Origin of the sequence: Streptomyces typhae, from assembly GCF_009755605.1 — a bacterium.
In the GTDB taxonomy this organism is placed as follows: Bacteria; Actinomycetota; Actinomycetes; order Streptomycetales; family Streptomycetaceae; genus Streptomyces; species Streptomyces typhae.
Genome location: NZ_WPNZ01000028.1, coordinates 1 through 57,671, shown reverse-complemented (window position 1 = coordinate 57,671; position 57,671 = coordinate 1). Strand labels below are relative to the sequence as shown.

Annotated in this window: 46 protein-coding genes and 1 pseudogene (1 of these 47 running past the window's edge); 32 read left to right on the top strand and 15 right to left on the bottom strand. The window is 72.1% G+C overall.

Annotated features, from left to right (window positions below):
* From dprA to GPA10_RS35525, 3 genes are all read left to right on the top strand, one after another.
* A protein-coding gene (dprA, locus tag GPA10_RS35535; RefSeq protein WP_246260370.1) for a DNA-processing protein DprA crosses the window boundary here: on the top strand, positions 1-181 show its final stretch. Its footprint begins 1,193 nt before the window's first position; 181 of the gene's 1,374 nt are visible here — the last part of the coding sequence; the start codon falls outside the window, past its left edge; the stop codon is at positions 179-181.
* Between the two features lie 302 nt (positions 182-483).
* Positions 484-1,323 (top strand): RNA polymerase sigma factor WhiG, encoded by an 840-nt coding sequence (gene whiG, locus GPA10_RS35530; protein WP_058847448.1) that lies wholly within the window; start codon positions 484-486, stop codon positions 1,321-1,323.
* A 178-nt stretch (positions 1,324-1,501) separates the two neighbouring features.
* Positions 1,502-2,059: a TetR/AcrR family transcriptional regulator gene (locus tag GPA10_RS35525; RefSeq protein WP_058847447.1), complete on the top strand. Its 558-nt coding sequence runs from the start codon at positions 1,502-1,504 to the stop codon at positions 2,057-2,059.
* A gap of 203 nt (positions 2,060-2,262) precedes the next feature.
* Here the strand turns inward: GPA10_RS35525 and GPA10_RS35520 are convergent, their stop codons facing one another.
* Positions 2,263-2,901: a murein hydrolase activator EnvC family protein gene (locus tag GPA10_RS35520; protein ID WP_425505878.1), complete on the bottom strand. Its 639-nt coding sequence runs from the start codon at positions 2,899-2,901 to the stop codon at positions 2,263-2,265.
* A gap of 414 nt (positions 2,902-3,315) precedes the next feature.
* On the opposite strand from GPA10_RS35520, the gene rpsB reads away from it, so the two are divergent.
* The 10 genes from rpsB to GPA10_RS35470 all read left to right on the top strand — a co-directional run bounded on the left by rpsB (position 3,316) and on the right by GPA10_RS35470 (position 14,331).
* Positions 3,316-4,233 carry a 30S ribosomal protein S2 gene (gene rpsB / locus GPA10_RS35515; RefSeq protein WP_157169049.1) on the top strand — a complete coding sequence of 306 codons (918 nt, stop codon included), beginning with the start codon at positions 3,316-3,318 and terminating at the stop codon, positions 4,231-4,233.
* Positions 4,234-4,387: 154 nt separating this feature from the next.
* Positions 4,388-5,224, top strand: a complete 837-nt coding sequence (gene tsf / locus GPA10_RS35510) for a translation elongation factor Ts (RefSeq protein ID WP_058847445.1) — start codon at positions 4,388-4,390, stop codon at positions 5,222-5,224.
* 228 nt (positions 5,225-5,452) lie between these two features.
* A complete protein-coding gene (gene pyrH / locus GPA10_RS35505; RefSeq protein WP_058847526.1) occupies positions 5,453-6,211 on the top strand; it encodes a UMP kinase in 759 nt (252 codons plus the stop codon).
* A 157-nt stretch (positions 6,212-6,368) separates the two neighbouring features.
* The gene (gene frr, locus GPA10_RS35500) at positions 6,369-6,926 is read left to right on the top strand and encodes a ribosome recycling factor (protein WP_058847525.1); all 558 of its coding nucleotides are present in this window, start codon (positions 6,369-6,371) and stop codon (positions 6,924-6,926) included.
* 67 nt (positions 6,927-6,993) lie between these two features.
* Positions 6,994-8,124, top strand: coding sequence for a phosphatidate cytidylyltransferase (locus GPA10_RS35495; protein ID WP_079086234.1), 1,131 nt, complete (start codon positions 6,994-6,996; stop codon positions 8,122-8,124).
* A 103-nt stretch (positions 8,125-8,227) separates the two neighbouring features.
* Complete coding sequence (gene rlmN, locus GPA10_RS35490; protein WP_058847444.1) at positions 8,228-9,334, top strand: dual-specificity RNA methyltransferase RlmN; 1,107 nt, start codon at positions 8,228-8,230, stop codon at positions 9,332-9,334.
* Positions 9,335-9,580: 246 nt separating this feature from the next.
* On the top strand, positions 9,581-10,660 hold the full coding sequence (locus tag GPA10_RS35485) for a thiamine ABC transporter substrate-binding protein (RefSeq protein ID WP_343041681.1): 1,080 nt from the start codon (positions 9,581-9,583) through the stop codon (positions 10,658-10,660).
* Complete coding sequence (locus GPA10_RS35480; protein ID WP_425505876.1) at positions 10,636-12,363, top strand: ABC transporter permease; 1,728 nt, start codon at positions 10,636-10,638, stop codon at positions 12,361-12,363. Before GPA10_RS35485 ends, GPA10_RS35480 begins: the two co-directional genes overlap by 25 nt.
* Positions 12,363-13,436 carry an ABC transporter ATP-binding protein gene (locus tag GPA10_RS35475; RefSeq protein WP_157169048.1) on the top strand — a complete coding sequence of 358 codons (1,074 nt, stop codon included), beginning with the start codon at positions 12,363-12,365 and terminating at the stop codon, positions 13,434-13,436. The genes GPA10_RS35480 and GPA10_RS35475 overlap by 1 nt, the downstream gene beginning before the upstream one ends.
* Positions 13,437-13,539: 103 nt before the next feature.
* The gene (locus GPA10_RS35470) at positions 13,540-14,331 is read left to right on the top strand and encodes a maleylpyruvate isomerase family mycothiol-dependent enzyme (RefSeq protein WP_157169047.1); all 792 of its coding nucleotides are present in this window, start codon (positions 13,540-13,542) and stop codon (positions 14,329-14,331) included.
* Positions 14,332-14,454: 123 nt separating this feature from the next.
* Here GPA10_RS35470 and GPA10_RS35465 read toward each other — a convergent pair whose 3' ends face one another.
* The 6 genes and pseudogenes from GPA10_RS35465 to GPA10_RS35440 form a co-directional block, all read right to left on the bottom strand.
* A complete protein-coding gene (locus GPA10_RS35465) occupies positions 14,455-15,585 on the bottom strand; it encodes an LOG family protein (RefSeq protein WP_157169046.1) in 1,131 nt (376 codons plus the stop codon).
* A gap of 37 nt (positions 15,586-15,622) precedes the next feature.
* Positions 15,623-16,027: a VOC family protein gene (locus tag GPA10_RS35460; protein ID WP_157169045.1), complete on the bottom strand. Its 405-nt coding sequence runs from the start codon at positions 16,025-16,027 to the stop codon at positions 15,623-15,625.
* Between the two features lie 170 nt (positions 16,028-16,197).
* Positions 16,198-17,367, bottom strand: a complete 1,170-nt coding sequence (locus GPA10_RS35455) for a hypothetical protein (RefSeq protein ID WP_343041680.1) — start codon at positions 17,365-17,367, stop codon at positions 16,198-16,200.
* A gap of 836 nt (positions 17,368-18,203) precedes the next feature.
* Positions 18,204-18,893 (bottom strand): annotated as a pseudogene (locus GPA10_RS35450) (ABC transporter ATP-binding protein); the annotation flags it as partial.
* Positions 18,894-19,105: 212 nt separating this feature from the next.
* Complete coding sequence (locus tag GPA10_RS35445) at positions 19,106-20,488, bottom strand: aspartate aminotransferase family protein (protein ID WP_198550270.1); 1,383 nt, start codon at positions 20,486-20,488, stop codon at positions 19,106-19,108.
* A complete protein-coding gene (locus GPA10_RS35440) occupies positions 20,473-20,982 on the bottom strand; it encodes an Lrp/AsnC family transcriptional regulator (protein ID WP_079086229.1) in 510 nt (169 codons plus the stop codon). Before GPA10_RS35440 ends, GPA10_RS35445 begins: the two co-directional genes overlap by 16 nt.
* Before the next feature lie 156 nt (positions 20,983-21,138).
* Here GPA10_RS35440 and GPA10_RS35435 point away from each other — a divergent pair, with 156 nt between their 5' ends.
* From GPA10_RS35435 to GPA10_RS35420, 3 genes are all read left to right on the top strand, one after another.
* On the top strand, positions 21,139-22,578 hold the full coding sequence (locus tag GPA10_RS35435) for a gamma-aminobutyraldehyde dehydrogenase (RefSeq protein WP_343041699.1): 1,440 nt from the start codon (positions 21,139-21,141) through the stop codon (positions 22,576-22,578).
* A 367-nt stretch (positions 22,579-22,945) separates the two neighbouring features.
* Positions 22,946-25,894 (top strand): hypothetical protein, encoded by a 2,949-nt coding sequence (locus GPA10_RS41955; protein ID WP_198351797.1) that lies wholly within the window; start codon positions 22,946-22,948, stop codon positions 25,892-25,894.
* Positions 25,895-26,169: 275 nt separating this feature from the next.
* Entirely contained in the window at positions 26,170-27,369 is a 1,200-nt protein-coding gene (locus GPA10_RS35420; protein ID WP_343041678.1) for a polyamine ABC transporter substrate-binding protein, read from the top strand.
* Between the two features lie 77 nt (positions 27,370-27,446).
* On the opposite strand, the gene GPA10_RS35415 is transcribed toward GPA10_RS35420, so the two are convergent.
* Positions 27,447-28,061, bottom strand: coding sequence for a TetR/AcrR family transcriptional regulator (locus tag GPA10_RS35415; protein ID WP_343041677.1), 615 nt, complete (start codon positions 28,059-28,061; stop codon positions 27,447-27,449).
* 171 nt (positions 28,062-28,232) lie between these two features.
* Between GPA10_RS35415 and GPA10_RS35410 the strand changes: the two genes are divergently transcribed.
* Positions 28,233-28,979 carry an SDR family NAD(P)-dependent oxidoreductase gene (locus GPA10_RS35410; RefSeq protein ID WP_157169042.1) on the top strand — a complete coding sequence of 249 codons (747 nt, stop codon included), beginning with the start codon at positions 28,233-28,235 and terminating at the stop codon, positions 28,977-28,979.
* Between the two features lie 54 nt (positions 28,980-29,033).
* Here the strand turns inward: GPA10_RS35410 and GPA10_RS35405 are convergent, their stop codons facing one another.
* The 4 genes from GPA10_RS35405 to ybiA all read right to left on the bottom strand — a co-directional run bounded on the left by GPA10_RS35405 (position 29,034) and on the right by ybiA (position 33,053).
* On the bottom strand, positions 29,034-30,209 hold the full coding sequence (locus GPA10_RS35405) for a serine hydrolase domain-containing protein (RefSeq protein WP_157169041.1): 1,176 nt from the start codon (positions 30,207-30,209) through the stop codon (positions 29,034-29,036).
* A gap of 216 nt (positions 30,210-30,425) precedes the next feature.
* Positions 30,426-31,124, bottom strand: coding sequence for a glycerophosphodiester phosphodiesterase (locus GPA10_RS35400; protein WP_157169040.1), 699 nt, complete (start codon positions 31,122-31,124; stop codon positions 30,426-30,428).
* 193 nt (positions 31,125-31,317) lie between these two features.
* Positions 31,318-32,385 carry an adenosine deaminase gene (locus GPA10_RS35395; RefSeq protein ID WP_058847427.1) on the bottom strand — a complete coding sequence of 356 codons (1,068 nt, stop codon included), beginning with the start codon at positions 32,383-32,385 and terminating at the stop codon, positions 31,318-31,320.
* Positions 32,386-32,468: 83 nt separating this feature from the next.
* Positions 32,469-33,053 (bottom strand): riboflavin biosynthesis intermediates N-glycosidase, encoded by a 585-nt coding sequence (gene ybiA, locus GPA10_RS35390; protein WP_246260358.1) that lies wholly within the window; start codon positions 33,051-33,053, stop codon positions 32,469-32,471.
* Between the two features lie 217 nt (positions 33,054-33,270).
* On the opposite strand from ybiA, the gene GPA10_RS35385 reads away from it, so the two are divergent.
* The 8 genes from GPA10_RS35385 (at position 33,271) to GPA10_RS35350 (ending at position 42,718) form a co-directional block, all read left to right on the top strand.
* Positions 33,271-34,776, top strand: coding sequence for a gamma-aminobutyraldehyde dehydrogenase (locus tag GPA10_RS35385; RefSeq protein WP_157169038.1), 1,506 nt, complete (start codon positions 33,271-33,273; stop codon positions 34,774-34,776).
* Between the two features lie 35 nt (positions 34,777-34,811).
* On the top strand, positions 34,812-36,101 hold the full coding sequence (locus GPA10_RS35380; protein ID WP_198351796.1) for a polyamine ABC transporter substrate-binding protein: 1,290 nt from the start codon (positions 34,812-34,814) through the stop codon (positions 36,099-36,101).
* 34 nt (positions 36,102-36,135) lie between these two features.
* Positions 36,136-37,308 (top strand): ABC transporter ATP-binding protein, encoded by a 1,173-nt coding sequence (locus tag GPA10_RS35375; RefSeq protein ID WP_157169037.1) that lies wholly within the window; start codon positions 36,136-36,138, stop codon positions 37,306-37,308.
* A complete protein-coding gene (locus GPA10_RS35370; protein WP_343041676.1) occupies positions 37,305-38,231 on the top strand; it encodes an ABC transporter permease in 927 nt (308 codons plus the stop codon). The genes GPA10_RS35375 and GPA10_RS35370 overlap by 4 nt, the downstream gene beginning before the upstream one ends.
* The gene (locus GPA10_RS35365) at positions 38,231-39,061 is read left to right on the top strand and encodes an ABC transporter permease (protein ID WP_157169036.1); all 831 of its coding nucleotides are present in this window, start codon (positions 38,231-38,233) and stop codon (positions 39,059-39,061) included. Before GPA10_RS35370 ends, GPA10_RS35365 begins: the two co-directional genes overlap by 1 nt.
* A gap of 41 nt (positions 39,062-39,102) precedes the next feature.
* Positions 39,103-40,521 carry an NAD(P)/FAD-dependent oxidoreductase gene (locus GPA10_RS35360; protein WP_157169035.1) on the top strand — a complete coding sequence of 473 codons (1,419 nt, stop codon included), beginning with the start codon at positions 39,103-39,105 and terminating at the stop codon, positions 40,519-40,521.
* Positions 40,522-40,756: 235 nt separating this feature from the next.
* Positions 40,757-41,242 (top strand): hypothetical protein, encoded by a 486-nt coding sequence (locus GPA10_RS35355; RefSeq protein WP_157169034.1) that lies wholly within the window; start codon positions 40,757-40,759, stop codon positions 41,240-41,242.
* 303 nt (positions 41,243-41,545) lie between these two features.
* Positions 41,546-42,718, top strand: coding sequence for a chitinase (locus GPA10_RS35350; protein ID WP_079086223.1), 1,173 nt, complete (start codon positions 41,546-41,548; stop codon positions 42,716-42,718).
* Positions 42,719-42,878: 160 nt separating this feature from the next.
* Here the strand turns inward: GPA10_RS35350 and GPA10_RS35345 are convergent, their stop codons facing one another.
* The 3 genes from GPA10_RS35345 to gabT all read right to left on the bottom strand — a co-directional run bounded on the left by GPA10_RS35345 (position 42,879) and on the right by gabT (position 45,757).
* The gene (locus GPA10_RS35345; RefSeq protein ID WP_157169033.1) at positions 42,879-43,127 is read right to left on the bottom strand and encodes a hypothetical protein; all 249 of its coding nucleotides are present in this window, start codon (positions 43,125-43,127) and stop codon (positions 42,879-42,881) included.
* Between the two features lie 203 nt (positions 43,128-43,330).
* Positions 43,331-43,894 (bottom strand): phosphatase PAP2 family protein, encoded by a 564-nt coding sequence (locus tag GPA10_RS35340; RefSeq protein ID WP_343041675.1) that lies wholly within the window; start codon positions 43,892-43,894, stop codon positions 43,331-43,333.
* Between the two features lie 528 nt (positions 43,895-44,422).
* Positions 44,423-45,757: a 4-aminobutyrate--2-oxoglutarate transaminase gene (gabT, locus tag GPA10_RS35335; RefSeq protein ID WP_157169031.1), complete on the bottom strand. Its 1,335-nt coding sequence runs from the start codon at positions 45,755-45,757 to the stop codon at positions 44,423-44,425.
* A 242-nt stretch (positions 45,758-45,999) separates the two neighbouring features.
* Between gabT and GPA10_RS35330 the strand changes: the two genes are divergently transcribed.
* From GPA10_RS35330 to GPA10_RS35300, 7 genes are all read left to right on the top strand, one after another.
* Complete coding sequence (locus tag GPA10_RS35330; RefSeq protein ID WP_157169030.1) at positions 46,000-48,144, top strand: ATP-binding protein; 2,145 nt, start codon at positions 46,000-46,002, stop codon at positions 48,142-48,144.
* A 484-nt stretch (positions 48,145-48,628) separates the two neighbouring features.
* Entirely contained in the window at positions 48,629-50,233 is a 1,605-nt protein-coding gene (locus GPA10_RS35325; RefSeq protein WP_157169029.1) for a PucR family transcriptional regulator, read from the top strand.
* A 371-nt stretch (positions 50,234-50,604) separates the two neighbouring features.
* Positions 50,605-52,050, top strand: a complete 1,446-nt coding sequence (locus GPA10_RS35320) for an aldehyde dehydrogenase family protein (protein WP_157169028.1) — start codon at positions 50,605-50,607, stop codon at positions 52,048-52,050.
* 182 nt (positions 52,051-52,232) lie between these two features.
* The gene (locus GPA10_RS35315) at positions 52,233-54,203 is read left to right on the top strand and encodes an acyl-CoA dehydrogenase family protein (protein WP_157169027.1); all 1,971 of its coding nucleotides are present in this window, start codon (positions 52,233-52,235) and stop codon (positions 54,201-54,203) included.
* Positions 54,204-54,442: 239 nt separating this feature from the next.
* Positions 54,443-55,732, top strand: a complete 1,290-nt coding sequence (dxr, locus tag GPA10_RS35310) for a 1-deoxy-D-xylulose-5-phosphate reductoisomerase (protein WP_157169026.1) — start codon at positions 54,443-54,445, stop codon at positions 55,730-55,732.
* Complete coding sequence (locus GPA10_RS35305; RefSeq protein WP_157169025.1) at positions 55,729-57,030, top strand: M50 family metallopeptidase; 1,302 nt, start codon at positions 55,729-55,731, stop codon at positions 57,028-57,030. The genes dxr and GPA10_RS35305 overlap by 4 nt, the downstream gene beginning before the upstream one ends.
* Positions 57,031-57,279: 249 nt before the next feature.
* A partial coding sequence (locus GPA10_RS35300; protein ID WP_198351799.1) for a flavodoxin-dependent (E)-4-hydroxy-3-methylbut-2-enyl-diphosphate synthase occupies positions 57,280-57,671 on the top strand: 392 nt, incomplete at its 3' end.

Sequence of the window (57,671 nt, the reverse complement as noted above, 5' to 3'; positions counted from 1 at the left end):
GCCCGCGCGAGGGAGCGCGGCGGTGCGGGACATCGCGCTGAGCGCGGGGACCAGCGCGGACGACGCGGTCGTCCGGCTGTACGAACTTCGCTCACTCGGGTTCGTCGAACGACAGGGCGACGGCTGGCAGTTGACACGCCAGACACTTCCCTCGGTCTTTCGGGACGGGGGTGGGCGGTGACGGTGCGTGTTGCGCCGGACGGATGACACGCCGAAGCCCTTGGGAAAAAGAGGAGTTGACGCGCCCGGACGATCACACAGAGCGACGGCGGATCGTCCCGAGGGCGTCAAGCGGAACGTATCTGCGTACGCGCGATCCCATACTCTTCGCACACTGCGACGCAGCAGTCACGCTACGCTCACAACGAATCCGGTGCAGACAGGCAATCAGACGGACAACCTCATTCACATCACGCAAAATCACCACAGCACCGGGTTCCGATAACTTTCCCATGTTCACGGCAGAACGGCTCAAGGCGACGCATGCCCCAGCACACGTCAGGGTCCGACCGGGCGGCGGTCCCCCCAGCCGCCCGAAGCGGCGAGCGGGAGCGGCCACCCGCTCCCACGTCGCTTGACGAGCTGTGGCGGTCGTACAAGACGACGGGCGACGGACGGCTGCGCGAGCAGCTGATTCTGCACTACTCGCCGCTGGTGAAGTATGTGGCGGGGCGGGTGAGCGTGGGCCTGCCGCCCAATGTCGAGCAGGCGGACTTCGTCTCCTCCGGGGTCTTCGGGCTCATCGACGCGATCGAGAAGTTCGACATCGAGCGGTCGATCAAGTTCGAGACCTACGCGATCACGCGGATCCGGGGCGCGATGATCGACGAGCTGCGGGCGCTGGACTGGATCCCGAGGTCCGTGCGGCAGAAGGCGCGGAACGTGGAGCGGGCCTACGCCACCCTGGAGGCACGGCTGCGGCGCACTCCCTCCGAGGGGGAGGTGGCCGCGGAGATGGGTATCGCCGTGGAGGAACTGCACGCGGTATTCAGCCAGTTGTCCCTGGCGAACGTCGTCGCCCTGGAGGAGCTGCTGCACGTCGGCAGCGAGGGCGACCGGCTGAGCCTGATGGACACCCTCGAGGACACCGCGGCCGACAACCCCGTCGAGGTCGCCGAGGACCGTGAGCTGCGGCGACTCCTCGCGCGGGCCATCAACACGCTGCCCGAACGCGAGAAGACCGTCGTCACGCTGTACTACTACGAGGGGCTCACGCTCGCCGAGATCGGCAATGTGCTCGGTGTCACGGAGAGCCGGGTGAGTCAGATCCACACCAAATCGGTGCTGCAGTTGCGGGCGAAGTTGGCCAGTTTCGGGCGGTGAGCGGTGGGCGGTGAGCGGTGGGCCGGGGCGGGGCTGGTGTTCGGCTCGGTCGGGGAGCGGACCGCGTGCGCCCGTGCGCCGGTACACCCGCTGACGGGAGGAGTCCCCGCTTGGCGGACTCCCGTGGTGGGCGCCGCGTCCGTAAAGTGGGAGGGTGCCAAGGATTCGAGCGGCCTCTGTGGCCGAGCACCGGTCGATGCAGCGCGGCGCCCTGCTGGACGCAGCGCGGTCCCTGCTGTCCGAAGGCGGTACGGAGGCGTTGACCTTCCCGGCGCTCGCCGAGCGCACGGGGCTCGCGCGCTCGTCCGTCTACGAGTACTTCCGTTCGCGTGCGGCCGTCGTCGAAGAGCTCTGCGAGGTGGACTTCCCCGTCTGGGCGGCGGAGGTCTCCGCGGCGATGGAGGCGGCGGAGTCGCCGGAGAAGCAGGTCGAGGCGTATGTGCGGCGGCAGCTCGCGCTCGTCGGGGACCGACGGCACCGGGCCGTGGTGGCGATCTCGGCCAGTGAGCTGGACGCGGGGGCCCGGGAGAAGATCCGGGCGGCGCACGGCGGGCTCGTGGCCATGATCGTGGAGGCGCTCGGCGCGCTGGGGCATCAGGAGCCGCGGATGGCCGCGATGCTGCTGCAGGGGATCGTGGACGCCGCCGTGCGGCGGATCGAGCTCGGCGTGGCCGAGGAGCCCGAGGCGATCACCGAAGCGGCCGTGGCCATGGCGCTGCGGGGCGTGCGGGGCTAGGGCCTGTGCCAGGAGGGGCGCTTTCCCTGGCGTCGGCGTTCGGGGGGGCCGGAACCGGGGTGCTGTGCCCACCCGTGCAGCCTTGCGGTACGAATGCCCACAGCGCGGCGGCCGTGCGGTCGTACGCGACAGGCGCAGCCGGGGCTGCGGGTGCGGTCGTGTCGGGGGCAGCGGTGTGCGCGAGCGTGTCCCGGCGAGAGGTGTCAGGCGGTCACCGGCAGCAGGCGGGGTGGGGTCCCGCCCAGTAGGTGTGGGGGCAGCAGGGTCAGGGGGTCGAGGTAGGTGTGCCGGCGCAGGAGGCCCCAGTGCAGGCATGCCGTGGGGCAGTGGAAGCGGGCCGCCGGTTCGAGTGTGCCGAGGGGCTCGCCCGTCGCCACGCGGTCACCCTCGGTGACCGTGGCCCGCACCGGCTCGTAGGTCGTACGCAGGGGCGGGTCCCCCGTCCGCGACAGCTCCACCGAGACCACCCCGCGCCCCGCCACCCGCCCCGCGAAGGACACCCGGCCCGCGGCCGCCGCGCGGACCGGTGACCCGGGAGGCGCTGCCAGGTCCACACCCCGGTGCCCCGCCCCGTACCCCGTCGCCGGCGGCTCCCACCCCCGTACCACCCATGGACGCGCCCCCACGGGCCATGCGCCCCCGACGACCGGAACCGCACCGGTCGCACCGACCACACCCGAAGCATCGGGTGCGGCGACCGCACCGGGCGCACCAGAGGCATCGGGTGCGGCGGCCGCACCGGGTGCACCGCGGGCGTCGGGCACGGGCTCCGCAGCACCCCCGCGCGACCCCACCCCCGCCGCCCCCACGGCCACACAGCCCAGAGCCAGGGCCAGGGCCATGACCAGGACCAAAGCCAGGACCACGGCCCTCCACAGCGTCACCCACGCCATACCGCCGGCACCGGCACGCAGCACGCTCTGCACCTGGGGAACTCGAAGAACTCGAAGAACTCTAAGCACGCGAAAATCCCGTTCACACGTCATGCGAGAACGCTCCCGCCCCCCGGCCCCCTCGCGGGGATCATGGCCGGGAACTGTGGACTACCAGCCGGTTGTGGACAGCGGCGTCACCCGGCACCTCGCGGGTCCCGTACACTTCATGTGGCGATCCGGGTCACCGGGTCGACTTCGCACGCCCCGACATCGGGCTTTCGCAGCCGACGGTGTCAGCGCCTTTCGGTCCCGTACGCGAGTACGTGGCACGGCGCGTGCCGGGCGTCAGGACACAACCGAGAAAACTCAAGGAGTACGGCCATGGCCGTCGTCACGATGCGGGAGCTGCTGGAAAGCGGCGTCCACTTCGGTCACCAGACCCGCCGTTGGAACCCGAAGATGAAGCGCTTCATCTTCACGGAGCGCAACGGCATCTACATCATCGACCTTCTCCAGTCGCTGTCGTACATCGACCGCGCCTACGAGTTCGTCAAGGAGACCGTCGCCCACGGCGGCACGGTCATGTTCGTCGGCACGAAGAAGCAGGCGCAGGAGGCCATCGCCGAGCAGGCCACCCGCGTCGGCATGCCCTACGTGAACCAGCGCTGGCTGGGCGGCATGCTCACCAACTTCTCGACCGTCTACAAGCGTCTGCAGCGCCTCAAGGAGCTCGAGCAGATCGACTTCGAGGACGTCGCCGCTTCGGGTCTCACCAAGAAGGAGCTTCTCGTGCTCTCGCGCGAGAAGGCCAAGCTGGAGAAGACCCTCGGTGGTATCCGCGAGATGCAGAAGGTGCCCAGCGCCGTCTGGATCGTGGACACCAAGAAGGAGCACATCGCGGTCGGCGAGGCCCGGAAGCTCAACATCCCGGTCGTCGCCATCCTCGACACCAACTGCGACCCCGACGAGGTCGACTACAAGATCCCGGGCAACGACGACGCGATCCGCTCCGTCACCCTGCTCACCCGCGTGATCGCCGACGCCGTCGCCGAGGGCCTCATCGCCCGTTCCGGCGTCGCCACCGGTGACTCGAAGCCGGGCGAGAAGGCCCAGGGCGAGCCGCTGGCCGAGTGGGAGCGCGACCTGCTCGAGGGCGAGAAGAAGGCCGACGGCGACGCCGCCGAGGCCCCGAAGGCCGACGAGAAGCCGGCCGCCGCCGCCGAGGCTCCGGCCGAGGCCCCGGCCGCCGAGGAGGCCCCGGCCGCCGAGGCTCCGGCCGCGGAGACCGAGCAGGCCTGATTTCGGCACCGGCCGCGCGACCGGGCGGCCACACCGCCCGCGTCGGGCGGCGGCTGTCCGAGCACCGGCTGCTGACGGCGGGGGAGCGCGCCACGAGCGCGGCCCCCGCCGTTCACCCGTAGATCTTCGACTTCGAGAAAGATTTTCGAGAATCATGGCGAACTACACCGCCGCTGACGTCAAGAAGCTCCGTGAGCTCACGGGCGCCGGCATGATGGACTGCAAGAAGGCGCTCGACGAGGCCGACGGCAACGTCGACAAGGCCGTCGAGGCCCTGCGCATCAAGGGCCAGAAGGGCGTCGCCAAGCGTGAGGGCCGCTCCGCCGAGAACGGCGCCGTGGTCTCCCTGATCGCTGACGACAACTCCACCGGCGTCATCGTCGAGCTCAAGTGCGAGACGGACTTCGTCGCCAAGGGCGAGAAGTTCCAGTCGGTCGCAGGCGCGCTCGCCGCGCACGTCGCCAAGAGCAACCCGGCCGACCTCGAGGCGCTGCTCGCCTCCGAGATCGAGGCCGGCAAGACGGTCCAGGCGTACGTCGACGAGGCCAACGCCAACCTCGGCGAGAAGATCGTCCTGGACCGCTTCGCGCAGTTCAGCGACGGCTACGTCTTCGCGTACATGCACCGCACGATGCCCGACCTGCCCCCGCAGATCGGTGTCCTCGTCGAGCTCGACAAGGCCGACGCCGCGGTCGCCAAGGGCGTCGCCCAGCACATCGCCGCCTTCGCGCCGAAGTACCTCGCCAAGGAGGACGTGCCGGCCGAGGTCGTCGAGGCCGAGCGTCGCGTCGCCGAGGAGACCACCCGCGCCGAGGGCAAGCCCGAGGCCGCCCTGCCGAAGATCGTCGAGGGTCGCCTCAACGGCTTCTTCAAGGACGCCACCCTCCTGGGCCAGCCCTACGCCCTCGACAACAAGAAGTCCGTCGAGAAGGTCCTCCAGGAGGCCGGTGTCACCCTGAAGCGCTTCGCGCGCATCAAGGTCGGCATCTGAGTCCGTACCACGATCTGCGGTGGAGCCCGCTAGGGTCTACCGCGGTCGCCCGCGTACGCGCAGCGGCGTACGCGACGGGCGTGACGCCGCATGCGAGGGACCCGGACCCCGGGCCCGCGCACGCGGCGGACGACCGCAAGATCTGACGAGGAGGCCATTGCCGCGCATGGGATGAACACCACCCCACCGGCAATGGCCTCTTCGTATGTGCACCACAAGGAGAACTCCATGACCAAGGCCGACACCAAGAGTGACGACGGCAAAGTAGCCGGGCGCTTCCTGCTGAAGCTGTCCGGCGAGGCGTTCGCCGGAGGCGGCGGCCTCGGCGTCGACCCCGATGTGGTGCACAAGATCGCCCGCGAGATCGCGGCCGTCGTGCGGGACGGTGCGCAGATCGCCGTCGTCATCGGCGGCGGCAACTTCTTCCGCGGCGCCGAACTGCAGCAGCGCGGCATGGACCGGGCCCGCTCCGACTACATGGGCATGCTCGGCACGGTCATGAACTGCCTGGCGCTCCAGGACTTCCTGGAGAAGGAAGGCATCGACTGCCGCGTGCAGACCGCCATCACCATGGGGCAGGTCGCCGAGCCGTACATCCCGCTGCGCGCCGTGCGCCACCTGGAGAAGGGCCGCGTCGTTATCTTCGGCGCGGGCATGGGCATGCCGTACTTCTCCACCGACACCACCGCGGCCCAGCGCGCCCTGGAGATCGACGCGGAAGCCCTGCTCATGGGCAAGAACGGCGTCGACGGCGTCTACGACTCCGACCCCAAGACCAACCCGGACGCGGTGAAGTTCGACTCCCTCGGGTACGGCGAGGTCATCACCCGCGACCTGAAGGTCGCCGATGCCACCGCCGTCACCCTGTGCCGGGACAACAAGCTCCCCATCCTCGTCTTCGAACTGCTCGCCGAGGGCAATATCGCGCGGGCCGTCAAGGGTGAGAAGATCGGCACGACCGTGGGCGACCAGGACTCCCGGGCCTGAGCCGAGTACGTCCCTCCAGGGGCCGTCGTCCGAGTCGGACGGCCCTGGCGAGGGGATGGACAAAGGCCTGCCGGTCGGACACCGTGCAGGAAAGAGACGCGACGCAGCCGGCCGATCCCTGGAAGCCGGGCCTACTCAAGACACGCAGGAGCAAGTGGTGATCGAAGAGACCCTCCTCGAGGCCGAGGAGAAGATGGAGAAGGCCGTCGTGGTCGCCAAGGAGGACTTCGCCGCGATCCGTACGGGCCGTGCCCACCCGGCGATGTTCAACAAGATCGTGGCCGACTACTACGGCGCGCTGACGCCGATCAACCAGCTGGCCTCGTTCTCCGTACCGGAACCGCGCATGGCCGTGGTGACCCCGTTCGACAAGACGGCGCTGCGCAACATCGAGCAGGCGATCCGCGACTCGGACCTCGGCGTCAACCCGAGCAACGACGGGAACATCATCCGGGTGACGTTCCCCGAGCTCACCGAGGAGCGCCGCCGCGACTACATCAAGGTCGCCAAGGGCAAGGCCGAGGACTCGAAGGTGTCGATCCGCTCGGTCCGCCGCAAGGCCAAGGACACCCTCGACAAGGCCATCAAGGACGGCGACATCGGCGAGGACGAGGGCCGTCGCGCGGAGAAGGAGCTCGACGACCTCACCTCCAAGTACGTCGCCCAGGTGGACGAGCTGCTGAAGCACAAGGAAGCCGAGCTGCTCGAGGTCTGATCGAGCCCACTCGACGACTGATCGAGTCCGCTCGACGTCCGCTCTAGGTCTGAGGAATCCGAATTCCGTGAACGACACTTCCTGGGGGGCGCCGCCCAGAGCCGGGTACTGGGGGGCGCCCGACCAGGGACCGGTCCAGGGTGCTGCCCCGGCGGGTCCCGCATACGATGCGCAGGACGCCCTGACTCCGTCGGGGACTCAGCCCATGCCCATCGTGCCCGACGTAGCCGCGAGCGGAGACCAGGACGGCGACCGGGGGGCTGCTCGGCCGAGCGGCCCCCCGTTTCGCGACGGGACGCCGCCCGTGCCGTCCGCGTACCCCGCGCAGAAGCCGCAGGAGCCCATGACCGGCGCACCACAGCCCGCCCCAGCCCCGCAGAGGAAGAGCGCGGGCCGTGACCTCGGGGCGGCCATAGGCGTGGGCGTGGGACTCGGGGCGGTGATCATCGCGTCGCTCTTCATCCAGAAGGCCGTCTTCGTCGGCGTCATAGCGGTCGCCGTGGTGGTCGGTCTCTGGGAGCTCACCTCCCGCCTGGAGGAGCGCAAGGGCATCAAGGCGCCGCTCGTGCCGCTCGCGGTGGGCGGTGCCGCGATGGTCGTCGCGGGCTATGTCCGCGGCCCCGAGGGCGCCTGGGTCGCGATGGCGCTGACCGCCCTCGCGGTCCTCGTCTGGCGGATGACCGAGCCGCCCGAGGGCTATCTGAAGGACGTCACGGCGGGTGTCTTCGCCGCCTTCTACGTGCCCTTCCTCGCGACCTTCGTCGCACTGATGCTCACCGCGGACGACGGCCCCCGCCGTGTGCTCACCTTCCTGCTCCTGACGGTGGTCAGCGACACCGGGGCGTACGCGATCGGCTGGCGCTTCGGCAGGCACAAGCTCGCGCCGCGCATCAGCCCCGGCAAGACCCGCGAGGGACTGCTCGGCGCGGTCGCCTTCGCGATGGCGGCGGGCGCGCTGTGCATGCAATACCTCATCGATGACGGCAAGTGGTGGCAGGGCCTGCTGCTCGGCCTCGCGGTGGCGGCGACCGCGACGCTCGGCGACCTCGGCGAGTCGATGATCAAGCGGGACCTCGGCATCAAGGACATGGGCACGCTGCTCCCCGGCCACGGCGGCATCATGGACCGCCTCGACTCCCTGCTGCCGACCGCTCCCGTGGTGTGGCTGCTGCTCGTGGCGTTCGTGGGCTCCGGCTGACCCGTCGGCCGCGGCCGACGGGTCAGCCGGCCGGGCCGCCCACGGGCGGGCTCGCGGCCACCGGAACGGAGCAGGCCGCCGGATCTGCGACACTGGTGAGGCCATGCCTAAGCCCGGAGAACTCACTTTCGTCGCCCCCCGCGGAGCCAAGAAGCCGCCGCGGCACCTCGCCGACCTCTCGCCCGCCGAGCGGAAGGAAGCCGTCGCCGCCGTCGGCGAGAAGCCGTTCCGCGCCAAGCAGCTGTCGCAGCACTACTTCGCGCGGTACGCCCACGACCCCGAGCAGTGGACGGACATTCCGGCCGGCGCGCGGGGCAAGCTCCAGGAGGCGCTGCTCCCGGAGCTGATGTCGGTCGTCAGGCACATCAGCTGCGACGACGACACGACCCGTAAGACCCTGTGGCGGCTGTTCGACGGCACGCTGGTGGAGTCGGTCCTCATGCGGTATCCGGACCGGGTCACGATGTGCATCAGCTCCCAGGCGGGCTGCGGCATGAACTGCCCGTTCTGCGCCACGGGCCAGGCGGGCCTCGACCGGAACCTGTCGACCGCCGAGATCGTGCACCAGATCGTCGACGGCATGCGGGCCCTCAGGGACGGCGAGATCCCGGGCGGCCCCGCCCGGCTCTCGAACATCGTCTTCATGGGCATGGGCGAGCCGCTCGCGAACTACAACCGCGTGGTGGGCGCGATCCGCCGCCTCACCGACCCCGAGCCCGACGGCGTGGGCCTCTCCCAGCGCGGCATCACGGTGTCCACGGTCGGCCTGGTGCCCGCGATCCACCGGTTCGCGGACGAGGGCTTCAAGTGCCGCCTCGCCATCTCGCTGCACGCTCCGGACGACGAGCTGCGCGACACCCTCGTCCCGGTCAACACGCGCTGGCGGGTGCGCGAGGTCATGGACGCCGGCTGGGCGTACGCGGACCGCTCGGGCCGCCGGCTCTCCATCGAGTACGCGCTGATCCGTGACATCAACGACCAGGCCTGGCGCGGTGACCGGCTCGGGCGGCTGCTCAAGGGCAAGCCGGTGCATGTGAACCTGATCCCGCTGAACCCCACGCCCGGCTCGAAGTGGACCGCGTCCCGTCCCGAGGACGAGAAGGCCTTCGTCGAGGCCATCGCCGCGCACGGGGTGCCGGTCACCATCCGCGACACCCGCGGCCAGGAGATCGACGGCGCCTGCGGACAGCTCGCGGCGGCCGAAAGGTAATGCTCCCGCGGCCGGGGGGTACCCTGGCGGGCGTACTGACATCTTCATATTCCGACAGGGGAGCGCCACAGCGCTGAGAGTGCGGTATCGGCCGCAGACCCTCTGAACCTCGCCCAGGTCATTCTGGGTAGGAAGTTCGGTCATCACTCAAGCTGTTGCGCCCTGCCCGGGGCGCCGAGGACTCCGGTCCGCGGCGCCCCGGGCAGGGCCGCGTCTCTTCCTGGTCACTCCAGGAGGAATGTTTCCGTGAGCACCATCAAGAAGGCCTCGCTGACGGCACTCGCCGTGGGCGTCGGGCTCGTCGCGGTCACCGCGTGCGGCTCCGGGGGCGGCGACAAGGCCGACTCCAAGTCCGTGACCCTGGTGACGCACGACTCCTTCAACGTCTCCAAGGGCGTCCTGAAGGACTTCGAGAAGGCGTCCGGCTACAAGGTCCGTGTCCTTGAGGACGGCGACGCCGGGCAGGCCGTGAACAAGGCGATCCTGTCCAAGGGCAACCCGCAGGGCGACGTCTTCTTCGGCGTCGACAACACGCTGCTCTCCCGCGCGCTCGACAACGGGGTCTTCGAGCCGTACGAGGCCAAGGGCCTGGACCAGGTCGCGTCGCAGTACCGGCTCGCGGGCGGCGAGAAGGGCGTCACGCCCGTCGACTCCGGCGACATCTGCGTGAACTACGACAAGAAGTACTTCGCCGACAAGAAGCTCGCGCCGCCGAAGTCCTTCGACGACCTGGTGAAGCCGCAGTACAAAAACCTCCTCGTCACCGAGAACGCCTCGACCTCCTCGCCCGGCCTCGGCTTCGTGCTCGGCACCGCCGCGAAGTACGGCGACGACGGCTGGCAGAACTACTGGAAGAAGCTGAAGGCCAACGGTGTCAAGGTCGTCGACGGCTGGGAGCAGGCCTACAACGAGGAGTTCTCGGGGTCGGCCGGAGGCAAGAAGGCCAAGGGCGACCGGCCGCTCGTCGTCTCCTACGCCTCGTCGCCGCCCGTCGAGGTGCTGTACGCCGAGCCGCAGCCCGAGGAGGCGCCGACCGGTGTCGCCACCGGCACCTGCTTCCGGCAGATCGAGTACGCGGGGCTGCTGAAGGGCGCCAAGAACGAGAAGGGCGGCAAGGCGCTCCTCGACTTCATGATCAGCAAGAAGTTCCAGGACGACATGCCGCTCCAGATGTTCGTGAACCCGGTGCGGGAGGCCGCGCGGACGCCCGATCTCTTCCGGAAGTTCGGCGTGCGCGTCGACAAGCCGGAGACGATGGCGCCGAAGAAGATCGCCGACAAGCGTGAGCAGTGGGTCAAGGCGTGGACCTCGCTCGTTCTGAAGTAGCCGAGTCCGCCGGCAAGGCCGACGCCCCCCGTGCCCGGCGCGGGGGGCCAGGCCGCTCCGACCGGCGCGGAAGCGCGGCGCGGCTCGCCCTGATGGCGCTGCCCGTCGCGTTCTTCGCCGTCTTCTTCGCCGTGCCGGTCGCCGCGATCGTCGCGCGCGGCCTGAAGGCCGACGGGAGCTGGCGGTTCGGGCGGATCGGCGAGGTGCTCGGGCAGTCCGGCATCCAGCAGGTCCTGTGGTTCACCACCTGGCAGGCGCTCGCCTCGACGGGGCTCACGCTGCTGATCGCGCTCCCCGGCGCCTATGTCTTCGCGCGCTTCGACTTCCGGGGAAAACAGGTGCTGCGGGCGGTCGTCACCGTGCCGTTCGTGCTGCCGACCGTCGTCGTCGGCACCGCCTTCCTCGCCCTAGTGGGGCGCGGCGGCCTCCTCGACGAGCTGTGGGGCGTACGCCTGGACACCACGGTCTGGGCGATCCTCCTCGCGCACGTCTTCTTCAACTACGCGGTCGTCGTCCGCACCGTCGGCGGGCTCTGGTCGCAGCTCGACCCGCGGCAGGAGGAGGCCGCGCGGATGCTCGGCGCCTCCCGCCTCCGGGCCTGGCGGACGGTGACGCTGCCCGCGCTCGCGCCCGCCGTGGCGGCGGCCGCGCTGATGGTGTTCCTGTTCACGTTCACGTCGTTCGGCGCCGTGCAGATCCTCGGCGGACCCGCGTACTCGACGCTCGAAGTCGAGATCTACCGGCAGACGGCGCAGCTCCTCGACCTGCCGACGGCCGCGGTGCTCACGATCGTGCAGTTCGCGGCGGTCGGCGCGGTCCTCGCGGTGCACGCGTGGACGGTGCGCCGGCGCGAGAGCGCGCTCAAGCTCGTCGACGCGGCGGCGGCGGTACGGCGACCGCGCGGCGCCGGACAGTGGAGCCTGCTCGGCTTCGTGCTCCTGACGGTGGCGCTGCTCGTCCTGCTGCCGCTCGGCGTCCTGGTGCAGCGCTCCTTCGACGGGCCCGACGGCTACGGCTTCCTGTACTACGAGACGCTGCGGTCGGCCGACGGCGGTGCCTTCCTCGTCCCGGCCGTCGACGCGATCGGGAACTCTCTGCGGTACGCGGTCGTCGCCACCGCCATCGCGCTGGTGATCGGCGGGCTCGCGGCGGCCGCCCTCACCCGGCGTGCGGGGCGGCTCGTGCGCGGGTTCGACGTGCTCCTGATGCTGCCGCTCGGGGTGTCCGCGGTGACCGTCGGCTTCGGCTTCCTGATCACCCTGGACGAGCCGCCGCTCGACCTCAGGTCCTCCTGGATCCTGGTCCCGCTGGCGCAGGCCCTGGTCGGTGTGCCCTTCGTCGTCCGCACGATGCTGCCCGTCCTGCGCGCCGTGGACGGGCGGCTGCGGGAGGCCGCGGCCGTGCTCGGCGCCTCGCCCTGGCGGGCCTGGCGCGAGGTCGACCTGCCGCTGGTGCGCCGTGCCCTGCTCATCGCGGCGGGCTTCGCCTTCGCGGTGTCGCTCGGCGAGTTCGGGGCGACGGTCTTCATCGCCCGTCCCGACAACCCGACGCTTCCGGTCGCCGTGGCCCGGCTGCTCGGCCGGGCCGGGGACCTCAACTACGGGCAGGCGATGGCCCTGTCGACGATTCTGATGGTGGTGTGCGCGGTGGCGCTCTTGCTCCTGGAACGGCTGCGTACGGAACGTACGACGGGAGAGTTCTGATGAGTGCCGGGCGAAGCGCTCCGCAGGCCGCCGGGGAGCAGTCGAATGGGGCGGCACTGCTGCGCCTCGACGACGTGACGGTGCGGTTCGGGTCCCGGGCCGCCCTCGACGGCGTCGGGCTCGACGTCGCCGAGCACGAGATCGTGTGTGTGCTCGGGCCGAGCGGCAGCGGCAAGTCGACGCTGCTGCGGGCCGTGGCCGGGCTCCAGGGGCTCGACGCCGGGCGCGTCGTGCTCGGCGGCAGGGACCAGGGCGGGGTGCCCGCGCACAAGCGGGGCGTCGGCCTGATGTTCCAGGACCATCAGCTGTTCCCGCAGCGCGACGTGGCGGGCAACGTCGCCTTCGGGCTGCGGATGCACGGCGCGCCCCGGGCCGAGCAGGCCCTGCGGGTCGCGGAACTCCTCGACCTGGTCGGGCTGCCGGGGGCGCAGAAGCGGCCCGTGTCGTCGCTGTCGGGTGGCGAGCAGCAGCGGGTGGCGCTTGCCCGCGCCCTCGCGCCCCGGCCCCGCCTGCTGATGCTCGACGAGCCGCTCGGCCAGCTCGACCGCTCGCTGCGGGAGCGCCTGGTCGTGGAACTGCGGGAACTCTTCGGCGAGTTGGGTACTACGGTGCTCGCGGTCACGCACGACCAGGGCGAGGCGTTCGCGCTCGCGGACCGGGTCGTGGTGATGCGGGAGGGGCGGATCGCCCAGTCCGGTACGCCCCTTGAGGTGTGGCGGGACCCGGTGGACGAGTTCGTGGCGCGCTTCCTCGGCTTCGACAACGTCGTCGACGCGACGGTCACCGGCGAGGTCGCGGACACGGTGTGGGGCAAGGTCCCCGTGCCGGAGGGGACCCGCCAGGGGGCGTGCAGGCTGCTCGTACGGCCCGCCGGCGTGCGGCTCGTGGGGGTGGAGGAGGGGCTCGCGTGTGCGGTGGCGGCGCGTACGTTCCGGGGCACGCATGTCGCCGTGCAGCTGGAGCCCCCGGGCGGACCGAGGCTCGAAGCGGCGTGCGCGCTGCGGGACGCGCCCGCTGTGGGGGAGACGGTGGGGGTCGTCTTCGACTCGGGTGACGTGGTGGTGCTCGGCTGAGAGGCCGAGGGGTCGCGCACGGGTCGCGTACGGGTCCCGTACGGGTCCCGTACCGGCGGAAATCCGGCTGCCGGGGTGCGGGCGGTCGATCTATCGTTCCGCCATGACGAGACTCGGATACGACAGGTACCGCGAGGAAGTCGCCTCCCAACTGGCGCTCTTCCGCGCGACGCTGACCGGCGCGGACCTGACGGCGACCGTGCCCACCTGCCCCGACTGGACCGTCGGGCAGCTCGCCCGGCACACGGGCGGCGCGGTGCGCTGGGTCGAGGCGCATGTGCGGACGCGGGCGACGCAGCATGTGCCCGAGGCGGACGTACCGGGCTTCGTGGGACCCGGCGACGACGACCCCACCGGGCTCGACGCCTGGCTCGCCGAGTCGGCGGACCTCATCGACACGGCCCTCGCGGGCGCCTCCGGCGAGACCGCCGTGTGGACGTGGGGGGCCGAGCACACCGCCGGGTTCTGGGCGCGGCGGATGACGCACGAGGTCGCCGTGCACCGGGCGGACGCCGCGATCGCCGCGGGCGTCGAGTACGTGGTGGATCCCGAGGTGGCCGCCGACGCGATCGACGAGTGGCTGGAGATCGTGCAGTACGTGCAGCGGAACGACTTGGCGGACAACGCGCGGGAGTTGCGTGGGGGTGGACGCAGCATCCACCTGCACGCGGTGGGGGCGCCTTCCGCGTTGGACGCGGAGTGGCTGGTGGAGCTTGCCGAGGAGGGGGTGGTGTGGCGGCGGGGGCACGAGAAGGCCGATGTCGCCCTTCGAGGAGCGCTCACGGAGGTCCTGCTCGCCTTCTATCGGAGGCGGGGGTTGGACTCCGGGCGGGTCGAGGTGCTCGGGGACCGGGGGTTGCTGGAGTTCTGGCTGGAGCGGGCCTCCTTCGGCTGAGGTTCGCCGTCGACCGTCCCGCCGTCGTGGGCTGTGCCCACCCGTTCCGCCCCTGGCGGACCAGTTGCCCACAGCGCGCAGCGGGAGCGGGACGGCTGGCCCCCGCCGCAGGGAACGAGGCCGTTAGGGCTTGCGGGACAAGTAGGACAGTGCCGTCGGGGCTTCGGCCACGTCCGCCACCAACGCGATGCGCGCGTCCATCGGGCGGTCGGTGGCGAGGGCCTTCAGGAGGGGCCAGGCCGGGAGGTGGTGGGTCCAGTGGTGGGTGTCGACGAGGACCATGGGGGCCGGGCCGCCGCGGGACTCGTAGTAGTTGGGGGTCGCGTTGTCGAAGATCTCCTGGACGGTGCCCGCGGCACCCGGCAGGAAGACGACGCCCGCGGTGGACCGGGCGAGGAGACCGTCCTCGCGGGTGGCGTTGGCGAAGTACTTGGCCAGGTGCGAGGCGAAGGCGTTCGGCGGCTCGTGGCCGTAGAACCAGGTGGGGATGCCCACGGACTCGCCCCCGGAGGGCCAGCGCTCCCGCACGGCGAAGGCCGCCCGCGCCCACTCCGTCACCGACGGGGTGAACGACGGCGCCTTGGCGAGGAGCACAAGCGCCTCGTCCAGCATCGCGTCGTCGTACCCGGCGGCGTACGCCCCGAGGTTCGCTGCCTCCATGGCGCCGGGGCCGCCCCCGGTGGCCACCGTGAAGCCGTCCCGTGCGAGCTGCCGCCCGAGCCGCGCGGCGCCCGCGTACTCCTCCGTGCCGCGGGCCATCGCGTGTCCGCCCATGACACCCACCACCCGTGCGCCGACGAGGAGTTCGTCGAGCGCGTCGGAGACGGAGTCGTCGTGCACGGCCCGCAGCATCGAGGCGAAGACGTCCCCGTCGGCCTTGGTCTCCTGGAACCAGGTGTACGCGCGGGCGTCCGGCGTCACCTCGTACCCGCCGTCGGCCAGGCCCGCGAACAGGTCGTCGGGCGTGTAGAGGAGCGCGCGGTAGGGGTCGAACGGCAGGCCCGGCACGGGCGGGAAGACCAGTGCCCCGCCGGCCCGCACATGGGCGGCGGCCTCCTCCGTCATGGGGCAGCCGAGGAACACGGCGTCCGCCGTGTCGGCGCCCAGCAGGGCGGCCGTACGGTCCGTCAGGTCGACGGCCTGGACGCGGAGTCCGGCGAGCGAGCCGCGTACCGCCATGACCTCGTCGAATGCGGCGAGGGTCTCGATCTCGCGGTCGCCGGTCCGCGGGGCGGATGCTTCGGAAGGCAGCATCCGCCCATGCTAAGCACCCCGTGTCGAGGCGTTCGACTCAGCCCTCGACCTGCGACGGGTCCATCCAGATGATCTCCCAGGTGTGGCCGTCCAGGTCGTCGAAGGCACGGCCGTACATGAAGCCGTAGTCCTGGACCTTGCCCGCCGTGCCACCCGCCGCGACGGCCTTGTCGACCAGCTCGTCCACCGCGGTGCGGCTCTCGGCGCTCAGGCCGAGCAGCGCCTCGCTGGTCTTGGTGGCGTCCGCGATCTCCTTGGTGGTGAACTGCTGGTAGTGCGACGTGCTGAGCATCATCGCGACGATCGTGTCGCTGATCGTCACACAGGCACAGTCCTCCGTCGAGAACTGCTCGTTGATCGAGTAGCCCAGCTCGGTGAAGAACTTCCGCGAAGCGGCGACATCGTTCACGGCCAGGTTCACGAAGATCATCTGCTGGTACATGTGCGTCTCCCGTGGGTGTTCCGCGTGGGGTGCGTGTGTCTCGCGTAAGCGCGTGTGTGCGTCTTACGGAGGATTAGACGTCCCCCCGGCGCGGAACTCATCGCCTTCGGCGAAAATTCTCCGTACGAGTTTTCGGCCGTGTGCGATCGGCGGGTCGGCGGCTCGGTGTGTCAGCGGGTCAGCGGCATCGCGGCCAGCTCCGCCACCACCCAGGTGACCGGCCCGAACACCGCGAACAGCGCCCCCGCCCGCAGCGCGGCACAGCCCCGCAGGAGCGCCGCGGGGGCCCCGAGGCGCAGCAGGGCCGCCGTGGTGTCCGCTCGCGCGTGCTTGGCCTCGACCGCGGCCGTGGCCAGGGTCAGGAGGGCGCAGCCCGCGACGAGCAGTGCGCCGAGCGTGGTCAGCGGGCCGACGGCCGATCCGTCGCCGCCCGTGCCGGCGTACAGCGTGCTCGCCGTGTACGCGCCCGACGCCACCGCGCACACGACGCCGAGGGGGCGGCCGATGCGCCGGGCCTCCTGCTGGAGCACGCGCCCCGCGAGCAGCCGCAGGGCTCCGGGGCGCGCCGCTTGCAGCAGCCTTCCGCAGAGATGGGTGAGGGCGGGCCCGGCGAGGGCGAGACCGATGGCGGTGAGGCCCCAGCCCGCGAGGGCGCCGACGGGGCTCCCGCCGAGGCCGCCGGGCATCCGTGCGCCCGGTTCCGCGCCGCCGCGGGTCGCGTAGGTCTCGGCGGCGAGGCCCGCGGTGAGCAGCGCGACGCCCCAGGGCAGGCCGCCGGGTACGGCGCCGGGGCGCCCGGGGGCGTCCGGCTCGGGCGCGGTGCCGGGGCGGGCCGGTCGGGGGCGGAGGAGCAGGGCGCTGGCGACGGACGCGGCGAGCGGTACGAGGGCGAGCAGCGTCAGGGTGGCGGCGAGCGGCAGCGGCCGGTCGGCGGCGAGGAGTTCGGGGGCCGCGCCGTCGAAGGGCAGGCCCGTGAGGTCGCCGCGCAGGTGCAGGAAGAAGAGCAGCGCCACCATCGAGCCGAGGGTGCAGGCCACGGCCGTCGTCATGGCGGCGATCACCATGAGCCGGCCGGGCCCGAGGCCGATGGCCGCGAGTCCCGGGCGCGGTTTGGTGCCGGGGTCGGTACGGGCCACGGTGACGGCGAAGTACACCGTGGCGGCGAGCGGAGCTGTGCACCAGGCGAGCCGCAGGGCCGACCCGGTGGACGCCGGGTGGCTGAGCGCGTACGCGAGGGTGCAGAGCAGCAGGAAGCCGGTACCGGCCGACGCGGCCGCGACGAGGAGGCGTCGCAGCTGGACCAGGGGGTGAGCGCCGCGCGCTAGACGGAGAGCGAGCACGCGGCCCGGCCTTCGGTGTCGGAGCCGGGGGTGGCGGAGCTGTCGGGAGCGGCTTGGGCCTCCGGGGTGCCGGGGGCCTGGGGGGTGCCCGGGGTCTGTGGGGTGGCGGAGGCGTCTGGGGTATCTGGGGCAGATGTGGCACCGAGGGCAACTGGAGTGGCAGAGGCGTTGGAGGCACCTGGGGTGGCAGAGGCGTTGGTGGCGTCCGGGGTGTCGGAGTCCTGGGCGCTGGTGGCGTTGTCTGCGCTGGAAGGGGCTGTGGTGCTCATGGCGTCTGCGGTGCCTGCGGTGCCCCCAGCGTCTGCGGTGCCCCCAGTGCCTGTGGTGCCTGCGGTGCCTGTGGTGCCCGCAGTGCCTGTGGTGCCCGCAGTGCCTGCGATGCCCCCAGCGTCTGCGCTGCCTGCAGTGCCTGCGCTGCCCGAGGTGCCCGTGGTGTCTCCGGCGCCCGTGGTGCTCATGGCGTCTGCGGTGCCCGCGGTGCCTGCGCTGCCCGCGGTGCCTGTGGTGCCCGCGGTGCCTGTGGTGCCCGCGGTGCCTGTGGTGCTCGCAGTGCCTGCGATGCCCCCAGCGTCTGCGCTGCCTGCAGTGCCTGCGCTGCCTGCAGTGCCTGTGGTGCCCGCGGTGCCTGCGCTGCCCGCGGCGCCTGCGGGCACCGCAGTGCACTCAGCGCTCGTGCGCTGAAAGGTGCCCACAGCCTCGGCAGCGGCCACAGCGACCGTCGTGCCGACAGCGACCTCCACGCCGCCGGTGACCCCGGCACCGGGGGTACCCCCTGCACCAGGGGTACCCCTAGCACCGGCGCCCGCCTCCACGTCGGGGGCGCCGAGATCCTCCTCCGGCAGTCGTACCGTCCGCACCCGCCGCCCGTCGAGCAGTGACACCGTGCGGTCGGCGAGGGACGCCACCTCCGCGTCGTGGGTGGCTAGGACGACGGTGATGCCGTGGGAGCGGGCCGCGGTCGTCAGGGTGCGCAGGACCTGTGCGCGGTCGGCGCGGTGCAGGGGCGCGGTGGGCTCGTCCGCGAACAGTACGGACGGCGCGCAGGCCAGGGCGCGGGCGATGGCGACGCGCTGCCGCTCGGCCTGGGTGAGGGCACCGGGGCGCTTGTGCGCGCAGCCGCCGATGTCGAGGCGCTCCAGCCACTCGTGGGCGGCGGTGCGGGCGCTGCGCCGGTGGCCGCCGCGCAGCATCAGGCCGAGCGCGGCGTTCTCCCAGGCGTTGAGTTCCGGTACGAGCCGGGGCTCGGGGTCGATCCAGCCGAAGCGGTCGCGGCGCAGACGTTCGCGCACCAGGGGGCCCATGGTGTGCACGGGGGCGGAGTTGAACCACACCTCGCCCTCGCGGGGCAGCAGTTGACCGGAGAGGCAGCGCAGCAGCGTCGTCTTGCCGCTGCCGCGCGGACCGCCGACGGCGAGGATCTCGCGCTCGCGGACACCGAGCGAGACGCCCGTGAGCGCGGGGGAGCCGTCGAGTGTGACGTGCAGGGCGCGTGCCCACAGCACGTCGTTGTCCGGCTGGGCCACCATGGCGTACACCTCGGTTCAGTCAGAATGCCTCCCCTGTACGGGGGAACGAAGGCTGGGCCGATCGGTCACTGGGCACGCTAGGTAGTCGGCGCCGGGGGCCGGACATGGACGCGGCCCGGGTGCGCAAGTCTCATCCGAATTCTCACTCGGACGGTCGCACCCGGGCCGCGTACGGGCCGCGTACGGGCCGCGTACAGCTGGATCGGATCGGGTCAGATCTTGGTCCAGGCCTCCGTGAGGACCTGCCGCACGATGCCCTCGATCTCGTCGAACGTGGACTGGTCCGAGATCAGCGGCGGCGACAGCTGGATGACCGGGTCACCGCGGTCGTCGGCGCGGCAGTACAGGCCGTACTCGAAGAGCTTCTTGGAGACGAAGCCGTAGAGCACCCGCTCCGACTCCTCGTCGGAGAAGGACTCCTTGGTGGCCTTGTCCTTGACGAGTTCGATGCCGTAGAAGAAGCCGTTGCCGCGGACGTCGCCGACGATCGGCAGGTCGTGCAGCTTCTGCAGGGTCGTCAGGAACGCGCCCTCGTTGTCGAGGACGTGCTGGTTGAGGCCCTCGCGCTCGAAGAGGTCGAGGTTGGCGAGGCCGACGGCGGCGGAGACCGGGTGGCCGCCGAAGGTGTAGCCGTGCAGGAAGGTGTTGTCGCCCTTGTAGAACGGCTCGGCGATGCGGTCCGAGATGATCGCGGCGCCGATCGGGGAGTAGCCCGAGGTCATGCCCTTGGCGCAGGTGATGATGTCGGGGACGTAGCCGAACTTGTCGCAGGCGAACATCGTGCCGAGGCGGCCGAAGGCGCAGATGACCTCGTCGGAGACGAGCAGCACGCCGTACTTGTCGCAGATCTCCCGGACGCGCTGGAAGTACCCGGGCGGCGGCGGGAAGCAGCCGCCCGCGTTCTGCACCGGCTCCAGGAAGACGGCGGCGACCGTCTCGGGGCCCTCGAAGAGGATCTCCTGCTCGATCTGGTCGGCGGCCCAGCGGCCGAACGCCTCGGGGTCGTCGCCATGGATCGGCGCGCGGTAGATGTTGGTGTTCGGAACCTTGTGGGCGCCGGGGACCAGCGGCTCGAAGGGGGCCTTCAGGGCGGGCAGGCCGGTGATGGACAGGGCGCCCTGCGGGGTGCCGTGGTAGGCGACCGCGCGCGAGATGACCTTGTACTTCGTGTGGTTGCCGGTGAGCTTGTGGTACTGCTTCGCCAGCTTCCACGCGGTCTCGACGGCCTCGCCGCCGCCGGTGGTGAAGAAGACCTTGTTCAGATCGCCGGGGGCGTGGTGCGCGAGGCGCTCCGCCAGTTCGACGGCCGCGGGGTGCGCGTACGACCAGATGGGGAAGAACGCCAGGTCGGCGGCCTGCTTGGCGGCGACTTCGGCGAGCTCCCTGCGGCCGTGCCCGGCCTGGACCACGAACAGGCCCGCGAGACCGTCGAGGTACTTCTTGCCCTTGTCGTCGTAGATGTAGGTCCCTTCGCCACGCACGATGGTGGGAACGGGCGCGTTCTCGTACGACGACATGCGGGTGAAGTGCATCCACAGGTGGTCGTACGCGGTTCGGCTGAGGTCCTTGGTGCTCACGGCTATCGGGTTCCCCACATGTAGGTCTGCTTCTTGAGCTTGAGGTAGACGAAGCTCTCGGTGGAGCGCACGCCGGGGAGCGCGCGGATCCGTTTGTTGATGACTTCGAGCAGGTGGTCGTCGTCCTCGCAGACGATCTCGACCAGGAGGTCGTGGGAACCCGCGGTCATCACCACGTACTCCGCCTCCGGCATGGCGGCCACGGCGTCCGCGACCGGGTCCACGTCGCCCTCGACGTCGATGCCGACCATCGCCTGCCTGCGGAAGCCCACGGTGAGCGGGTCCGTGACGGCCACGATCTGCATCACGCCCTGGTCGAGCAGCTTCTGCACCCGCTGGCGCACGGCCGCCTCGGAGAGGCCGACGGCCTTGCCGATGGCCGCGTACGGACGGCGGCCGTCCTCCTGGAGCTGCTCGATGATCGCCAGGGAGACGGCGTCGATGGACGGATTCGTCCCGCCGCGGGAGCTGCTGGGGTCTGCGCTACGACTTGCCACGACTTCACTGTGCACGACGTCTCGTCTGTTCCGCAAGGTCGTAGCGATGAATTTCGTTGCTTCGAGAGTCTCAGTACACGGATTTCGCAGTTCTGGGTGGCCGGGTATGTTGAAAGCGTCGGTGTACGGACTAGGGTGGGTGTCTCACCCATTGGACAGGAGGGCTTGGCAGTGACCACCGAGCTGCGCCGTCTGCGCAACTACATCAACGGCGAATTCCGGGACGCGGCCGACGGGCGGACCACCGAGGTGATCAACCCGGCGACCGGCGAGGCGTATGCGGTGGCACCGCTGTCGGGTCAGGCCGACGTGGACGCCGCCATGAAGGCGGCGGCCGACGCGTTCCCCGCCTGGCGCGACCTCGTGCCCGCGGAGCGGCAGAAGGCCCTGCTGAAGATCGCCGACGCGTTCGAGGAGCGCGCCGAGGAGCTGATCGCGGCCGAGGTCGAGAACACGGGCAAGCCGATCGGACTCACGCGGTCCGAGGAGATCCCGCCCATGGTGGACCAGATCCGCTTCTTCGCGGGCGCGGCCCGGATGCTCGAAGGGCGCGCCGCCGGTGAGTACATGGAGGGTCTGACCTCCATCGTCCGGCGCGAGCCGATCGGCGTCTGCGCGCAGGTCGCGCCGTGGAACTACCCCATGATGATGGGCGTGTGGAAGTTCGCCCCGGCGCTCGCCGCGGGCAACACCGTCGTCCTCAAGCCGTCCGACACGACCCCGGCGTCGACGGTCCTGATGGCCGAGATCATCGGCTCGGTCGTGCCGCCCGGCGTCTTCAACGTCATCTGCGGCGACCGTGACACCGGCCGCGCCATGGTCGAGCACCGGACGCCCGCGATGGCGTCCATCACCGGCTCCGTGCGCGCCGGCATGCAGGTCGCCGAGTCCGCGTCCAAGGACCTCAAGCGGGTGCACCTGGAACTCGGCGGCAAGGCACCCGTCGTCGTCTTCGAGGACACCGATATCGCCAAGGCCGTCGAGGACATCTCGGTCGCGGGCTTCTTCAACGCAGGCCAGGACTGTACGGCCGCGACCCGTGTCCTCGTGCACGAGTCCATCCACGACGAGTTCGTGACGGCGCTTGCCAAGGCCGCCGCCGACACCAAGACGGGTCTGCCGGACGACGAGGACGTGCTGTTCGGCCCGCTCAACAACGCCAACCAGCTGAAGCAGGTGTCCGGCTTCATCGAGCGGCTGCCCGCGCACGCCAAGGTCGAGGCGGGCGGCCAGCGGGTCGGCGGGAAGGGCTACTTCTTCGCGCCGACCGTCGTCTCGGGCCTCAAGCAGGACGACGAGATCATCCAGCACGAGGTCTTCGGCCCCGTCATCACCGTCCAGTCCTTCACGGACGAGGCGCAGGCCGTCGAGTACGCGAACGGCGTCGAGTACGCCCTCGCCTCCTCGGTGTGGACCAAGGACCACGCGCGTGCGATGCGCCTGTCCAAGGCCCTCGACTTCGGCTGCGTGTGGATCAACACCCACATCCCGCTGGTCGCGGAGATGCCGCACGGCGGCTTCAAGAAGTCCGGCTACGGCAAGGACCTCTCGGCTTACGGGTTCGACGACTACACGCGCATCAAGCACGTGATGACGTCGATCGAGGGCTAGGCGCCGCGGGCGCAGCGTGAGCGGTCCGGTGGGTGCGTGCGCCGGGTCGCTCGCCGCGCGCCTTCCCGGCGGTGGGTGTGCCGGGTCGCTTGCTGTGCGTCTCCCCGGCGGTGCGTTTGCCGGACCGTTCGCTGTGCGTCCCCCTCCGGGTCCGTGGGGGTTGCTCGCGCAGTTCCCCGCGCCTCTGGTGGGGCGCGGCACGTGCCCGTCGGAAATGGTGTGACGCGCCTTCCGCCTCCGCGTACCGTGGTGAACGCGGGGGCGGCTCCCGTCGTGTGCTTCCTTCTTTCTTCTTCTGCAAAAAGATCCGTAGCGCACGCACTCTCCGCCCCCGCTTCTCGGCTCAAGGGGGAGGGGCGGGCTGCTGATGGCCGTCGACGAGCTCGCGGCGCTGCTGCTGCGGCGCCGGCAGAGTGTGCAGGTCGCGGGGCCCGACGAGGGGGCACAGGGCGCGGGGACCGCCGACGCGCGGGCGGCCGTCGTCGTCCTCGAAGCGGAACTCGCCGACCGGGGCCATCTGCTGACCGCCCCGCTGCGCCGCGCGCTCACCGGCCTGCCCGCCGCCGCGCTCGCCGCCACGGGAATGCGGCTGCTCGCCGATGTCGACGCCCTGCTGGGCTCCGACCGCACGCACGCGCCGCTGTTCGGTAGCTTTCCCGGCGTCGTTCCCTATCAGCACGCCCGCGACCGCTTCACCACCGTCGTCCTCGACCACCTCGCGTCCCAGCCGCACCAGCCCTGCATGGCCTGCGGCCTGCCCGGCCGCCGCGTCCGTGCGCTCACCCCGTGCGCGCACCTGCTCTGTGAGGGCTGCGTGGCGGCCTTCGAGGGCTGCTGTGAGCTGTGCTGCGGATGGTACGAGTGCCCGATCTGCGACAGCCGGTACGAGACCGACGGGCCGACCGATCCGTGGATCGACCCGGCGACCCACCGCCCCGCCGCCGCGCCCGGTGACGGCGGGAACGTGCTGCGCGCGCTCGGCCTCGGCGGACCCGGCGACGCCGCCGCCGAACTCGCCGCGCTCCTCGCCCGCCGTACGCCGCTGAGTCCGCAGGACCACGACGACCTCGTCCTGCTCCTCGGCCGGGTCGACGCGCGGGCCGCCGCCGACTGGCTGCCGCCGGAGATCCCGCTGCGCGAGAGCAAGGCCCTCGTGCTCGCCCCGCTTCTCGACGACCCGGCGACCCGGCCGCTCGTCGCCCGGTACGCCGACACCGCGACGGACGTGCTGCGGCTGCTCGTCGTGCGCTCGGGCGGCGACCCCGACCTGCTGGCCCTGCCCCGGCTGCGCGGTCTGCCCCGGCCGCTGCGGCGCGAACTGCTGTCGCTCCTCGGCTCGTTCGGGGCGCCGCGGCTCTGCGAGGACTTCGCGCGGCACCCGGCCGCCTGGAAGCGCGTGGGGGAGATCCTGCATCCCTATGAGGGGCTCGCGGGGCTCGCGGGGCATACCCGGGGCGCGCGGGACGAGCGCCACGCGCGCGTGGCGCTCGCCTTCGCCGTGCTGCGCGGCACGCGCCTGACCGACCCGGCGCTCACGGACGCCCTGCTCACCGAGGCCGCGCGGCACGACGACATCCGCCTGGACGGCGACCGCCTGCGGCACACCGGATGGCAGAGCCGGGTCGAGGCGGCGCTCGCCCGCTGGGACGTCGCCGCGGCCACCGCCCTGCTCCGCGACCGCCCTGGCGAACTACTGCGCCGTCTGGACGTGTTGCTGGCACGCTCCGGCGAGACCATGGTGCCCGCGGTGGTGGCCGAGGCGCTGGCGCACGCCCTGCCGCGGGCGGGCGCGGGGCCGCTGCTCGGGGCGTTCGGCCGGATGAAGGTCCGCGCGGAGCCGGGCCGCCGCCGTGTCTTCTTCCCCCGTGGCCGCGTCACCAAGGCCTTCGCCGTCGACGACGTGCGTCCGCCGCTGCCGCCGCGGGTGGCGTCCCGCGTCGCCGAACTCATCGAGGCGGAGGCGGTGCGGAGGCTTGCCCGTACTCCTGCTGTTGCGCGTGCGGGCGAGGAGGGCCGGGGCTCCGACGGCGGTGTCCCCGCGCGCGGGCGTCCGGAGCACCGTGAGGCCGGGGGTGACGGCGACGGTGGGCGGCCCGCGAGTGCCGCCGAGAAGGTGGAGCGGGCCCGCCACCGCCGTGTCGGCGGTACGGGTGCGAACGCGGGTACAGCTGCGGGTGCGGGGCCGGGTGCCGGTGCCGGTGCCGGTGTCCGGGACGACCCCGGTGCGGGGGACGGGAGCCGCGGCCGGGACCGGTCCGCCGGTGCCGTCGGACCGTACGGCGTCGCCGTGATCGATGCCGGGCTGCGGGATCTGCCCGTCCCGTTCGCCGAGCGTGCCTCCGCGGCGTCCCTGGTGTCCGTGCCGCGCGGCAGTTCGCTGCCGATGCCGGGCGACAGCGAGCGCGTGCGCCTGTTCCTGCACTGGATGCAGCCCAAGGGCGTGCGGGTCGACCTCGATCTGTCCGTGGCGCTGTACGACGACGCGTGGCGGTTCGTCGGGCTGTGCGACTACACGCAGCTGGAGTACGCGGGCGCCGCCGCCGTGCACTCCGGCGACCTGACCGCGGCACCCGCCCCGCACGGTGCCACGGAGTATCTGGACCTGGATCTGCCGCGCCTGGCCAAGGCGGGGGTGCGCTATGTCGTGCCCGCCGTCCTCTCCTACAACGACGTGCCCTTCGACCGGCTCCCCGACGCCTTCGCCGGGTTCATGGCCGTGGACGGGACGAGCGTGCGTCCCGCCGTCTTCGACCCGCGCACCGTCCGGCAGCGTTTCGACCTCGCGGGGGACGCCGCGCTGCGCGTACCGATGATCGTGGACCTGCGTTCGCGCCGCGCCTGGTGGGCCGACCTCACGCTGGCCACGGGCGAGGGCACGCACGACGTCTGGCGCTACCGCGCGGTCCTCGGCCGGGCGGGACACGACCTGGTCGACACCTTCGAGCCCGGCGGCCGCGCCACGCTCTGGGACCTGGCGTGCTGGACGGCGGCGGCCCGCACCGACGGCGACGTCCTGGTGCGCGGGCGCGGCCACGTCCTGTGGGGCTACCGGCGCGAGCCCGGCGAGCCCCGCGCGGACTTCGCCGTCCGCATCCGGGACGCCTGGGACCCCGACGTGCTGTGCGCGGAGCCGGACCTTGCGGGCCGACGGGTGTTCGTGGCCCTGGTGCAGGGGGAGTTGACCGGTGCCGAGGGGGTGGCGGCGGGGTTGGCGTACCGCCTGTTCCCCGGCACGCTCGACACGGCACCGCTGGAGCGCGTGACGGCGTCGGACCTGGCGGGGCTGCTCGTACCGGGTCCGGGTCCGGGTCCGTGACCGGACGTGCCGGGGCCCGACAAGGGGGATACCGGTGCCGTTGACCGGACGTGCGGGGTCCGGGGCCGCCTGTGTCCCGGTGTGCGGGCTCCGGGGCCACCTGCGTCCCGGCGTGCGGGGCCCGAGGCCGCCCGCACTCCGGCGTACCGGCCCGTGACCGGCAGCCCGGCAGCGCCCGTAGAGCCCCTGACCTGGACAGGGTGTCTCGCCCCGCGGACCGGCCACTCGACGCCTCGTCCATTGTCCCCGCCGGGCCGCCGGGGCATCCTGCCCAGGTGCCAGCCAACCGCGCCCCCTTCCGCCCCGCTCGCCGGACCGTCCTTCGCGCACTCGGCGGAGCCGCAGCCCTCGGCGGTCTCGCGGGCTGCGGGGTGCCCGCCGCCTATGTGGAGCCCGGTGACCGCGCGGCGGACGACCGCTCCGCCCGCGACAAGCGGCTCGTGTTCGCCAACTGGCCGCTGTACATCGACACCGCCGACGCCGACGGCACCGACAAGTCGCGGCGGCCCACGCTCGACGCGTTCGAGAAGCGCACCGGCATCGACGTGCGCTACACGGAGGAGATCAACGACAACGACGAGTTCTTCGGCAAAATCAGCCCGTCCCTGATGAACCACCAGGAGACGGGCCGGGACCTCGTCGTCATCAGCGACTGGATGTGCGCCCGCTTCGTCCGGCTCGGCTGGGTGCAGGAGATGGACCGCGCCCACCAGCCCCACGTCGACAAGTACCTGGACCCGCTGCTGCGCTCGCCCGGCTTCGACCGCGGCCGGGCCTTCACCGTCCCCTGGCAGTCGGGCATCACCGGCATCGCGTACAACAAGAAGCGCCTCGGCCGCGAGATCCGGCAGGTGTCGGACCTGTGGGCGGACGACCTCAAGGGGCGCGTCACCCTGCTGTCCGGCCTCGACGAGGCGTTCGCGCTCCTGATGCAGGGCGACGGCGTCGACATCACCCGGTGGCGGGACGACGACTTCCACCGCATGTGCGACCGGATCGAGAAGCTGGTCGACGGTCAGCACATCCGCCGGTTCACCGGCAACGACTACATCAAGGACCTGGCCGGCGGCGACGTCCTCGCCTGCCAGGCCTACAGCGGCGACGTCATCCAGCTCCAGGCCGACGACCCGGACATCGAGTTCGTCGTCCCCGAGGAGGGCGCGGAGCTGTGGGCCGAGTCCCTGATGATCCCCAACCGCGCCCGCCACAAGGCCAACGCGGAGCGCCTGGTCGACCACTACTACCGGCCCGAGGTGGCCGCGGAGCTGGCCGCCTGGGTCAACTACGTCTGCCCGGTGCCCGCGGCCCGCGACATCCTCGGCTCGGCCAAGGACAAGGACCTCGTGGCGCTCGCCGAGGACCCGCTGATCTTCCCCGACGGCCGGATGCGCGAACGGCTCGCGATCGCGAGGGACATCACGTCCGGGGAGCGCACGGAGTTCGCGAAGCGCTGGAACTCCATCGTCGGGTTGTAGCAGGCCCGGCCGTGTGATCGGGAGAGACGTGGACGACGTGATCGGCCCGGCTGTGACGTGCGGGGTCGGCCCGGCCGTCACGCCCCGGGCCGGGCCGCCACCGCGTCCCACGCCGCCATCGCCCGGTCCACCGTCCCGTCCAGGCAGGCGTGGCTCGCGCCGTCGCGGGCCTGTACGGACATGCCCTGGATGACGGTGTTGTAGAAGACCGCCATCGCCTCCGTGTCGGTGCCGGCGGGGAGTTCGCCCTCACGGACGGCCCGCTCCAGGCGGCGCGCCATCATCTCGGTGCCCGCCCGCCGCCAGGTCGCGAGGTGGTCCCGTACGGGCGCGTTCACGGACGAGCAGTTGGTCGCCGCCAGCACGATCATGCAGCCGCTCGGGCTGCCCTCCTGGGCGTACGCGAGGGCGTTGTGGCGCAGTACGGCCTCCACCGCCTCCTTGGCGGAGGGGAGTTCGGTGAGCGCGCGGGTCATCGGGGCGCCCTCCGTCGCGTTGTAGAGCTCCACGGCCTCCTTGAACAGGGCCTCCTTGCAGCCGAACGCCGCGTACAGGCTGGGCGAGGCGATGCCCATCGCCGAGGTGAGGTCCGTCATCGACGTGGCCTCGTACCCCTGCTCCCAGAACACCTCCATGGCCCGGCGCAGCGCCGCGTCCCGGTCGAACGCCCGCGGTCGTCCGCGTCCCGCCACGCTCCTCGCCTCCTCTGTGCCGTCGATTGCTGTGCTCGTCGATTTCTGTGCCGACTGACAAATATAGGGCTTGACGTGCCGTGGCGCGCGTGTGAAAGTTTCTGTGCCGATCGACACAGAAATCGGCGAGAGCGATTGCTCGATCACGTACGAAGAGATGTGGGGCTGGGGATGACGGACCTCGTGGGCAAGGTCGCGCTGGTGACGGGCGGCAGCAGGGGCATCGGCGCGGCGATCGTGCGGCGCCTGGCGCGGGACGGGGCGGACGTGGCGTTCACCTATGTGAGCCCGGCGGGGAAGGCGAAGGCGGAGGAAGTCGTCGCCGCCGTGGAGGCCGCGGGCCGGCGGGCGGTGGCCGTGCAGGCCGACGCGGCGGACCCGGACGCGGTGCGCGCCGCCGTGGACCGCGCCGCCGCCGAGCTGGGCCGCCTCGACATCCTGGTCAACAACGCGGGCGTGTGGTCGGACGGCCCCTTCGAGGAGGTGTCGCAGGCGGAGGTGGACCGCGTCCTCGCCATCCACGTCCGGGCCGCGTTCGTCGGCGCCCAGGCCGCGTCGCCGCACCTGCCGGAGGGCGGGCGCATCGTGAGCATCGGCAGCAACCTCGCGCTGCGGGCGCCGTTCCCCGGCGTCGTCCTGTACGCGATGAGCAAGTCCGCCCTCGGTGGCTTCACCAGAGCACTCGCCCGCGAGCTCGGCCCGCGCGGGATCACCGTCAACGCCGTCCACCCCGGCTCGACGGACACGGACATGAACCCGGCCGACGGCGAGAACGCCGACCACCAGCGCGGACTGTCCGCGCTCGGCCGGTACTCGCACGCCGACGACATCGCGGCGACCGTCGCCCACCTGGTGGGTCCCGGCGGGGGCACCATCACGGGTGCGGAGCTCACGGTGGACGGCGGGGCGAACGCTTAGGCCGCAGCCCGAACGGCGAGGGCCCGGCCCCCGCCCGAACGGCGGGGGCAGGGCTCAGACCCTCAGCGCCGCGTCCACGATGCGCTGCGCCACCGGGTTCCGGTCCTCTCCCTTGGCGTCGGTGGAGTTCACCGAGTAGACGAGGACGGTGGACAGGTCCCGGGTGGCCGCCACGACGGAGCTGTAGCCGTGGCGGCTGCCCGTCTTCACCCAGACGATCCGCCCGTCCGGGGCCCGGTACCGCATGAGACCCGCGCTCATGGTGGCGCCCTTGATGTGCGACGGCACCGTGAACATCTCCTCGAGCTGCGGCTTCGGCACGATTTGGCCGCTGAACAGCCGGAACGTCAGCCGCTCCAGGTCGGCCGTCGTGGAGATCATGTCGCCCCCGGCGAACCGGTCCCGCTGGACCCACTCCGTCACGTCGACGAGACGGGTCCCGCCACCCGGTTTCGGTACGGCCTGGTAGCCCCGGTTGTGCGGTCCGTGGATGTGACGGTCGGTGCCGGGGAATGAGGAGTGCCGCATGCCGGCGGGGCGCAGGACGCGGCGGGTGGCCTCGCTCTCGTACGTGTGCCCGGTGACCTTCTCGATCAGGAGCCCGAGCAGGGTGTAGTTGATGCCCAGGTACTCCTGCCGGGTCCCCGGGGCGTGCGCGGGCCCCTTGGCGATGGACGAGGCGGCGACCTCCTGCGGCTGGAGCGTCTCGAAGCGGTGCGCGTACGACTCCGCGAAGTTCGTGCCGAGGGAACGGCCCGGCCGCAGGCCGCTGGAGTGGTTGAGCAGTTGCCGTACGGAGATGGGCTCGCGGAAGGCCTGGGCGTTCGGCGCGAAGAGGCGCGGCAGATAGCGCTGCACGGGGGCGCCGAGGTCGACCTCGCCCTCGGCGGCGAGTTGCAGCACGACCGCCGCGGTGACGACCTTGGTGGTGGAACCGGCGCGGAAGCGGGCGTCGGGGTCGGCCTTGCGCCACGTCACCAGGTCGTGCACGCCGGAACTGCCGCGCCAGGTACCGTTCCTGCCGCTGACGCGGACGAGCGCGGCGGTCGCGTCGGCGTCGGGAAGCCCGGCGATCGCCGCCCGCAGGGCCTTGGCGTCGGGGCGGGAAGCGGACGTTTCCGTGGCAGCGGCGGCAGGGGTGTCGGCCAGGGCGGGCGCCATCGCGGTGGAGGTGAGGCCGAGGGCCAGGACGGTGGCGACGGTGGCGGGGAGTCCGGCGCGGACGGGCATGGGCTGCTCCAGGGTGGTGGGCGGCGGGGTTCGCTCTCCATCCTGGGTGGCGGGTGCCGAAGGGGGGATCGTCACTGGGGAGGGGTGGCCCCTGAGGTCACCACAGGGGCCAACAGCCCCTCGCTTCAGGGGAGTTGGGGGGATGTTCCCCTAAGGGCTACGGGGAGGGCCGGGGGTCCCGTAAGGGCTACCGGGGGTCCGAGAGTCCCGCAAGGGCTACCGGGAGGGCCGGGGGTCCCGGGACAGCTCCTCCGTGAGGACGTCGAGGCGGTTGGTGGTGATCGAGTCCACGCCCAGGGCGAGGAGCCTGCGCATGGTGCGCCGGGTGTCGGCGGTCCACGCGGAGATCAGCAGACCGTCGGCGTGCACCCGGTCGACGAGGTCCCGGCTCACCAGGCCGAAGCGGTAGTTGAGCCACCGCGGGGCGATCGCGGCGAGCAGGGCGGGCCGGGGCGGCGCGAGGGTCCCCCAGGTCAGGGCGATCTCGGCGGCCGGGTCTGCGGCGCGGAGCGCGAGCATCGCGGCGGGGCCCGCGCAGTAGTACGTGCGGTCGGCGGCCCCGCAGCCGGCGACGATCCCGACGACGGTGCGTGCGGTCCCGGGCGTCGCGTCCGGCAGGTCCACCAGGACGCGGTGCCCCGCCGTCGCCGCGAGGGCCTCTTCGAGGGTGGGCACCCCGCCGCCGGTGAGCCCGCGCACCTCGTCCGCGGACAGGGCTGCCAGCGGCCGCTCGTGCTCCCAGAGTCGTTCCAGGCTCGCGTCGTGCAGCAGTACGGGGACGCCGTCCCGGGTCGGGCGGACATCGATCTCCACGGCGTCCGCGCCGCGTTCGAGCGCCGCGCGCAGGGAGGGGAGGGTGTTCTCGCGGACGCGGTAGGGGTCGCCTCGGTGGGCCACGGCAGTCACGGTGCGCATGGGGTCATTGTGGCCGGTCGTGGCTCACGGCCCACGGGGCGGCCCGGCGCCGGGGGTGCCGGTGCCGGGCCACGCCGAGAGATGAGAGGTCTGAGCCGTGAGCCGTGAGCCGTGAGCCGTGAGCCGTGAGCCGTGAGCCGTGAGCCGTGAGCCCTGGGCCCTGGGCCCTGGGCCGTGGGCCGTGAGCCCTGGGTCAGGAGGCCAGCCAGGTCTCCGTGTACGAGTCGATCTCCGCGGTAATGCGGTCCTTGCCCGCCCGGTCGAGGAAGGACGCCTCGACGGCGTTCTTCGCGAGGGCGGCGATGCCCCGCTCGTCCAGGCCGAGGAGGCGGGCGGCGACGGCGTACTCCGTGTTGAGGTCCGTGCCGAACATCGGCGGGTCGTCGGAGTTGACGGTGACGACGACGCCCGCGTCCACGAACTGCTTGATCGGGTGTTCGTCGAGGGTGGTGACGGCGCGCGTCGCGATGTTCGACGTCGGGCAGACCTCCAGTGGGACGCGGTGCTCGGCGAGGTGCGCGAGGAGCTTCGGGTCCTTGGCGGAGCTGGTGCCGTGCCCGATGCGCTCGGCGCGCAGGTGCGTCAGGGCGTCCCAGACGGTCTCGGGGCCCGTGGTCTCGCCCGCGTGCGGCACCGAGTGCAGGCCTGCGGCGATGGCCCGGTCGAAGTACGGCTTGAACTGGGGGCGGGGTACGCCGATCTCGGGGCCGCCGAGGCCGAAGGAGACCAGGCCCTCGGGGCGGATGCCGTCGGTGGTGGCGAGCCGCACGGTCTCCTCGGCCGCCTCGGTGCCCGCCTCGCCCGGGATGTCGAAGCACCAGCGCAGGACCACGCCCAGCTCGGCTTCGGCGGCCTTGCGGGCGTCCTCGATGGCGGCCATGAAGGCGCGCTCCTCGATGCCGCGGCGGGTGGAGGAGAAGGGGGTGACGGTCAGCTCGGCGTAGCGGACGTTCTGCCGGGACAGCTCGCGGGCCACCTCGTAGGTGAGGAGCTGGACGTCGTCGGGGGTGCGGATCAGGTCCACCACGGAGAGGTAGACCTGGATGAAGTGGGCGAAGTCCGTGAACGTGAAGTAGTCCGCGAGGGCCTCGATGTCCGTGGGGACCTTGGAGTCGGGGTGGCGGGCTGCGAGGGCGGAGACGATGCGGGGGGAGGCGGAGCCGACGTGGTGGACGTGGAGTTCGGCCTTGGGCAGGCCCCCGATGAAGGCCTGTGCCTGCGCCTGTGTCTGCGCGGCGGGCGGTGTGAGGTTGTCGGTCATCGTTCCTCCCCGGAACACGGTGTGATCGGCTGATCGGTGACCCCCTGGGGGTCGGGGTCATCGTAGGCCTCGGGGTCGAGGGGTCAGCGCAGGCGTCTTCTCGCTTCCATCAGAGCGAAGCCCAGCAAGTTCGCGCCCCGCCAGGTCTCCGGGTCCTCGATCGCGGGGTCGTCCGCCGCCAGGCCCACGCCCCAGACGCGGTCGACGGGGCTCGCCTCCACCAGGAGGCGTTCGCCGGTGCCGAGGAGATACGCCCTCAGGGCGTCGTCGGCGGCGAACTTGTGGACCGAGCCCTCGGCCACGATCCCGAACCGCTCCCGGGCCCAGACCGACTCGTCGAAGCCCCGCACGAGGCGTCCCGCCCGCTTCGCCTCGGCGGGCGTGCGGGCCGTCAGCGCCGCCCGCTCGGCGTCCGCGTCGCCGAAGAGGCGGGCCTTCGCCGCCATCATCCAGTGCTCCGCCGAGGCGTAGGCGACGCCGTCGGCCGTGAACGGGGACGGCCACCACTGGCTGAGGCAGCTCGGGCCGAGCGTGCCGTCCCGGCGCGGGGTGTGCCCCCAGAAGTACAACGGCTTCAGCCGCACTCCCGCCCGGCGTGCGGAGAGCAGTGCCTCCACCGAGCGAATCTCCGCCGTGTCCGGTGCCGAAGGGGCCGCCTCGTCGTTCATGCACGCCACCCTGGCACGCACCACTGACATTCCGTCCCTGCTTTTCCACGCCGACTCGACACCTGGTCGACAGGGGGCGACAGATTTCGTCGCGTAACCAAATGGCAACTACGGAATCACTTGTTGGACTATCGGCCCTCTGTCAGGATCGGCACTCAATTCGATCTGGAGCGACGCCGGCCCTCTCGGGACGGGGCGGTCGGCGGAGGAGAGCGTCATGCACACATTCCAGGCGCGGGACCGGTTCGCGGACGGCGCCCAGCACATCGCGGGACGCCTCACCACCGGCACGTCGGGCCGTACCCACGCGGTCGTCGACCCGGCCACCGGCACGGAGGTCCTCACGTACGAGCTGGCGGGCGCCAAGGACGTGGACGCCGCCGTGGAGGCGGCGGGACGCGCGTACGAGGGCTGGTCGACGGCGAGCCCCGGCGAGCGCTCCGACGCCATGCACCGCTTCGCCGCCGAGCTCTCCGCGCGCGCCGAGGAGCTGGCGCAGGCCGAGTCCCTCCAGTGCGGCAAGCCGATCAAGCTGAGCCGCGAGTTCGACGTGCCCGGGACCATCGACAACACCGCGTTCTTCGCGGGCGCGGCCCGGCACCTCCAGGGCCAGTCGGCGGGCGAGTACGACGGCGGCGACCACACCTCGTACGTCCGCAGGGAACCCCTCGGTGTCGTCGGCTCCGTCGCGCCCTGGAACTATCCGCTCCAGATGGCCGCCTGGAAGGTCCTGCCAGCCGTCGCGGCGGGCAACACCATCGTCCTGAAGCCCTCCGAGCTGACCCCCTTCACGTCCCTGCTGTTCGCCGAGGCCGCCACCGCCGCCGGCATCCCCGACGGCGTCGTGAACGTCGTCACCGGGGCGGGCAAGGACGCCGGGGAGCACCTCGTGGGGCACCCGGACGTCGTCATGACCTCCTTCACCGGGTCGACCGGCGTCGGCAAGCGCGTCGCCGAGATCGCGACCGCCACCGTGAAGCGGATCCATCTGGAGCTGGGCGGCAAGGCGCCCTTCGTGGTCTTCGACGACGCCGACCTGGAGTCCGCCGTGCACGGCGCGGTCGCGGGCGCCCTCATCAACAGCGGCCAGGACTGCACGGCCGCCACGCGCGCGTACGTGCAGCGACCGCTGTACGACGCCTTCGTCGCGGGCGTCGCCGACCTGATGGCGACGGTACGGCTCGGCGACCCCTTCGATCCGGCGACCGACCTCGGCCCGCTCATCTCGCACGCGCACCGCGACCGCGTCGCCGGATTCGTCGACCGGGCCCGCTCCTACGCGCGCGTGGTCACCGGCGGCCGGGCGCCCGCGGGCCGCGGCGCGTACTACGAGCCCACGCTCGTCGCGGACGCCGCCCAGGACAGCGAGGTCGTACAGGCGGAGATCTTCGGCCCGGTCCTCGTGGTGCTGCCCTTCGACTCCGACGAGGACGGCATCCGGCTCGCCAACGACACCCCCTACGGGCTCGCCGCCTCCGCCTGGACACGCGACGTCTTCCGCGCGAACCGCGCGACACGCGAGATCAAGGCGGGCTGCGTGTGGGTCAACGACCACATCCCGATCCTCAGCGAGATGCCGCACGGCGGCTACAAGGCGTCCGGCTGGGGCAAGGACATGTCCGCCTACTCCTTCGAGGAGTACACGCAGATCAAGCACGTCATGTTCGACAACACCGCGGTGGCGAGGAAGGACTGGCACCGCACCGTCTTCGGGGACCGTTAGCCGCCGCTCACCCTCCCGGAAGGGCAACCAAGCGCATGGAGAGCACGGAGAGTTACGAGCCGGACAGCCTGTCCCCGGCCCAGATGGCCGCCCTGCACCGAAGCCTGCGCGGCAGCCCGAGCGGCGGCCCGAGCGGCGTCCTGCCCGGCGCCCGGCCGGGCCCCGGCCGCCGTTCGGTGCTGCGTGCCGCAGGCGGCGGCCTGCTCGCCGCGGGCGGCTTCGGCGCGCTGAGCGCCTGCGGCATCCCCGCCGCCGGAAAGAGCGAGGGCGGCATCGCCGCGGACGACCGCTCCGCGAAGGAGAAGCGCCTCGCCTTCTCCAACTGGACCGAGTACATGGACGTCGACAAGAAGAAGCGCCGTCCCACCCTCGACGCGTTCACGAAGCGCACCGGCATCGAGGTCGAGTACACCGAGGACATCAACGACAACAACGAGTTCTTCGGCAAGGTCAAACCGCAGCTCGCCGCGGGCCAGGACACCGGCCGCGACCTGATCTGCGTCACCGACTGGCTCGCCGCCCGCCTCATCCGTTTCGGCTGGGTGCAGAAGCTGGACCCCGCGCAGCTCCCGCACGCCTACGCCAACCTGTCCGCCCAGTTCCGCTCCCCGGACTGGGACCCGGGCCGCGCCTACTCCTACCCCTGGACCGGCATCTCCACGGTCATCGCGTACAACAAGAAGGCGACCGACGGGGAGAGGATCACGTCGGTGTCGCAGCTCCTCGACGAGCCGAAGCTGAAGGGGCGCGTCGGCTTCCTCTCCGAGATGCGCGACACCATGGGGATGGTCCTGCTCGACCTCGGCAAGGACCCGGCGAAGTTCACCGACGACGACTTCGACGCGGCCGTCGCCCGGCTCCAGAAGGCCGTCGACAAGAAGCAGGTCCGCCGCTTCACCGGCAACGACTACACCGCCGACCTCGACAAGGGCGACCTCGCCGCCTGCGTCGCCTGGGCCGGTGACGTCGTCCAGCTGGGGCTCGCCAACCCCGACATCGAGTTCGTCGTCCCCGAGAGCGGCTACATCACCTCGACCGACAACCTCCTGATCCCCAACAAGGCACGCCACAAGCGCAACGCCGAGCGGCTCATCGACTACTACTACGAGCCGGGCCCCGCGGCCCGCCTCGCCGCGTACATCAACTACGTGTGCCCCGTGGACGGCGTCCGCGACGAACTGGCGAAGCTCGACCCCGAGGCCGCCGCGAACCCGCTGATCCTGCCCGACAAGGCCATGGCCGCGAAGTCGCACGCGTTCCGGTCCCTCACTCCCGAGGAAGAGACCGCGTACGAAGGCGCCTTCGCCAAGCTGACCGGCTCCTGAAGCCCTCACCCACCGACCTCTTCTGGACGCCCACATGACGACTGCGCACGACCACGGCGGCGACGTCCGCCTGACCGGGATCAGCAAGACCTACGGCTCCTTCACCGCCGTCCACCCGCTCGACCTCACCGTGCCCCAGGGCTCGTTCTTCGCGCTGCTCGGCGCCTCCGGATGCGGCAAGACCACCACGCTGCGCATGATCGCGGGCCTGGAGGAGCCGAGCACCGGCACCGTCCGCCTCGGCGAGCAGGACGTCACCGCGCTGCCGCCCTACAAGCGGCCCGTGAACACGGTCTTCCAGTCGTACGCGCTCTTCCCGCACCTCGACATCTTCGAGAACGTCGCCTTCGGTCTGCGCCGGCGCGGCATCAAGTCGGTGAAGAAGCAGGTCGGCGAGATGCTCGACCTCGTACAGCTCGGCGAGCAGGCCCGCAGGAAGCCGCATCAGCTCTCCGGCGGCCAGCAGCAGCGCGTCGCCGTCGCCCGCGCCCTCATCAACCACCCCAAGGTGCTCCTGCTCGACGAGCCCCTCGGCGCTCTCGACCTCAAGCTGCGCCGCCGGATGCAGCTCGAACTCAAGCGCATCCAGACCGAGGTCGGCATCACCTTCGTGCACGTCACGCACGACCAGGAGGAGGCCATGACGATGGCCGACACCGTCGCCGTGATGAACGGCGGCCGCGTCGAGCAGCAGGGCACGCCCGCCGACCTGTACGAGAACCCGCGCACCACGTTCGTCGCCAACTTCCTCGGCACGTCCAACTTCATCGGGGCCGAGGTGGCGGAGGTGAGCGGCGACGACGTGATCCTGAAGGCGGGCGGCGGGAAGCTGACGCTGCCCAGGGCGCGCTGCCCGGCGCCCGTCACCACCGGCGGCACCGTCCTCGCCGGCGTACGCCCGGAGAAGATCTCGCTCACGCACGCCGACGACGCGGGCACGATCCCCTCGGGCCGCAACCGCATCACGGGCCGCATCACCGACTCCAGCTTCATCGGCGTCTCCACGCAGTACGTCGTCGACAGCCCCGCCTGCGAGGCCTTCGAGGTGTACGCGCAGAACATCGAACGCGACTCCCGGCTCGTCCCGGGCGCCGACGTCGTCCTGCACTGGAACGCCGCGCACACCTTCGGCCTCGACGCCGAGCAGTCCCCCTTCGCCGGGACCACCGGCCCGGCGGGCGCCGACAAGGCCGAGGAGGACGCGTGACGACCCGTTCCGAGGCCGCGCCCCCCGGGACCGACGAGGCCCCGGCGCGCCCGGCCCGCCGGCGCGGCCGCCTCGTCCCCTACTGGCTGCTGCTCCCCGGCATCCTGTGGCTGCTCGTGTTCTTCGCGCTGCCGCTCGTCTACCAGGCGTCGACGTCCGTGCAGACCGGCTCCCTCGAAGAGGGCTACAAGGTCACCTGGCACTTCGCCACCTACTGGGACGCGCTCGGCGACTACTGGCCGCAGTTCCTGCGCTCGGTCCTGTACGCGGGTGCCGCCACCGTCCTGTGCCTGCTGCTCGGCTATCCGCTGGCCTATCTCATCGCGTTCCGCGCGGGCCGCTGGCGCAATCTGATCCTCGTCCTCGTCATAGCGCCGTTCTTCACCAGCTTCCTCATCCGCACGCTCGCGTGGAAGACGATCCTCGCCGACGGCGGCCCGGTCGTCGGCGCCCTGAACAGCCTGCACATCCTGGACGTCACCAGCTGGCTCGGCGCCACCGACGGCGACCGGGTCCTCGCCACTCCGCTCGCGGTGGTCTGCGGTCTGACGTACAACTTCCTGCCGTTCATGATCCTGCCGCTCTACACCTCCCTTGAGCGCGTCGACGGCAGGCTGCACGAGGCCGCGGGCGATCTGTACGCCCGTCCCGCCACGACCTTCCGCAAGGTGACGCTGCCGCTGTCCATGCCGGGCGTCGTCTCCGGCACCCTGCTCACCTTCATCCCGGCGGCGGGCGACTACGTCAACGCCGATCTGCTCGGCTCCACCGACACACGCATGGTCGGCAACGTCATCCAGACGCAGTTCCTGCGCATCCTCGACTACCCGACGGCCGCCGCGCTCTCCTTCATCCTGATGGCCGCGATCCTTTTCATGGTGACCTTCTACATCCGCAAGTCGGGGACGGAGGATCTCCTCTGATGGCCGCCCGTTCACCGCTCTCGCCGTTCGCGGCATTCTTCCGGCTGCTGCGCAGGAATGTCGTCGTCCTCGCCGGACTGGGCACGCTCGGCTATCTCCTGCTGCCCAATGTCGTGGTCACGGTCTTCTCCTTCAACAAGCCGAAGGGCCGTTTCAACTACTCCTGGCAGGAATTCTCGACGGACGCCTGGAAGGACCCCTGCGGCGTCGCCGACATGTGCGGATCGCTCTCGCTGAGCCTGCAGATCGCGTTCTGGGCGACGCTCGGCGCGACCGTGCTCGGCACGATGATCGCCTTCGCGCTCGTCCGCTACCGGTTCCGGGCGCGCGGCGCCGTGAACTCGCTGATCTTCCTGCCGATGGCGATGCCCGAGGTGGTCATGGCCGCCTCGCTGCTCACGCTGTTCCTCAACATGGGCGCTCAGCTGGGCTTCTGGACGGTCCTGATCGCACACATCATGTTCTGTCTGAGCTTCGTCGTGACGGCGGTGAAGGCGCGCGTGATGTCCATGGACCCGCGTCTGGAACAGGCCGCACAGGACCTCTACGCCGGACCCGCGCAGACCTTCCTGCGGGTCACCCTGCCGATCGCCGCGCCCGGCATCGCCGCGGGCGCGCTGCTCGCCTTCGCGCTCTCCTTCGACGACTTCATCATCACGAACTTCAACGCGGGCTCGACTGTGACGTTCCCCATGTTCGTCTGGGGATCCGCGCAGCGGGGCACACCCGTTCAGATCAATGTGATCGGTACGGCGATGTTCCTGATCGCGGTCCTGCTGGTGGTGACAGGGATGCTCGTCGGAAAGCGCCGCGCCAGGAAATCCCGCTGACCAAGAATTCCACGTGCCACATTCCGAAGGAGTTGGAAATCATGGCCCCAAGCGCCATGACCCGCTGGACCAAGTCGCTCGCCGAGGCCAAGCCGGTCTCGTTCTGGCTGGACGACCCGGGGAAGCCCGAGCCCGAACCCGCCCTCGTCGGCGACGAGACCTGCGACCTGCTCGTGGTCGGTGGCGGCTACAGCGGCCTGTGGACCGCCCTGCTCGCCAAGGAGCGCGACCCCGGCCGTGACGTCGTCCTCGTCGAGGGCCGCGAGATCGGCTGGGCCGCGTCCGGCCGCAACGGCGGCTTCTGCGCCGCCTCCCTCACCCACGGCGTCCCCAACGGCCTGGCCCGCTGGCCGAAGGAGATCGCGAAGCTGGAGGAGCTCGGCGCCCGCAACCTCGACGGGATCGAGGCCGCCGTCGCCCGGTACGGCATCGACTGCGACTTCGAGCGCACCGGCGAGATCGACGTCGCCACCGAGCCGCACCAGCTCGCCGAACTCCACGCGATGTACGAGGAGATGGCGGCCCTCGGCCTCACCGGCACCGCCGAACTCCTCGACGAGGACGCCCTGCGCGAGCAGGTCGACTCGCCCACGTTCCTCGGCGGCTTCTACGACCGCGACGGTGTCGCCATGCTGCACCCGGCGAAGCTCGCCTGGGGCCTCAAACGCGTCTGCCGCGACCTCGGCGTACGCATCCACGAGCACACCCCGGCCCTGGAACTCGCCTCGCCCGGCACCGGCATGGCGGTCCGCACCCCCTACGGCAGGGTCTTCGCCCGCCAGGTCGCGCTCGGCACGAACGTGTTCCCCTCCCTGGTCAGGCGCGTGCGCCCGTACACCGTCCCGGTCTACGACTACGCCCTGATGACCGAGCCCCTCGACGCCGACCAGATGGCCGCCGTCGGCTGGCGCAACCGCCAGGGTCTCGGCGACGCCGCCAACCAGTTCCACTACTTCCGGCTGTCGGCCGACAACCGCGTCCTGTGGGGCGGGTACGACGCCGTCTACCCCTTCGGCGGCAAGGTGCGCGCCGAGTACGACCACCGCCCGGAGACCTACGCGAAGCTCGCGGGCCACTTCTTCACCTGCTTCCCGCAGCTGGAAGGGGTGCGCTTCACGCACGCGTGGGGCGGCGCGATCGACACCTGCTCGCGGTTCTCGGCGTTCTTCGGCACGGCGTACGGGGACCGGGTCGCGTATGCCGCCGGGTACACGGGCCTCGGTGTCGGGGCCACCCGGTTCGGCGCCGATGTCATGCTCGACCTGCTCGCGGGGGAGCGCACCGAGCGCACGGACCTGGAGATGGTCCGCTCCAAGCCGCTGCCGTTCCCGCCGGAGCCGCTCGCCTGGGCCGGGGTGGCGCTCACGAAGTGGGGCCTCGCGCGGGCCGACGCCAACGCGGGGCGGCGCAATGTGTGGCTGCGCGCGATGGACCGGATGGGGCTCGGCTTCGACAGCTGATCCTGACAGCCCTGACAGCCCTGCACATCCCTGCACAGGTGTTCCCTTCGACTCCGGTGCTGGGACGCGCCGGTCGATCTTCCCGCGCGACGGCGCACGCCCGTCGTGCGCCGTGGCCCCTTTCACTACCACCGAGTAGGCGAACCCGCGTAATGCCCGCGGCCCGGCCGCCTCTCTCCGGTGACACGCGTATCCGAAGCGCGTGTCGGCGTGTACACGAGAGGAAGGTCCTGCCATGACGGGCTCGGGTGCCAAATCGGCGGTGGAGTGGCTGGTGTCGGTGGCACCGGATCCGGACGCCTGCCGCTGGGAGTGGGAGCGCAACCCCCTGGGGGTCGCGCTGCTTCCCGCGGGCCGGCTCTGGGACGTGCTCATCCTGCCGGGAGATCTCGGCCACCCCACCCTGGACGTGCTGGCCCGCGTCGTGGACCGGCCGGGTCCCGTGCTCGCCGACTTCGGCGACGCGCGCCTCGGGTTCTTCGTGCCCCCGGGCACGGTCGCGCGCTGGGTGGGCACGGGGGTGCGCGGCGCGGGCCAGGGCACCTGGATCGTCGTGCCCTACCCCGGGCGGACCACCGGCGGAGTGCGCTGGATGGTCCCGCCGGACGGCTCCGGCATGCTCGTCGACCCGGCGCTGCTCGAACTGGCGATGCACGAGGCGGCGGCGTTACTTGCCCGCGACGCGGGCGGTTCCGGCACCGCCGACGACGGCGCGGAGTGAGCGTCCGTGCGGGCGGGGCGGCCGGTGGCGGTGCGGGGCTGGGGGCGTCCGTAGGGGGGCGGGGCGGTCCGTGACGGCTCGGGGTTGGGAGCGTCCGTGCGGGCGGGGCGGCCGGTGGCGGTGCGGGGCTGGGGGTGTCCGCGTGGGCGGGGCGGTCCGCGACGGTCCGGGGTCGGGGGCGTCCGCGTGGCGGGGGCGGTGCTGCCGGAAGTCTTGACAAGCGCATTGGTCTGGACCATCTTGAGCGCGTCCCGCTCGGCACCTCCCCCATGTCCCCCGATCCCCCCACCGCCGGAGGCAGTTGTGGACCGCTCACGATTCCGCGCACCCCTGCGCAGATCCCGACTCGGAGCCGCCGCCGCGACCGCGGCCCTCGCGCTCGCGGCGACGGGCCTGCTCGCCGCCCCCAGCTCCGCGGACCCGGCGCCGCGCGCACAGCCCGCGCGCGCCGCGGCCGCGGAGCTGCCCGCCCACGCCCTGGTCGGCTATCTGCACGCCAGCTTCGCCAACGGCTCCGGCTACACCCGGCTCGCGGACGTCCCGGCGAGCTGGGACGTGATCGACCTGGCCTTCGGCGAGCCCACGTCCGCCACGTCGGGCGACATCCGGTTCAGCCTCTGTCCGAAGACGGAGTGCCCCAACGTCGAGACCAAGGAGGAGTTCAAGGCCGCCATCAAGGCCAAGCAGGCCCAGGGCAAGAAGGTCCAGATCTCCATCGGCGGTCAGAACGGGCAGGTGCAGCTGACCACCACGGCGGCCCGCGACAAGTTCGTCTCGTCGGTCTCCGCGATCATCGACGAGTACGGTCTCGACGGCCTCGACATCGACTTCGAGGGCCACTCCCTGTCGCTGAACGCCAACGACACCGACTTCAAGAACCCCAAGACCCCGGTGATCGTCAACCTGATCTCCGCGGTGAAGACCCTGAAGGCCAAGTACGGCCCCGGCTTCACGCTCACCATGGCGCCGGAGACGTTCTTCGTGCAGCTCGGCTACCAGCACTACGGCCCCGGCCAGTGGGGCGCGGACCCGCGCGCGGGCGCCTACCTCCCGGTCATCCACGCCCTGCGCGACGACCTCACCCTGCTGCACGTCCAGGACTACAACTCCGGCCCGATCATGGGCCTGGACAACCAGTACCACCAGATGGGCGGCGCCGACTTCCACATCGCGATGACCGACATGCTGCTCACCGGCTTCCCGGTCAAGGGCAACACCGCGAACGTGTTCCCGCCGCTGCCCCCGGAGAAGCTCGCCATCGGCATGCCCGCCTCGGTGCACGCGGGCAACGGCCACGTCTCGCCGTCCGAGGTCAACAAGGCCCTGGACTGCCTGACGAAGAACACCAACTGCGGCTCCTACAAGCCGCACGGCAAGTGGCCCGCCCTGCGCGGCCTGATGACGTGGTCCATCAACTGGGACCGCTTCAACAACGGCGAGTTCTCCAAGAACTTCGACAGCTACTTCGGGCAGTAGCGCGAACGGCGGGCGTCGGGCCCGCTCGGTCCAGGGCCCGCGCCCACAGCCGCCGCCGCAGCACCTCCGTACGACCACTGCCGTCCGTGCCGCCCAAGGCGTGCGGCACGGACGGCAGTTCGAGGGGCAGCGACCGCAGCCGCGCCGCGGTGCGCCCGTTTCACCGCCGTACGGCGACGCACCCGCGCGGCGCGGCGGAAGACCCCGGGTGGATGAGGACGCACGTCGGAATCCGCCCGTCCGGCTGCCGGGCAAGGGCGTGCGCGTACAGGCGGCAGGGCCTCCTCCGGGGCGTACACGCGCAGCGTCTTGGCGACGAGTCGGCGACGAGCGCCGGGCCCGAGCGGATCGCGTCGATCGCGTCGATCGCGTCGATGTCGGCGGTGCGCCCTTCGCGGGCGGCGGTCACGCCTCGACGAGACCGGCCCGCACCGCCTCCCAGGCCTCGTCGGCGCTCGCGCAGCGCGAGTCGTGCAACTGCCGTCCTGGCCGCGACGGTGGATCCGCGGCCCGCGGGTCCGGGGGCGGCGCGGAGTCGATCAGACGGCGCCGCAGCAGGCCGTCCGGGTCGGGGAAGCGGGGCAGCGTGGGCGCGGACGGCCGGAGTGATCGCTACCCCGGGTCCGGCCCCCGGCCGTACCGCGCCAGGAGGACCCGCACGGCCCAGAGCAGGATGCCGCCCAGGCACCAGCTCGCGGCGACGTCGAGGGGCCAGTGGTAGCCGCTGCGGACCAGGCCGACGCCCACGCCCGCGTTCACCAGGACGCAGCAGACGACCAGGACGCGGCGGGCAGCGGCCGACAGGAGGGGGAGCAGGAGGAGGACCGCCGCGCCATAGGCGACGGTGGCGGTGGCCGTGTGCCCCGACGGGTAGTAGCCGCTGCCGTCGGCGCCGGGCGGTCCCGCGCGGTCCACGGCCAGTTTCAGGGGGACCACGAGGAGCGGTACGGCCACCATCGCGAGCACGGCGGCCAGCGGGCCCGGCCACCAGCGGAACACACCGGCGCCGAAGCCCCGCAGGGCGGTGAACGCCACGGCCGCGGCGAGCACGGGAACGGCGACCGGCATGTTGCCCAGGTCGGCGAAGAACTCGGCGGCGGCGCCGGGCAGCACGCTGTCGGCGAGGGCACGGCCCCCGCGCTCGTCGAGGCGGCGCAGCGGCCCGTCCGCGGCCACCTGCCAGGTGAGCAGCGCGAAGAGGACACCGAGGGCGACGGGGAGCCAAGTGGTCGGCCGCCTCGGAGCAGGGGGGGTAGCTCCGAGGCGGCCGATACGACCGGGCTGCCGCGCGCCCCGGGGGGTTTGGGGCGGGCGGCCATCCGATCGGTGAGGAGTTCCGGAGCCATCGGCTCCAGGTGTGTGCGCGAAGGCACGCCCAGGGCGGGGCTGGGGAGGCTCCGACCCGGTGTCGCCCACGGTCCCCCGTGGGCGGGGTGTTTCTCTCATCTGCAGAAACCGTACGTCAGGAGGGAGGGGGCCGACAGGCGGAACGACATCCCGACATGGGCCTCCCACACGTTCTTCACAGGCCCTGAACGTCACTGCAGGTCACGCTATCCGCACAGCGTGCGGTCCGCACACGTCAGGGGGCTGATCGGGGATTGCCGGTGGCGCGAAAGCGCCGGGTACGTCAGTGACGTACCCGGCGCAATCCGGCACCGCGGGGGCGGCAGGGGTGACAGGGGCCGGGGCCGCCCGGGTCGCTCAGATCTCCGCGAACGCGGCCTCGATGATGTCCAGGCCCTCGTTCAGGAGCTCGTCGCCGATGACCAGCGGCGGCAGGAAGCGCAGCACGTTGCCGTACGTGCCGCAGGTGAGCACGAGCAGGCCCTGCGCGTGGCAGGCCTTGGCGAGCGCCCCGGTGGCCTCCGGGTTGGGCTCCTTGGTCTCCCGGTCCTTGACCAGCTCGATCGCGATCATCGCGCCGCGGCCGCGGATGTCACCGACGATGTCGTACTTCTCGGCGATGGCGGCGAGGCGTGCCTTCATCGTCGACTCGATGGCCTTCGCCTTGGCGTTGAGGTCGAGCTCCTTCATGGTCTCGATGGAGCCGAGCGCGGCGGCGCAGGCCACCGGGTTGCCGCCGTAGGTGCCGCCGAGGCCGCCCGCGTGCGCGGCGTCCATGATCTCGGCGCGGCCCGTGACGGCGGCGAGCGGCAGGCCGCCCGCGATGCCCTTGGCCGTCGTGATCAGGTCGGGGACGACACCCTCGTCCTCGCACGCGAACCACTGGCCGGTGCGGCAGAAGCCGGACTGGATCTCGTCGGCGACGAACACGATGCCGTTGTCCGTGGCGAACCGCGACAGGGCGGGCAGGAAGCCCTTCGCGGGCTCGATGAAGCCGCCCTCGCCGAGCACCGGCTCGATGATGATCGCGGCGACGTTCTCGGCGCCGACCTGCTTGGAGATCTGGTCGATCGCCTGAGCGGCGGCCTCGGGGCCCGCGTTCTCGGCACCGGTCGGCCAGCGGTAGCCGTACGCCACCGGGACGCGGTACACCTCGGGCGCGAACGGGCCGAAGCCGTGCTTGTACGGCATGTTCTTCGCCGTCAGGGCCATCGTGAGGTTGGTGCGGCCGTGGTAGCCGTGGTCGAAGACCACGACGGCCTGGCGCCCGGTGTACGCGCGGGCGATCTTGACGGCGTTCTCGACGGCCTCGGCGCCGCTGTTGAACAGGGCCGACTTCTTGGCGTGGTCGCCGGGGGTCAGCTCCGCGAGCGCCTCGGCGACGGCCACGTAGCCCTCGTACGGCGTCACCATGAAACAGGTGTGGGTGAAGTCCCGCAGCTGGGCGGACGCCCGCCGGACGACGGCCTCGGCGGAGGCGCCGACGCTGGTCACGGCGATGCCGGAGCCGAAGTCGATGAGGCGGTTGCCGTCCACGTCCTCGATGACGCCGCCACCGGCGCGCGCCGCGAACACGGGAAGCACGGAGCCCACGCCGCCGGCGACCGCGGCGGTACGGCGGGCCTGCAGCTCCCGCGACTTGGGCCCGGGGATGGCGGTGACGACGCGGCGCTCCTGGGGAAGGTCGGTCATGAGGGCTCCTGGGGGTGGGGTGTTGCGGACGTTCGACTACTTTCTTCGCAGGTTAGGGGCGGGGTGGGGGAGCGGGCATGCTCCACGGGGGAGATGTTGGGAAGGGACGTTGTCCGTGGTGGACATAGCGCCCCTTTGGCGTGATCGGCGCGGGTCCGGCCCCCGGGCGGCGCCCGGGCACTAGATTGAGCCGCGAACCAGCAGAACAGCGCCACGACAGGGCAGGTCAGGGGGCAAGGGCCATGACTTCCGACGGCACGTACGACGCTCGCGGCACGCATGCCACGCCGGTGCCGCGGCCGGCGCCGCCGCGCGGTGACACGACGGAGGGCGCGCGACCGGTACCGCTCCCGCCGCGGCCCGCCCGCGCGCCGGGCGCCGCGCCCGGTGCGGACGGCGCGTCGTTCCTCGCCTGGCTGCGCACCCCGCGCCCGAAGGCCGCGCCCGGCGTCTGGCGGTTCGGGCACGTACCGCGGCCCGAGCAGGAACCGGAGGTGGTGCCGACGCGGCAGCTCCTGAGCGGCGCCGTGATCGCCTTCCTGGTCGGCTGGCTGCTGTGGTCGCTGCTGTGGAACGGCTACCTCGGCGGCTGGTGGGTGGTCCCGCTCGAACTGTTCCTGCCCGACGCGTGGATCTACACCGGCGACAGCGTCGGCAACGCCGTCGTCTGGAACACGTATTACACGGCCATCGCCCTCGGCATCATGCTCACCGTGGGCCGTCTCGGCCGCTGGGGCGAGGTCTGGCGCCGCTTCGTCGCCCCCCGCGTCAAGCGCCCCGCGCCCGCCGCGCCGCCGCCCCCGCCCGAGGAGGACCCCGCGCAGTGGCCCAAGCTGCGGGCCGCGGGCGCCGGGCCCGCCGCCGACCGGCTCGTCGCCGACGCGGGCGCGGGCCTGATGCGGGACATCGACGTCGCCCGCATCGCCCGCGCCTGGCGCTCGGTGCGCTCCGGCAACAGCCCGCTCGCCGCGTTCACCGAAGCCGTCGTCCGCGAGGGCGCCGCGGCCTGCCCGCACCCCTCGGGGGACCGGGACCTGCCCGCGCGGGCCGCCCGTCACGACCTCGCCACCGCGCAGGTCAGGATCGGCACCACCGTCGACGACCCGCGCAACCCCTACGCCTACCGCGGCACCGGCCTCGCCCTCGGCCCCGACCTCATCGGCACCTCACTGCTCGCCGTCGGCCCCGCGGGCTCCGGCAAGACCGGCACCGTCGTGTGGCCGCTCGCCGAGTCGCTGTGCCTCCAGGCACTCGCGGGGCGGGCCGCGGTCGTCGTGGTGGGGGCGGCGGGCGCCGGGCTCGGACCCGGTGACGACTACGACGTGGTGGTACGGGTCGGCCACCCGGACTCCGTGTACGACCTCGACCTGTACGGCGGCACCTCCGACCCCGACGAGGCCGCCGGGGTCCTCGCGGAAGCCCTCGTCGGCGACCTCGTCGATCCGCACATCGGGGCCGACCACCGCCGCTCGACGACCGTGCTCGCCCAGCTCCTCGGCCCCTTCCACGCCGTCAACGGCCGCTTCCCCGGCGTACCGGAGCTGCGCGCCCTGCTCGACGGCGCGCCGGGACCGCTCGGCGCCCTGCGCGCCGCCCTGCACAAGGCGGGGCAGGAGGTCATGCTGCGGGAACTCGACGCCCGGGAGCGCCAGCTGGGGCACCCCGGCGACCCGGGGGCGATCCTCGCCGACCGCATCGCGCTCCTGGACCGGCCCGCGTTCGCCGCGTTCTTCGACACCTCCGGCCGGACCACGCCGTTCTCGCTGCGCGCCCTCGACCATCCCGTACGGGTCCGCGTCGACCTGCCCGAGCGCGGCCACGCGGACGCGTCGCGCATCCTCGCGCGCCTCGTGCTCGCCCAGTTCACCGCGTCGGCCGCGGTGCGCGAGGACCGCTCGCTCTTCGCCTGCCTCGTCCTCGACGACGCCACCGGCACGGTGACCCCCGAGGCGGTGCGCCGCATCCAGCGGCTACGGTCCGCGAACGCGGGCGTCGTCATGACCCTGCGGACCCTCGACGACGCCCCGCGGCCCCTGCGCACCCCGCTGCTCGGCGCCGTCGGCTGCCGCATGGCCCTGTCCGGGCTCACGCCGTGGGACGGCCAGGACTTCGCCGAGGTCTGGGGCAAGGAGTGGACCGAGGCGCGGGACGTCACCGACCGCCAGATCATCGCCGAGACCCCGGCGGGCAAGGCCGTGCACGTCCTGCGGCGCGTCATCACCGGCCAGGCGCCCACCGCCCGCGCGGTGACCGTCCGCCAGGTCGAGCGGGAGCGCTGGTCGGCGTCGGAACTGGCGCACGCGGTGCCGCCCGGACACGCGGTCCTCTCCCTGACGGACGTACGGGGGGAGCACGCGCCGCCGCTGCTCGTCGATCTGCGGGGGTGAGGGCCGGTCCGCCCCGGGGGGGCCATGAGGGGGCGTGCGCCGCGCGTGCGGTGCGCCCGCGCGTTCGCGGCGTAGGGAAAAGGCTGCCGTACGTACCCCTCAAGCCGCCCGAGGCGACCGTACGGTGAGGCAGAATCGACCGTAGCCGTCATACGCGACGGCCAAAAGATCAACGAGGCGGGCGCCGCCGGCCGCAACCGGACCGCCGGGCGCCCCGCCGGCCACGCCCGCAGCACCCTCAGCTCGTCCCGCCCCCACGCCACACCCACAGCCCGCCCCGAGCCCCCGCAGGCCGCGCCGCACCCACAGCCCGTCCCGCACTCGCAACCCACCCCGAGCCCGCTCCGTAATCACCGGAACCCACCGGACACCACCGGACACCACCGGAACCCACCCGCACCCGCGGCCCACACCGCACCCGCCCCGGCTCCCGCCCGAGGTCCCCCAGCCGACCGGCCCCGCCGCCGTACGCCCTGAAGGTCCCATGCCCCCCACGCTCGCCTCGCTCGTCCACCATTCCGCGCTCAAGCTGACCGTGCGCGCGGGCGAGGACCGCCTGGACGTCCCCGTGCGCTGGGCGCACGTCAGCGAGCTCGCCGACCCCGTGCCCTACATGGAGGGCGGCGAACTGCTCCTGATCACCGCGCTGAAACTGGACGCCGAGGACCCGGAGACGATGGCGCGCTACGTGAAGCGGCTCGTGGGCGCGGGCGTCGTGGGGCTCGGCTTCGCCGTCGGCGTGAACTACCCGGACATCCCCGACGCCCTGGTCGGGGCCGCGGCGGCGGAGGGCCTGCCGCTCATCGAGGTGCCGCGCCGCACCCCCTTCCTCGCCATCAGCAAGGCCGTGTCCGCGGCCATCGCCGCCGACCAGTACCGCGCGGTGACCGCGGGCTTCGCCGCCCAGCGCGAGCTGACCAAGCAGGCGCTCGGCGACGGCGCCCAGGGGCTGCTCGGCGCGCTCGCCGGACAGGTCGACGGCTGGGCCGCCCTGTACGACGCCTCCGGAGCCGTCGTCGCCACCGCGCCCGAGTGGGCCGCCCGCCGCGCCGCCCGGCTCACCGCCGACGTCGAGCGCCTGCGCGAGCGCCCCGCCCCGGCCAGCCTCGTCGTCGCCGGCGCGGACGACCGGGTCGAACTGCACACGCTCGGCACCGGCCGGCGGCCCCGCGCCGCGCTCGCCGTCGGGACCGCCTCCACCCTCGGCACCGCCGAGCGGTACGCGGTGCACTCCGCGATCGCCCTGCTCACCCTCACCACCGAGCGGTCCCGCGCGCTCCAGGCCGCGGAGGCGAGGATCGGCGCCGCGGTCCTGCGCATGCTCCTCGCCGGGGAGCCGGACCACGCGCGCGCCGTCGCCGGTGACCTGTACGGCGGGCTGCTCGACGCCCCCTTCCGGCTCGTCGTCGCGGAGGCCGCGGGGACGCAGGACGCGGCGGGCGACGCGGCCGGGGCCGCCGAGTGCGGCTGGTGCGCGGGGCTCGTCGACGCCGTCGAGGCGGCCGCGGCGCGCTTCGGCGAGGCGCTGCTCGTGGTGCCCTACGGCGAGCGGCTCGTGCTGCTCGTCGCGGACGGCGGGGCGGCGCAGGCCGCCGCCGTGGAGTACGCCGCGACGGTGGACGCGGAGCGGGCCGAGGGGCGGGAGCCCACCGAGGAGCCCGGTCCGCTCATGGGGCTCTCCGCGCCCGCCGGGCCCATCGCCGCCGCCCCCGCCTACAAGCAGGCCGAGCAGGCGCTGTCCGTCGCGCGGCGGCGCGGGCGGTGTCTCGTGGAGCACGAGGAGCTGGCCGCGGGGTCGGTGCTTCCGCTACTCGCGGACGATGCGGTGCGGGCGTTCGCGGACGGGTTGCTGCGGGCCCTGCGGGAGCACGACGCCACGGGCCGCGGCGACCTCGTCGCCTCGTTGCGGGCGTGGCTGTCCCGGCACGGGCAGTGGGACGCCGCTGCCGCGGACCTCGGGGTGCACCGGCACACCCTGCGCTACCGGATGCGCCGCGTCGAGGAGATCCTCGGCCGCTCCCTCGACGATCCCGACGTCCGGATGGAACTGTGGCTGTCGTTGAAGGCGACGGCGTCGACCGGGGAGTGATCTTGGTGCCGGTGCCGGTGGGTACCTTCGCGGGGCGCCCCAGTCCCGCCCCTTTCCCGTAACCAGGGGCGCTGCGCCCCCTGGACCCCCGCTCTTGTCGGCGCTCCGCGCCTCGTCCTCAAACGCCGGACGGGCTTAAACGCTGCCGCACCGGCGAAGTTCTCAGCCCGTCCGGCGATTGAGGACGAGCCGCGGAGCGGCGAAAGGGGGAGAGGGGCGCAGCCCCAGACGTCCGGGGCCCCTGACATTCCGGCGCGCCGGGGCAGGCGACTACGCCGAGTCGGACAAGCCAACGCCGAAACCTCCACCCCTACGGTGGACCCCGTACCCCCCGAAGAAGAACGAACCTCCGCGGAAGGGCCGGGAACGACATGACTTCCATCCACGCCTTCTGGCTCGCCGGTCGCCAGACCACCGGTGAGACCACGCTCGACGTCACCTCGCCCTGGGACGGACGCCTCGTCGCCAAGGCCGCCGTGCCCACCGACGCCCAGGTGGAGGAGGCCGTCGCCGCCGCCCACGCGGTGCGCGACGAGTTCGCGGCCACCCCGGCGCACGTACGCGCCGCCGCCCTCGACCACGTGAGCCGGAGGCTGGCCGAGCGCACGGAGGAGATCGCGCAGCTCATCTCCGCCGAGAACGGCAAGCCGGTCAAGTGGGCGCGCGGCGAGGTCGGCCGCGCCGTCTCGGTGTTCCGGTTCGCCGCCGAGGAGGCCCGCCGCTTCAACGGCGGTGAGGCCCAGCGCCTGGACACCGACGCGGGCGGCCAGGGTCGGCTCGCCTTCACGCGCCGCTTCCCCAAGGGCGTCGTGCTCGGCATCGCGCCGTTCAACTTCCCGCTGAACCTGTGCGCCCACAAGGTCGCCCCGGCCCTCGCGGTCGGCACCCCGATCATCCTCAAGCCGGCCCCGGCGACCCCCCTGTCGGGCCTGCTGATCGGTGAGCTGCTCGCCGAGACCGAGCTGCCCGCGGGCTCCTGGTCGGTGCTTCCGGTCGCGAACGACAAGATGCCCGCCCTCGTGCAGGACGAGCGGCTTCCGGTCGTCTCCTTCACCGGCTCCGAGAAGGTCGGTTACGCGATCATGGACTCGGTGCCGCGCAAGCACTGCACCCTGGAGCTCGGCGGCAACGGCGCCGCCGTCGTCCTCGGCGACTTCTCCGCCGAGGCCGACCTGGACTGGGTCGCCGCCCGCGTCGCGACCTTCTCCAACTACCAGGCCGGCCAGTCCTGCATCTCCGTGCAGCGGGTCATCGCCGACGCCACCGTGTACGACCGGCTGCTGCCGAAGATCGTCGAGGCGGTGGGGGCCCAGGTCACCGGCGACCCCAGCGACCCGAGGACCGACGTCGGCCCGCTCGTCAGCGAGGACGCCGCCAAGCGGGTGGAGTCCTGGGTCGACGAGGCCGTCGAGGCGGGCGCCCGCCTCCTGACGGGCGGCAAGCGCGACGGCGCCACCTACGCGCCGACCGTCCTCACCGACGTGCCCGCGGGCACCACCCTCGCCCGCGAGGAGGTCTTCGGCCCGGTCATGACGGTGACGAAGGTCGACAGCGAGCAGGCCGCGTACGACGCCGTCAACGACTCCAAGTACGGCCTCCAGGCGGGCGTGTTCACCCACGACCTCCAGGCCGCCTTCCGGGCCCACCGCGCCCTGGAGGTCGGCGGTGTCGTCATCGGCGACGCGCCCTCCTACCGCGCCGACCAGATGCCGTACGGCGGTGTGAAGCAGTCCGGTGTGGGCCGTGAGGGCGTGCGCTCCGCCATGGACGATTACACGTACGAGCGCGTCATGGTGCTCACGGGGATCGACCTGTAACCCCGCGCGGTCACGCGGGCGACCTCCCGCGTCCCACGGAGAACGGCCGGAGCCCGCTGTGCGGGGGCTCCGGCCGTTCTCGCGCATTCGCCGTACGAGGGCTGGTGACCATGCCCGGAATCGGGTACCAACGATCCAGTAGCACCGGTGAGTAACCAGACCGGTGAGCAGCCGAACGGCCCATGATCCCGACTCGCGGCGAGGTGAGTCTCTTGTCCGCACCACACTCCGCACGGCCCAAGGTTTCCGAGCACGAGGCCCGGCAGGTCGCCGAGGCCGCCCGCGAGCAGGACTGGCGCAAGCCGAGCTTCGCCAAGGAACTGTTCCTCGGACGCTTCCGCCTGGACCTGATCCACCCGCACCCGATGCCCTCCGACGAGGCCGCCCAGCGCGGCGAGGAGTTCCTCGCCAAACTGCGCGACTTCTGCGAGACGAAGATCGACTCGGCGCGTATCGAACGCGACGCCCTGATCCCCGACGAGGTCGTCACCGGCCTCAAGGAACTCGGCGCGCTCGGCATGAAGATCGACACCAAGTACGGCGGGCTCGGCCTCACGCAGGTGTACTACAACAAGGCGCTCGCCCTCGTCGGCTCCGCCAACCCCGCCGTCGGCGCCCTCCTCTCGGCGCACCAGTCGATCGGCGTACCGCAGCCCCTGAAGCTGTTCGGCACCCAGGAGCAGCGGGACGCGTTCCTGCCCCGCTGCGCCCGCACGGACATCTCGGCGTTCCTGCTCACCGAGCCGGACGTGGGCTCCGACCCGGCCCGCCTCGCGACCACCGCCGTGCCGGACGGCGACGAGTACGTCCTCGACGGCGTGAAGCTGTGGACCACCAACGGCGTCGTCGCCGACCTGCTGGTGGTGATGGCCCGGGTGCCGAAGTCCGAGGGGCACAAGGGCGGCATCACGGCCTTCGTCGTCGAGGCCGCGTCCGAGGGCGTCACGGTGGAGAACCGCAACGCCTTCATGGGCCTGCGCGGCCTGGAGAACGGCGTCACCCGCTTCCACGGCGTGCGCGTCCCCGCCGCCCACCGCATCGGCCCCGAGGGCGCGGGCCTGAAGATCGCGCTCACCACCCTGAACACCGGCCGCCTCTCGCTGCCCGCGATGTGCGTCGGCGCGGGCAAGTGGTGTCTGAAGATCGCCCGGGAGTGGTCGGGCGCCCGTGAGCAGTGGGGCAAGCCCGTCGCCCTGCACGAGGCGGTCGGCTCGAAGATCTCCTTCATCGCCGCGACCACCTTCGCCCTGGAGGCCGTACTCGACCTGTCCTCGCAGATGGCCGACGAGGACCGCAACGACATCCGCATCGAGGCCGCACTCGCCAAGCTCTACGGCTCCGAGATGGCCTGGCTGATGGCCGACGAGCTCGTACAGATCCGCGGCGGCCGCGGCTTCGAGACCGCCGAGTCCCTGGCCGCCCGCGGCGAGCGCGCCGTGCCCGCCGAGCAGATCCTGCGCGACCTGCGCATCAACCGCATCTTCGAGGGCTCGACGGAGATCATGCACCTGCTGATCGCCCGCGAGGCCGTCGACGCCCATCTGAAGGTCGCGGGGGATCTGATCGACCCGGAGAAGTCCCTGTCCGACAAGGCGCGGGCCGGGGCCGCCGCGGGTGCCTTCTACGCCCGCTGGCTGCCCAAGCTGGTCGCGGGCCCGGGGCAACTCCCGCGCAGCTACGCCGACTTCCACCCGGCGGGCCACCCGGACCTGTCGGGCCATCTGCGCTACGTCGAACGCACGGCCCGCAAGCTGGCCCGCTCCACGTTCTACGCGATGTCGCGCTGGCAGGGCCGCATGGAGACCAAGCAGGGCTTCCTCGGCCGGATCGTCGACATCGGCGCGGAGCTGTTCGCGATGAGCGCGGCCTGCGTACGCGCCGAACTCCTGCGCACCACCGAGGAGCACGGCCGCGAGGCGTACCAGCTCGCCGACGCCTTCTGCCGGCAGTCCCGCATCCGCGTCGAGGAACTCTTCGGCCGGCTGTGGACCAACACCGACGACCTGGACCACAAGGTCGTCAAGGGTGTCCTCGCGGGCACCTACACCTGGCTGGAACAGGGCGTCGTCGACCCCAGCGGGGACGGCCCCTGGATCGCGGACGCGACCCCGGGACCCGCGCGGGGGGAGAACGTGCACCGCCCGATCCGCTGAGACCGGCACATCTCAGCCCGTCCGGCGTTTGAGGACGAGGCGCGAAGCGCCGACGGGGGGTTCCTGGGGGCGCAGCCCCCTGGTTCGGGAGGGGGCGGGCCAGGGGCGCCCCGCGAGGACCCGGCGGAGCGCCCCGCGAGGACCCGGCGGAGCGAGTCGGCGGAGCGACCCGGTGAAGCGCCCCGGCGAAGCCGAGAGGCGCTGTCGGATGCGGGCCCCGCTCCGGCCACAATGGGGGCATGAGCGAAAGCCCCGTACCCCTCGCCGATCCGCATCTCGTCTTCGACCCAGTCGGGACCGACGCCGCGCGGGACATCGTCGTCCTCGGCTCGACGGGTTCGATCGGCACGCAGGCCGTCGACCTCGTGCTGCGCAACCCCGGCCGTTTCCGCGTCACGGGCCTGTCCGCGGCGGGCGGCCGGGTGGCGCTGCTCGCCGAGCAGGCCCGGCGGTTGCGGGTGCGGACCGTCGCGGTGGCCCGCGAGGACGCGGTGCCCGCGCTGCGGGAGGCGCTGCGGCAGGAGTACGGCGCCGGGGAGCCGCTGCCCGAGATTCTCGCCGGACCGGACGCGGCCACCCAACTGGCCGCCTCGCCCTGCCACACGGTGCTCAACGGCATCACCGGCTCCATCGGTCTCGCCCCCACGCTCGCCGCCCTGGAGGCCGGGCGCACCCTCGCCCTCGCCAACAAGGAGTCGCTGATCGTCGGCGGCCCGCTGGTCAAGGCCCTGGCCAAGCCCGGCCAGATCATCCCGGTGGACTCCGAGCACGCCGCGCTCTTCCAGGCGCTCGCCGCGGGCACGCGCGCGGACGTGCGCAAGCTCGTCGTCACCGCCTCCGGCGGCCCCTTCCGCGGCCGCACCAAGGCCGACCTGGCCGGGGTCACCCCGAAGGACGCGCTCGCGCACCCCACCTGGGCGATGGGACCGGTCATCACGGTCAACTCCGCGACGCTCGTCAACAAGGGCCTGGAGGTCATCGAGGCCCACCTCCTCTACGACATCCCCTTCGACCGCATCGAGGTCGTCGTGCACCCGCAGTCGTACGTGCACTCCATGGTCGAGTTCACCGACGGCTCCACGCTGGCCCAGGCCACCCCGCCGGACATGCGCGGCCCCATCGCCATCGGCATCGGCTGGCCCGAGCGGGTGCCGGACGCGGCTCCCGCGTTCGACTGGACCAAGGCCTCGACCTGGGAGTTCTTCCCGCTCGACCAGGAAGCGTTCCCGTCGGTCGGGCTCGCCCGGCACGTCGGGGAGCTCGCGGGCACGGCTCCGGCGGTGTTCAATGCCGCCAACGAGGAATGCGTGGACGCCTTCCTGGCGGGCGCGCTGCCCTTCAACGGCATCATGGAGACCGTGACCCGGGTCGTCACCGAACACGGCACCCCGAGCGCGGGAACCTCCCTGACCGTGGCGGACGTCCTCGAAGCGGAGACCTGGGCGCGCGCCCGGGCCCGTGAACTGACGGCCACGACCACCCCGCCGGTGACGACGGGGAACCAGACGACCGCGGAGGCTCGTGCATGACGACCCTGATGATGATCCTCGGCATAGTCGTCTTCGTGGTCGGGCTGCTCTTCTCGATCGCCTGGCACGAGCTCGGCCATCTGTCGACCGCGAAGATGTTCGGCATCCGCGTACCGCAGTACATGGTGGGCTTCGGGCCGACCCTGTTCTCGCGCAAGCGGGGCGACACCGAGTACGGCGTCAAGGCCATCCCGCTCGGCGGCTACATCCGCATGATCGGCATGTTCCCGCCGGGCCCGGACGGGCGGATAGAGGCACGCTCCACCTCACCCTGGCGCGGCATGATCGAGGACGCCCGCTCCGCGGCGTTCGAGGAGCTCAAGCCGGGTGACGAGAGCCGCCTCTTCTACACGCGCAAGCCCTGGAAGCGCGTGATCGTGATGTTCGCCGGTCCGTTCATGAACCTGATCCTGGCCGTCGTGATCTTCCTCGGCGTGATGATGACCTTCGGCATCAGCACCCAGACGACGTCGGTCGGCAAGGTCTCCGACTGCGTTATCGAGGCCGGTCAGAACCGCAGCACCTGCGAGAAGGGCGACAAGCCCGCCCCGGCCAAGGCGGCGGGCCTGAAGGCGGGCGACAAGATCGTCGCCTTCCAGGGCAAGCCCGTCGGCGACTGGTCGGCGCTCCAGACGAGGATCCGCGAGACGGTCGGCCCCGCGACGATCACCGTGGAGCGCGCGGGCGAGCGCCTCGACCTGCACGCGAACCTGATCAAGAACCAGGTCAGCAAGACCGACGGCGAGGGCGGCTACGTCGAGGGCAAGTACGTCTACGCCGGCTTCCTCGGCTTCACCCCGGCCTCCGGCATCGTCCAGCAGTCCTTCGGCCAGTCCGTGGACCGCATGGGCACCATGATGGAGAACGGCGTCGAGTCCATCATCGCGCTGCCCTCCAAGGTCCCCGACCTGTGGAACGCGGCCTTCGGCGACGGCGACCGCAAGCAGGACTCCCCGATGGGCGTCGTCGGTGCGGCCCGCGTCGGCGGCGAGGTGTTCACCCTGGACATCCCGCCGGAGAACCAGATCGCGATGATGCTGTTCCTGCTCGCCGGGTTCAACCTGTCGCTGTTCCTGTTCAACATGCTGCCGCTGCTGCCGCTGGACGGCGGGCACATCGCGGGGGCCCTGTGGGAGTCGCTCCGCCGCAACGTGGCGAAGGTGTTCCGGCGCCCCGACCCCGGCCCCTTCGACGTGGCGAAGCTGATGCCCGTCGCCTACGTCGTCGCGGGGATCTTCATCTGCTTCACCATTCTGGTGCTCATCGCGGATGTGGTTAACCCGGTGAGAATCTCCTAGACGCGCGATGTTTGCGGCGGTCGGGCACCCTGTGTGGCCGGCCGCCGCAGTGTGTGCGAGCACGCCTGCCATCGGGTGGACATCGGGGCGGGATGTGCTCCGGCCCGTCCGGGTGTCGTAACCTCGAACCCGCGAATGAGCGATGTGGCAGCGAAGCTGCGACGTACCAGCGAACCCGTGGAGCCCGGTGCCCGCCGGACTCGGGACCTCGATCCGGACCTTGATCCACACCTTGGGGATGCACGCCAGATGACTGCCGTTTCTCTCGGAATCCCGTCCGTTCCGACCAAGCTCGCCGACCGCAGGATCAGCCGCAAGATCCAGGTCGGGCCGGTGGCCGTAGGCGGGGACGCGCCGGTGTCGGTGCAGTCGATGACGACGACGCGTACGTCGGACATCGGGGCGACGTTGCAGCAGATCGCGGAGTTGACGGCGTCGGGTTGTCAGATCGTGCGGGTGGCGTGTCCGACGCAGGACGACGCGGACGCGTTGGCGACGATCGCGCGGAAGTCGCAGATTCCGGTGATCGCGGATATTCACTTCCAGCCGAAGTATGTGTTCGCGGCGATCGAGGCGGGGTGTGCGGCGGTCCGGGTGAATCCGGGGAACATCAAGCAGTTCGACGACAAGGTCAGGGAGAT

Coding starts and splice junctions, on each gene's coding strand:
- GPA10_RS35400 (WP_157169040.1), bottom strand. CDS start 31,124: ATGCGCACCGTGACTGCCGTGGCCCACCGAGGCGACCCCTACCGCGTC.
- GPA10_RS35520 (WP_425505878.1), bottom strand. CDS start 2,901: ATGGCCCTGGCCCTGGCTCTGGGCTGTGTGGCCGTGGGGGCGGCGGGG.
- pyrH (WP_058847526.1), top strand. CDS start 5,453: ATGACCAAGGCCGACACCAAGAGTGACGACGGCAAAGTAGCCGGGCGC.
- GPA10_RS35330 (WP_157169030.1), top strand. CDS start 46,000: ATGACTTCCGACGGCACGTACGACGCTCGCGGCACGCATGCCACGCCG.
- GPA10_RS35365 (WP_157169036.1), top strand. CDS start 38,231: ATGGCCGCCCGTTCACCGCTCTCGCCGTTCGCGGCATTCTTCCGGCTG.
- GPA10_RS35385 (WP_157169038.1), top strand. CDS start 33,271: ATGCACACATTCCAGGCGCGGGACCGGTTCGCGGACGGCGCCCAGCAC.
- GPA10_RS35355 (WP_157169034.1), top strand. CDS start 40,757: ATGACGGGCTCGGGTGCCAAATCGGCGGTGGAGTGGCTGGTGTCGGTG.
- GPA10_RS35325 (WP_157169029.1), top strand. CDS start 48,629: ATGCCCCCCACGCTCGCCTCGCTCGTCCACCATTCCGCGCTCAAGCTG.
- gabT (WP_157169031.1), bottom strand. CDS start 45,757: ATGACCGACCTTCCCCAGGAGCGCCGCGTCGTCACCGCCATCCCCGGG.
- GPA10_RS35375 (WP_157169037.1), top strand. CDS start 36,136: ATGACGACTGCGCACGACCACGGCGGCGACGTCCGCCTGACCGGGATC.
- GPA10_RS35395 (WP_058847427.1), bottom strand. CDS start 32,385: ATGACCGACAACCTCACACCGCCCGCCGCGCAGACACAGGCGCAGGCA.
- GPA10_RS35460 (WP_157169045.1), bottom strand. CDS start 16,027: ATGTACCAGCAGATGATCTTCGTGAACCTGGCCGTGAACGATGTCGCC.
- GPA10_RS35410 (WP_157169042.1), top strand. CDS start 28,233: ATGACGGACCTCGTGGGCAAGGTCGCGCTGGTGACGGGCGGCAGCAGG.
- GPA10_RS35360 (WP_157169035.1), top strand. CDS start 39,103: ATGGCCCCAAGCGCCATGACCCGCTGGACCAAGTCGCTCGCCGAGGCC.
- GPA10_RS35320 (WP_157169028.1), top strand. CDS start 50,605: ATGACTTCCATCCACGCCTTCTGGCTCGCCGGTCGCCAGACCACCGGT.
- GPA10_RS35475 (WP_157169048.1), top strand. CDS start 12,363: ATGAGTGCCGGGCGAAGCGCTCCGCAGGCCGCCGGGGAGCAGTCGAAT.
- whiG (WP_058847448.1), top strand. CDS start 484: ATGCCCCAGCACACGTCAGGGTCCGACCGGGCGGCGGTCCCCCCAGCC.
- dxr (WP_157169026.1), top strand. CDS start 54,443: ATGAGCGAAAGCCCCGTACCCCTCGCCGATCCGCATCTCGTCTTCGAC.
- GPA10_RS35315 (WP_157169027.1), top strand. CDS start 52,233: ATGATCCCGACTCGCGGCGAGGTGAGTCTCTTGTCCGCACCACACTCC.
- GPA10_RS35405 (WP_157169041.1), bottom strand. CDS start 30,209: ATGCCCGTCCGCGCCGGACTCCCCGCCACCGTCGCCACCGTCCTGGCC.
- ybiA (WP_246260358.1), bottom strand. CDS start 33,053: ATGAACGACGAGGCGGCCCCTTCGGCACCGGACACGGCGGAGATTCGC.
- rlmN (WP_058847444.1), top strand. CDS start 8,228: ATGCCTAAGCCCGGAGAACTCACTTTCGTCGCCCCCCGCGGAGCCAAG.
- GPA10_RS35470 (WP_157169047.1), top strand. CDS start 13,540: ATGACGAGACTCGGATACGACAGGTACCGCGAGGAAGTCGCCTCCCAA.
- rpsB (WP_157169049.1), top strand. CDS start 3,316: ATGGCCGTCGTCACGATGCGGGAGCTGCTGGAAAGCGGCGTCCACTTC.
- GPA10_RS35465 (WP_157169046.1), bottom strand. CDS start 15,585: ATGCTGCCTTCCGAAGCATCCGCCCCGCGGACCGGCGACCGCGAGATC.
- GPA10_RS35305 (WP_157169025.1), top strand. CDS start 55,729: ATGACGACCCTGATGATGATCCTCGGCATAGTCGTCTTCGTGGTCGGG.
- GPA10_RS41955 (WP_198351797.1), top strand. CDS start 22,946: ATGGCCGTCGACGAGCTCGCGGCGCTGCTGCTGCGGCGCCGGCAGAGT.
- tsf (WP_058847445.1), top strand. CDS start 4,388: ATGGCGAACTACACCGCCGCTGACGTCAAGAAGCTCCGTGAGCTCACG.
- GPA10_RS35380 (WP_198351796.1), top strand. CDS start 34,812: ATGGAGAGCACGGAGAGTTACGAGCCGGACAGCCTGTCCCCGGCCCAG.